The 56,423-nt window shown below is 72.1% G+C and carries 50 protein-coding genes (1 of these 50 running past the window's edge); 32 read left to right on the top strand and 18 right to left on the bottom strand.

The window, feature by feature from the left end; translation table 11 throughout:
* Positions 1–931: the 5' portion of an ArgP/LysG family DNA-binding transcriptional regulator gene (locus tag ACFZBB_RS04145; RefSeq protein WP_391117635.1), read on the bottom strand. 35 nt of this gene lie to the left of the window's left edge; only the first 931 of its 966 coding nucleotides appear in the window; it begins with the start codon at positions 929–931; the stop codon falls past the left edge of the window.
* 69 nt (positions 932–1,000) lie between these two features.
* On the opposite strand from ACFZBB_RS04145, the gene ACFZBB_RS04140 reads away from it, so the two are divergent.
* Positions 1,001–1,612, top strand: a complete 612-nt coding sequence (locus ACFZBB_RS04140; RefSeq protein WP_391117633.1) for a LysE family transporter — start codon at positions 1,001–1,003, stop codon at positions 1,610–1,612.
* A 39-nt stretch (positions 1,613–1,651) separates the two neighbouring features.
* Here the strand turns inward: ACFZBB_RS04140 and ACFZBB_RS04135 are convergent, their stop codons facing one another.
* Entirely contained in the window at positions 1,652–3,736 is a 2,085-nt protein-coding gene (locus ACFZBB_RS04135; protein WP_391117631.1) for a SpoIIE family protein phosphatase, read from the bottom strand.
* Positions 3,737–3,897: 161 nt separating this feature from the next.
* Positions 3,898–4,338: a DUF2000 family protein gene (locus ACFZBB_RS04130; RefSeq protein WP_391117629.1), complete on the bottom strand. Its 441-nt coding sequence runs from the start codon at positions 4,336–4,338 to the stop codon at positions 3,898–3,900.
* A gap of 100 nt (positions 4,339–4,438) precedes the next feature.
* Here ACFZBB_RS04130 and ACFZBB_RS04125 point away from each other — a divergent pair, with 100 nt between their 5' ends.
* Entirely contained in the window at positions 4,439–4,912 is a 474-nt protein-coding gene (locus tag ACFZBB_RS04125) for an Lrp/AsnC family transcriptional regulator (RefSeq protein ID WP_355345924.1), read from the top strand.
* Between the two features lie 86 nt (positions 4,913–4,998).
* Here ACFZBB_RS04125 and ACFZBB_RS04120 read toward each other — a convergent pair whose 3' ends face one another.
* The gene (locus ACFZBB_RS04120; protein WP_391117627.1) at positions 4,999–6,483 is read right to left on the bottom strand and encodes a GH1 family beta-glucosidase; all 1,485 of its coding nucleotides are present in this window, start codon (positions 6,481–6,483) and stop codon (positions 4,999–5,001) included.
* A 306-nt stretch (positions 6,484–6,789) separates the two neighbouring features.
* Entirely contained in the window at positions 6,790–7,836 is a 1,047-nt protein-coding gene (locus tag ACFZBB_RS04115; protein WP_391117625.1) for a substrate-binding domain-containing protein, read from the bottom strand.
* A 397-nt stretch (positions 7,837–8,233) separates the two neighbouring features.
* Between ACFZBB_RS04115 and ACFZBB_RS04110 the strand changes: the two genes are divergently transcribed.
* The gene (locus ACFZBB_RS04110; protein WP_391117623.1) at positions 8,234–9,058 is read left to right on the top strand and encodes an aldo/keto reductase; all 825 of its coding nucleotides are present in this window, start codon (positions 8,234–8,236) and stop codon (positions 9,056–9,058) included.
* Between the two features lie 66 nt (positions 9,059–9,124).
* On the opposite strand, the gene ACFZBB_RS04105 is transcribed toward ACFZBB_RS04110, so the two are convergent.
* Positions 9,125–9,448 carry a plasmid stabilization protein gene (locus ACFZBB_RS04105; protein WP_355345913.1) on the bottom strand — a complete coding sequence of 108 codons (324 nt, stop codon included), beginning with the start codon at positions 9,446–9,448 and terminating at the stop codon, positions 9,125–9,127.
* Positions 9,449–9,717: 269 nt separating this feature from the next.
* Between ACFZBB_RS04105 and ACFZBB_RS04100 the strand changes: the two genes are divergently transcribed.
* Positions 9,718–10,617 (top strand): DUF4389 domain-containing protein, encoded by a 900-nt coding sequence (locus tag ACFZBB_RS04100; RefSeq protein WP_391117621.1) that lies wholly within the window; start codon positions 9,718–9,720, stop codon positions 10,615–10,617.
* A gap of 6 nt (positions 10,618–10,623) precedes the next feature.
* Here ACFZBB_RS04100 and ACFZBB_RS04095 read toward each other — a convergent pair whose 3' ends face one another.
* Positions 10,624–11,823, bottom strand: a complete 1,200-nt coding sequence (locus ACFZBB_RS04095; protein WP_391117619.1) for a beta-1,3-glucanase family protein — start codon at positions 11,821–11,823, stop codon at positions 10,624–10,626.
* 158 nt (positions 11,824–11,981) lie between these two features.
* Entirely contained in the window at positions 11,982–13,013 is a 1,032-nt protein-coding gene (locus ACFZBB_RS04090) for a substrate-binding domain-containing protein (protein WP_391117617.1), read from the bottom strand.
* 376 nt (positions 13,014–13,389) lie between these two features.
* Here ACFZBB_RS04090 and ACFZBB_RS04085 point away from each other — a divergent pair, with 376 nt between their 5' ends.
* Positions 13,390–16,536: a GH92 family glycosyl hydrolase gene (locus tag ACFZBB_RS04085; RefSeq protein ID WP_391117614.1), complete on the top strand. Its 3,147-nt coding sequence runs from the start codon at positions 13,390–13,392 to the stop codon at positions 16,534–16,536.
* An 84-nt stretch (positions 16,537–16,620) separates the two neighbouring features.
* Here ACFZBB_RS04085 and glgC read toward each other — a convergent pair whose 3' ends face one another.
* The 3 genes from glgC to ACFZBB_RS04070 form a co-directional block, all read right to left on the bottom strand.
* A complete protein-coding gene (glgC, locus tag ACFZBB_RS04080; RefSeq protein WP_391117612.1) occupies positions 16,621–17,838 on the bottom strand; it encodes a glucose-1-phosphate adenylyltransferase in 1,218 nt (405 codons plus the stop codon).
* 101 nt (positions 17,839–17,939) lie between these two features.
* Positions 17,940–19,115 carry a glycogen synthase gene (glgA, locus tag ACFZBB_RS04075; RefSeq protein ID WP_391117610.1) on the bottom strand — a complete coding sequence of 392 codons (1,176 nt, stop codon included), beginning with the start codon at positions 19,113–19,115 and terminating at the stop codon, positions 17,940–17,942.
* Positions 19,116–19,410: 295 nt separating this feature from the next.
* Positions 19,411–19,824 carry a nitroreductase/quinone reductase family protein gene (locus ACFZBB_RS04070; protein WP_391117608.1) on the bottom strand — a complete coding sequence of 138 codons (414 nt, stop codon included), beginning with the start codon at positions 19,822–19,824 and terminating at the stop codon, positions 19,411–19,413.
* 465 nt (positions 19,825–20,289) lie between these two features.
* Here ACFZBB_RS04070 and ACFZBB_RS04065 point away from each other — a divergent pair, with 465 nt between their 5' ends.
* A complete protein-coding gene (locus ACFZBB_RS04065) occupies positions 20,290–20,862 on the top strand; it encodes a GNAT family N-acetyltransferase (protein WP_391052393.1) in 573 nt (190 codons plus the stop codon).
* A gap of 590 nt (positions 20,863–21,452) precedes the next feature.
* On the opposite strand, the gene ACFZBB_RS04060 is transcribed toward ACFZBB_RS04065, so the two are convergent.
* Entirely contained in the window at positions 21,453–21,617 is a 165-nt protein-coding gene (locus ACFZBB_RS04060) for a hypothetical protein (protein WP_391117606.1), read from the bottom strand.
* A 162-nt stretch (positions 21,618–21,779) separates the two neighbouring features.
* Here ACFZBB_RS04060 and ACFZBB_RS04055 point away from each other — a divergent pair, with 162 nt between their 5' ends.
* From ACFZBB_RS04055 to ACFZBB_RS04045, 3 genes are all read left to right on the top strand, one after another.
* Positions 21,780–22,358, top strand: a complete 579-nt coding sequence (locus ACFZBB_RS04055) for a TetR family transcriptional regulator (protein WP_391117604.1) — start codon at positions 21,780–21,782, stop codon at positions 22,356–22,358.
* A gap of 184 nt (positions 22,359–22,542) precedes the next feature.
* The gene (locus ACFZBB_RS04050; protein WP_391117602.1) at positions 22,543–23,445 is read left to right on the top strand and encodes a SigB/SigF/SigG family RNA polymerase sigma factor; all 903 of its coding nucleotides are present in this window, start codon (positions 22,543–22,545) and stop codon (positions 23,443–23,445) included.
* Positions 23,446–23,639: 194 nt separating this feature from the next.
* A complete protein-coding gene (locus ACFZBB_RS04045) occupies positions 23,640–23,921 on the top strand; it encodes a hypothetical protein (RefSeq protein ID WP_391117600.1) in 282 nt (93 codons plus the stop codon).
* On the opposite strand, the gene ACFZBB_RS04040 is transcribed toward ACFZBB_RS04045, so the two are convergent.
* The gene (locus tag ACFZBB_RS04040) at positions 23,870–24,310 is read right to left on the bottom strand and encodes a hypothetical protein (protein ID WP_391117598.1); all 441 of its coding nucleotides are present in this window, start codon (positions 24,308–24,310) and stop codon (positions 23,870–23,872) included. The two genes, ACFZBB_RS04045 and ACFZBB_RS04040, sit on opposite strands and share 52 nt — an antisense overlap.
* A 114-nt stretch (positions 24,311–24,424) precedes the next feature.
* On the bottom strand, positions 24,425–25,900 hold the full coding sequence (locus ACFZBB_RS04035) for an MFS transporter (protein ID WP_391117595.1): 1,476 nt from the start codon (positions 25,898–25,900) through the stop codon (positions 24,425–24,427).
* A 537-nt stretch (positions 25,901–26,437) separates the two neighbouring features.
* On the opposite strand from ACFZBB_RS04035, the gene ACFZBB_RS04030 reads away from it, so the two are divergent.
* The 9 genes from ACFZBB_RS04030 (at position 26,438) to ACFZBB_RS03990 (ending at position 39,503) form a co-directional block, all read left to right on the top strand.
* Positions 26,438–27,172 carry a DUF1275 family protein gene (locus ACFZBB_RS04030; RefSeq protein WP_391117593.1) on the top strand — a complete coding sequence of 245 codons (735 nt, stop codon included), beginning with the start codon at positions 26,438–26,440 and terminating at the stop codon, positions 27,170–27,172.
* Between the two features lie 154 nt (positions 27,173–27,326).
* Positions 27,327–27,656, top strand: a complete 330-nt coding sequence (locus ACFZBB_RS04025; protein WP_391117591.1) for a YciI family protein — start codon at positions 27,327–27,329, stop codon at positions 27,654–27,656.
* A gap of 42 nt (positions 27,657–27,698) precedes the next feature.
* On the top strand, positions 27,699–29,096 hold the full coding sequence (locus tag ACFZBB_RS04020; protein ID WP_391117589.1) for a sigma-70 family RNA polymerase sigma factor: 1,398 nt from the start codon (positions 27,699–27,701) through the stop codon (positions 29,094–29,096).
* A gap of 241 nt (positions 29,097–29,337) precedes the next feature.
* Entirely contained in the window at positions 29,338–30,591 is a 1,254-nt protein-coding gene (locus tag ACFZBB_RS04015) for a glycoside hydrolase family 3 N-terminal domain-containing protein (RefSeq protein ID WP_391117587.1), read from the top strand.
* 194 nt (positions 30,592–30,785) lie between these two features.
* Positions 30,786–32,081, top strand: a complete 1,296-nt coding sequence (locus tag ACFZBB_RS04010; protein WP_391117585.1) for an imelysin family protein — start codon at positions 30,786–30,788, stop codon at positions 32,079–32,081.
* Positions 32,078–33,355 (top strand): iron uptake transporter deferrochelatase/peroxidase subunit, encoded by a 1,278-nt coding sequence (efeB, locus tag ACFZBB_RS04005; RefSeq protein ID WP_391117583.1) that lies wholly within the window; start codon positions 32,078–32,080, stop codon positions 33,353–33,355. The genes ACFZBB_RS04010 and efeB overlap by 4 nt, the downstream gene beginning before the upstream one ends.
* A 182-nt stretch (positions 33,356–33,537) precedes the next feature.
* Positions 33,538–35,547, top strand: a complete 2,010-nt coding sequence (locus ACFZBB_RS04000) for an alkaline phosphatase family protein (RefSeq protein ID WP_391117581.1) — start codon at positions 33,538–33,540, stop codon at positions 35,545–35,547.
* Positions 35,548–36,042: 495 nt separating this feature from the next.
* A complete protein-coding gene (locus tag ACFZBB_RS03995) occupies positions 36,043–38,652 on the top strand; it encodes a discoidin domain-containing protein (RefSeq protein WP_391117579.1) in 2,610 nt (869 codons plus the stop codon).
* A gap of 203 nt (positions 38,653–38,855) precedes the next feature.
* Entirely contained in the window at positions 38,856–39,503 is a 648-nt protein-coding gene (locus tag ACFZBB_RS03990; RefSeq protein ID WP_391117577.1) for a glycoside hydrolase family 3 C-terminal domain-containing protein, read from the top strand.
* Positions 39,504–39,681: 178 nt separating this feature from the next.
* Here ACFZBB_RS03990 and ACFZBB_RS03985 read toward each other — a convergent pair whose 3' ends face one another.
* Positions 39,682–40,188: a cupin domain-containing protein gene (locus ACFZBB_RS03985; protein WP_391117575.1), complete on the bottom strand. Its 507-nt coding sequence runs from the start codon at positions 40,186–40,188 to the stop codon at positions 39,682–39,684.
* A gap of 139 nt (positions 40,189–40,327) precedes the next feature.
* Between ACFZBB_RS03985 and ACFZBB_RS03980 the strand changes: the two genes are divergently transcribed.
* The 14 genes from ACFZBB_RS03980 (at position 40,328) to ACFZBB_RS03915 (ending at position 53,729) form a co-directional block, all read left to right on the top strand.
* Positions 40,328–40,819: an Rrf2 family transcriptional regulator gene (locus ACFZBB_RS03980; RefSeq protein WP_391117573.1), complete on the top strand. Its 492-nt coding sequence runs from the start codon at positions 40,328–40,330 to the stop codon at positions 40,817–40,819.
* Positions 40,816–41,742 (top strand): DsbA family protein, encoded by a 927-nt coding sequence (locus ACFZBB_RS03975; RefSeq protein WP_391117571.1) that lies wholly within the window; start codon positions 40,816–40,818, stop codon positions 41,740–41,742. Before ACFZBB_RS03980 ends, ACFZBB_RS03975 begins: the two co-directional genes overlap by 4 nt.
* Before the next feature lie 572 nt (positions 41,743–42,314).
* Positions 42,315–43,856 (top strand): ABC transporter substrate-binding protein, encoded by a 1,542-nt coding sequence (locus tag ACFZBB_RS03970; RefSeq protein WP_391117569.1) that lies wholly within the window; start codon positions 42,315–42,317, stop codon positions 43,854–43,856.
* Complete coding sequence (locus ACFZBB_RS03965) at positions 43,853–44,929, top strand: ABC transporter permease subunit (protein WP_391117567.1); 1,077 nt, start codon at positions 43,853–43,855, stop codon at positions 44,927–44,929. The genes ACFZBB_RS03970 and ACFZBB_RS03965 overlap by 4 nt, the downstream gene beginning before the upstream one ends.
* Positions 44,926–45,810 (top strand): ABC transporter permease subunit, encoded by an 885-nt coding sequence (locus ACFZBB_RS03960; protein ID WP_391117565.1) that lies wholly within the window; start codon positions 44,926–44,928, stop codon positions 45,808–45,810. The genes ACFZBB_RS03965 and ACFZBB_RS03960 overlap by 4 nt, the downstream gene beginning before the upstream one ends.
* On the top strand, positions 45,788–47,002 hold the full coding sequence (locus ACFZBB_RS03955) for an oligopeptide/dipeptide ABC transporter ATP-binding protein (protein WP_391117563.1): 1,215 nt from the start codon (positions 45,788–45,790) through the stop codon (positions 47,000–47,002). Before ACFZBB_RS03960 ends, ACFZBB_RS03955 begins: the two co-directional genes overlap by 23 nt.
* The gene (locus tag ACFZBB_RS03950; RefSeq protein WP_391117561.1) at positions 46,999–48,093 is read left to right on the top strand and encodes an oligopeptide/dipeptide ABC transporter ATP-binding protein; all 1,095 of its coding nucleotides are present in this window, start codon (positions 46,999–47,001) and stop codon (positions 48,091–48,093) included. Before ACFZBB_RS03955 ends, ACFZBB_RS03950 begins: the two co-directional genes overlap by 4 nt.
* A gap of 45 nt (positions 48,094–48,138) precedes the next feature.
* Positions 48,139–49,221 carry an LLM class flavin-dependent oxidoreductase gene (locus ACFZBB_RS03945; protein WP_391117559.1) on the top strand — a complete coding sequence of 361 codons (1,083 nt, stop codon included), beginning with the start codon at positions 48,139–48,141 and terminating at the stop codon, positions 49,219–49,221.
* Positions 49,218–49,559, top strand: coding sequence for a hypothetical protein (locus tag ACFZBB_RS03940; protein WP_391117557.1), 342 nt, complete (start codon positions 49,218–49,220; stop codon positions 49,557–49,559). The genes ACFZBB_RS03945 and ACFZBB_RS03940 overlap by 4 nt, the downstream gene beginning before the upstream one ends.
* Positions 49,553–49,849, top strand: coding sequence for a hypothetical protein (locus tag ACFZBB_RS03935; protein ID WP_391117555.1), 297 nt, complete (start codon positions 49,553–49,555; stop codon positions 49,847–49,849). The genes ACFZBB_RS03940 and ACFZBB_RS03935 overlap by 7 nt, the downstream gene beginning before the upstream one ends.
* Complete coding sequence (locus ACFZBB_RS03930) at positions 49,846–51,066, top strand: acyl-CoA dehydrogenase family protein (RefSeq protein WP_391117553.1); 1,221 nt, start codon at positions 49,846–49,848, stop codon at positions 51,064–51,066. Before ACFZBB_RS03935 ends, ACFZBB_RS03930 begins: the two co-directional genes overlap by 4 nt.
* A 52-nt stretch (positions 51,067–51,118) precedes the next feature.
* The gene (locus ACFZBB_RS03925) at positions 51,119–52,300 is read left to right on the top strand and encodes an LLM class flavin-dependent oxidoreductase (protein WP_391117551.1); all 1,182 of its coding nucleotides are present in this window, start codon (positions 51,119–51,121) and stop codon (positions 52,298–52,300) included.
* A complete protein-coding gene (locus tag ACFZBB_RS03920; protein WP_391117549.1) occupies positions 52,297–53,103 on the top strand; it encodes a serine aminopeptidase domain-containing protein in 807 nt (268 codons plus the stop codon). Before ACFZBB_RS03925 ends, ACFZBB_RS03920 begins: the two co-directional genes overlap by 4 nt.
* Positions 53,104–53,177: 74 nt before the next feature.
* Positions 53,178–53,729 carry a flavin reductase gene (locus tag ACFZBB_RS03915; protein WP_391117547.1) on the top strand — a complete coding sequence of 184 codons (552 nt, stop codon included), beginning with the start codon at positions 53,178–53,180 and terminating at the stop codon, positions 53,727–53,729.
* 33 nt (positions 53,730–53,762) lie between these two features.
* On the opposite strand, the gene ACFZBB_RS03910 is transcribed toward ACFZBB_RS03915, so the two are convergent.
* The 3 genes from ACFZBB_RS03910 to ACFZBB_RS03900 all read right to left on the bottom strand — a co-directional run bounded on the left by ACFZBB_RS03910 (position 53,763) and on the right by ACFZBB_RS03900 (position 56,126).
* The gene (locus tag ACFZBB_RS03910; protein ID WP_391117545.1) at positions 53,763–54,524 is read right to left on the bottom strand and encodes a methyltransferase domain-containing protein; all 762 of its coding nucleotides are present in this window, start codon (positions 54,522–54,524) and stop codon (positions 53,763–53,765) included.
* A gap of 415 nt (positions 54,525–54,939) precedes the next feature.
* A complete protein-coding gene (locus ACFZBB_RS03905) occupies positions 54,940–55,206 on the bottom strand; it encodes a hypothetical protein (RefSeq protein ID WP_391117543.1) in 267 nt (88 codons plus the stop codon).
* Positions 55,207–55,535: 329 nt separating this feature from the next.
* Positions 55,536–56,126, bottom strand: coding sequence for a lytic polysaccharide monooxygenase (locus tag ACFZBB_RS03900; protein WP_391117540.1), 591 nt, complete (start codon positions 56,124–56,126; stop codon positions 55,536–55,538).
* Positions 56,127–56,423 lie beyond the last annotated feature (297 nt).

Below are 56,423 nucleotides of genomic sequence, written 5' to 3'. Positions count from 1 at the left end.
GCGCGACCGCCGCCGTCCGCACCACGGCCTCGGCGACGGCGGCCAGCGCCGGGGAGTCGAGCTTCCACTGCTGCCAGTACAGGGGGACGTCGACGGGCCGTTCGTAGGCGAGGTCGACCAGCGTCCCGTCCCTGCGGTGCCCCACGGCCTGCACCTGGGGGATCATGCCCCAGCCGAGCCCCGCAGCGACCGCCGTCACGAAGGAGTCGGAGGAGGGGACGTAGTGCCGGGCGCGCCGGGTGACCGGGGTGTTCGCGGCGCGGCCCGCGACCGGGGTGCCCGCACCGCGGCGCGGCGCGAGGGCGCGCAGGAAGCGGTCCTGGAGGTCGTCCTTGCGGTCGAAGTCCACCAGCGGCGCGTCCGGCAGCGCCTCCCGCAGCGGCGCCCCCGACAGCCACCGCGCGTGGAAGGCGGGCGAGGCCATGGCGCGGTACCGCATGCGCCCGAGCGCGCGGACCGTGCAGCCCTGCACGGGCTCCGGCGAGGAGGTGACCGCCGCCATCACCAGCCCCTGCCGCAGCCACCCGGCGGTGTGGTCCTGGTCGTCGCAGCGCAGGTCGAAGCAGACCGGCAGGCCCGCCGGGACCTCGGCGAGGGCGGGCAGGAACCAGGTGGCGAGCGAGTCGGCGTTGACCGCGATCGGCAGCGCCGTCGTACCGGCGGTCTCGTCGGACAGCCCCAGTTCGGCGCTGGCGTCCCGCTCCAGCCGGGTCAGCTGGCGTGCGAAACGGACCACGATCTCGCCGGACTCGGTCAGCCGTACCGGCTTGGTGCGCAGCAGCAGGACGCGTCCGGTGCGCTGTTCCAGCGCCTTGACGCGCTGGCTGACCGCGGACGGCGTGACGTGCAGGGTCTGCGCCGCGGCCTCGAAGGTGCCCTCGTCGACGGCGGCGAGCAGCGTGCGGACCTGGTCCAGCGGGAGATCGATCATCACGATCCCTTACGCTACCTAAGAATCATTAGCTGGATTGATGACAGGGCCTCTCCTAGCCTCGTCACCATGCACGCAGCCCTTCTCGCGGCTCTGGCGGGTCTTGGTACCGGCCTGTCGCTCATCGTCGCCATCGGCGCCCAGAACGCCTTCGTCCTGCGGCAGGGCATCCGCCGGGAGCACGTCGCCGCGGTCGTCGCGATCTGCGCGCTGTCGGACGCGGCACTGATCACTCTCGGCGTGAGCGGGATCGGCGCCGTGGTGCACGCCTGGCCCTCGGCCGTCACGGTCGCGGCCTGGGTCGGTGGCGCCTTCCTGGTCGGCTACGGCCTGCTCGCCGCCCGCCGCGCGCTGCGCACGGAACACCTCGACCCGGCGGACGCGAGCGGCGGCACCCTGCGCGCGGCCGTCCTCACCTGCCTCGCCATGACCTGGCTCAATCCGCATGTGTACCTGGACACCGTGCTCCTGCTGGGGTCGGTGGCCAACGGGTACGGCGGTGGCCGCTGGCCGTTCGCCGTCGGGGCCGCGTCCGGCAGCGTCCTGTGGTTCGGCGCGCTCGGCTTCGGCGCCCGGCTGCTGCGGCGGCCCTTCTCCCGGCCCGGCTCCTGGCGGGTCCTCGACGGGGTCATCGCCGTCACGATGGTGACGCTGGGCGTGGTGATGGTGGTGCGGCTCTGAGGAACCGCCGGTGACCGCGGGCGCTGCCCCGACCCGTCCTCAGGCCCACATCCCCTCCCACACCCGCCCCTGCGCGGTCGGCCGGAAGCCGATCACGGCCGCGTCGTCGCGCCGCGAGTCGGCGGCGGCCAGCAGCCTGGCGCAGAGCGCGGCCAGCGTCACCCCGTCGGACTGTGCCTCCTCCGCGTGCGCGGCCAGATGCGCCATGCCCTCGGTGAGGTCGGTGCCCGGCACCTCGATCAGCCCGTCGGTGTAGAGCAACAGCGTGTCGCCCAGGCGCAGTTCGTGGTGCCAGGTGGCGCGGGGCAGCGCCGGGTCGACGCACAGCGGCAGGTCGGGCCCTTCGCCCTGGAGGAAGCGGGGCGCTCCTGAGACCGGGAGCAGCAGCGGCGGCGGGTGGCCCGCGTTGGACCAGGCGGCGTGCCAGCCGCCGCCCGGCCCCGGCGTGAGCTGTGCGTGGACGGCGGTGACCAGCGGCGCGATGCCCAGGCCGTCGGCGACGCGGTCGAGCCGGGCGAGGCTGTCGGCGGGCGTGCCGGGGTGGACCTGGTCGTAGGCGATGACGCGGAGCATGCTGCGCAGCTGACTCATCGACGTGGCCGCCTCCAGGTCGTGGCCCGCGATGTCGCCGATGGTGAGGGCGACGGAGCCGTCGGGGAGCAGCAGCGCGTCGTACCAGTCGCCGCCGATCTCGGCGGTCTTGCTGGCGGGCTGGTAGTGCGCGGCCAGTTCGGCGCCCGGCACGCGCGGGGTGGGGGTGAGCAGGGCCCGCTGGAGAGTGAGAGCGGTGTGCCGGGTGCGCTGGAGCTCCAGCGCCTGCCGCAGCGGGTCACGCACCTCGTGCAGGATCTCGCCGAGCAGCGCGAGGTCGGCGGGGCCCGGCGGCGGGCTGTCGGCGCAGGCCGCCGCGACGGCGAAGGCGACCACGGCCGCGTCGATGACGATCGGCACGATGGTGAGGCTGGTGGCCCTGACCTTGCGCAGCCAGGCGGTGGACGCGTCGGGGACGATGCCGGGCGGCGGTTCGCCGCTGGGGAAGGTCACCAGCCGGGGCCTGCGGCTCTCGATCACCTGCTGGATGACCGGGCCGACCTGGTACGACTGGTCGTTCAGCGGCGGCAGGTCGGGCAGTCCCGCCCTGGCCGTCGCGGCGATCCGGGTGGCGGTGGCCGCCCCGCCGGGACCGGGAGGCAGCCCCACGTCGGGCAGCAGGAACACCACGCAGGCGTCGGTCAGCTCCGGTACGACCGCCGAGGCCGTCGCGGCGAACGCCTGGGCCACGTCCTGCGCGGCGGTCACGGTGGCTACCCGGGCCAGCAGCCGCTCGCGCAGCCGGTTGCGCCACTGGTCCTCGACGTCGGAGGTGGTGCCGATCCACTCGACGGTCTCGCCGTCGCGCACGACCGGCACCGCCCGCGACTGCACGCGCCGGTACGCGCCGGTCGCCGTACGCATCCGGAAGGTGCACACGAACATCGTGGGCGGCCCGGTCGCCGCCTCCTGGAAGGTCTGGAGGAGCCCGGCCCGGTCGTGCGGGTGCACCGACTCCAGCCACACCTCGTCGATCCTGGACCGCCACGGCAGCCCGGTGAACTCCTCGAAGCCGCCGACCAACTCGGTGATCGCACCGTCGGGCCGCATCAGCCAGACGATCTGCGAGACGGCCGACATCAGCGCCTCGTAGCGCTGCAACGCCTGGTGGCGCTCCTCCGACAGCTCCTCGGCCCGCTCGGCGGCCTCGATGTGCGCGGTGGTGTCGATCGCGACGGTCAGCACGCCAGGGCCGTGCCGGGACACCACGGGCGAGAGGCTGTAGACGAAGTGCCGCCGCCCGGGCGCACCGGGCGTGCTGCCCCGCGTGGTGCGCGGGGTGATCACCTGGCGCGGCGCCTTGTCCGTGTAGACCACGTCGAGCAGGTCGAGGTACGGCGACTCGTGCGGCTCGTCGAACACCTCGCCCGCCGGGACGCCGAGCGGGCGCGGTCCGAACAGGTCGTGGAAGGCGTCGTTGTAGTACACCAGCCGGTGCTCGGGCCCCGACGTCAGGGCCACGGACACGATGGCACGGTCGAACACCTCGGGCTCCAGCTCGGGGACGCCCATCTCGCGACCGGTACGCCTCATCCCTCGATCATCGCTCGACTGGCGCCGGCGGGCGCGTCGGGAGCGGCGGGACGAGTGCGTACCGGCGGGGACGGGACGCACGCGGCGGGTACGGGGCGCACGCGCGGACGCGTACCGGCGGATACGCGGTGGCCCGTGCGTACGCGCAGGGGCCACCGCGCTCAGCGCAGCAGCGGGAGCCTGCCGACCAGCCGGTCCACCGCGTTGCGCGGTCCCACCAGGCTGATCGCGCTGTACGCCACGTCCTCGCCCTTGGTGCCCGCGAGCTGGTCCAGATACTGGTCGTAGACCCGCGAGGTCTGGGCCGCCTCGGGCATGTCGACCACCAGGACACCGTCCTTGGCCGCCGCCTTGCCGCGCAGCTCACGCAGCGTGCCGGCGTCGGCGGCGAGGACGGAGCAGCCCGCCCAGGGCAGGCCGGGGTGCACGGCGCCCGAGGCGTCCTCGCCGCCGCGCCCCACCAGGTCGGGCAGTTCCTTGCCGACCGAGGCGGCCATGCAGGCGGCGGCGTTCACCAGCCGCCCGGCGGGCAGCGCCTCGTCCACGACGATGACCCATTTGAGTTTCGCCTGCCGGGTCGACAGGTCCGTGCGCACGTCCATGCGGCGCCCTCCATTCGATCGGGAATCCGCCGCCTAGACTAGGCACACGTGCCGTCTTCCCTCAGGGCAACCGAACTTCATCAGGCAGATAGGGACTCTCGTGGAATTTGATGCGCTGGACCAGGCTCTGCTGGGGGAATTGCAGCACGACGCACGGCAGACCAACCGCGATCTCGCCGCCAAGACCGGCGTCTCCCCCTCCACCTCGCTCGAACGCGTCAAGCAGCTGCGCGACCGCGGGGTGATCACCGGCTACCACGCGACCCTGGACCTCGAAGCGATCGGCCGCCCGGTGCAGGCGCTGATCGCGGTACGGGTCAGGCCGCCCGCCCGGCCGGTCATCGAGGGCTTCCGCGAGTGGGCCGCCACGCTGCCCGAGGTGATCGGCCTGTTCGTCACCTCGGGCCCGCACGACTTCCTGATCCACATCGCGGTCCCCGACGTGAACGGCGTCTACGCCTTCGTCATCGACCGGCTCACCGAGCGCCGCGAGATCGCCGATGTGCAGACGACGATGGCGTACGAGCACGTACAGCGGCACCGCGTCGACCCGGCCGGGCCCGCCGCGCGCTGACCGGGCCCGCCGCGCGCTGACCGGGCCCGGCGCGCGCTGACCGGGCCCGGCGCGCACAGGCCGGACCGCGACACGCCCCGCCCGCCTCACACCGCGCGGACTCCGGCACGGCGGCGGTGCGGGTGGCGCGGGCCCGGAGCGCCGGGCGCGGCGCGGTTGGCCGCGATCAGGTCGGCGTACCACCGGGCGCTGTCCTTGAGGGTGCGGCGCTGGCTGGCGAAGTCGACGTGCACGATGCCGAAGCGCTTGCTGTACCCGTAGGACCACTCGAAGTTGTCGAGCAGCGACCAGAGGAAGTAGCCGCGGACGTCCACGCCCGAGCGCACCGCCTCCAGCACGGCGGCCAGATGGCCGGCCAGGTAGGCGATCCGCTCGGGGTCGTGGACGGCGCCCGACGGGTCGGCGTAGTCGTGGTACGCGGCGCCGTTCTCGGTGATCATCAGCGGCACGCGGGGCAGTTCCCTGCCCAGGCGGCGCAGCAGCCCGGTCAGGCCCTCGGCGTCGACCGGCCAGCCCATGGCGGTGCGCGGGCCCTCCGCGGGCAGGAAGCGGACGACGCCGTCGGTGCCCGGCCACGGCGAGGGCTCCGCCGGGGAGGGGCGGCCGGGCACGGCGGAGGGCGAGGCCGCCGCGGCGGCGACCACGGTGGGGCTGTAGTAGTTGAGGCCGAGTACGTCGATCGGCCGGGAGATCTCGGCGAGGTCGCCGTCCCGTACGAACGACCAGTCGGTGAGCGCCGCCGTGTCCTCCATCAGGTCCCGCGGGTAGCGCGCGTGGAAGACCGGGTCGAGGAAGATCCGGTTGGCCAGCGCCTCGATCCTGCGCACCGCGTCCCGGTCGGCCGCGGAGTCGGAACGGCCGCGCACCGCCGCCAGGTTGAGCACCAGCGAGACCGCGGCCGTGTCGGGGAGCAGTGCGCGCAGGGCGCCGACGGCCATGCCGTGCCCGAGGTTGAGGTGGTGCGCGGCGCGCAGCGCGGCGGCCGGGTCGGTCCTGCCGGGCGCGTGCGTGCCGGAGCCGTAGCCCAGAAAGGCGCTGCACCAGGGCTCGTTGAGGGTCGTCCACAGCGGGATACGGTCCCCCAGCGCCTCGCCGACGAGCTCCGCGTAGTCCGCGAACCGCGCCGCCGTGTCGCGCTCGGGCCAGCCGCCCGCGTCCTCCAGTTCCTGCGGCAGATCCCAGTGGTAGAGCGTGACCACCGGCCGGATTCCCGCCTCCAGCAGCCGGTCGGTGAGCTGCCGGTAGAAGTCGAGGCCGCGCTGCACCGCGGGGCCCCGGCCGGTCGGCTGGACGCGGGGCCAGGACACCGAGAACCGGTAGTCCGTGACGCCGAGTTCGCGCATCAGCTCGACGTCCTCGGGCATCCGGTGCCGGTGGTCGGCGGCGATGTCGCCGGTGTCCCCGTTGCGCACCCGCCCCGGCGTGCTGCTGAAGGTGTCCCAGATCGACGGTGTCCGCCCGTCCTCCGTCGCGCCTCCTTCGATCTGATACGCGGCCGTGGCCGTCCCCCACCGGAATCCGGCCGGGAACCGCAACTCCTCGGCAGTGGCGTGGTCGTCGACAGCGGTCATGTGGAAGCGCTCCCATAGAGGGTGGGTCACGGATACGCGACGGTCGGGCGGAACGGGCGGGGTCGGTGCGCCGAGAGCCGGGGGGCCGCTCCGTCTGAGAGCGCTCTCAGGCCACCAGAAGGAGCGTGCCCGCTCCGGCGACCCCTCGTCAAGAGCCGTCGCACGACGAATACGGGAGGAGTGCCGCAATTCGGCGCGCGCGGTGGAGTGGTGACGGTCCGTCGGATCCGGCCCGGCCGAGCGGGCCCAGTTCGTCCGACGCGCCTGATCCAGTTGATCCGGTCCGGCCGATCCGGTCCGGCGGCCTCAGGCGGAGGCGCGGACGATCAGCCGGGTCGGGGTGACGATGGACGACAGCGCCGGAACGGCCTCGGCGGTCGGCGCGGGCTCCAGGGCGCGCAGGAGGAGGCGGGCCATGAGGCGGCCCATTTCCTCGATGTCCTGGCGGACGGTGGTCAGGGGCGGGTCGGTCCATTCGGCGACGGAGACCATGTCGTCGAAGCCGACGACGGCGATGTCGTCGGGGACGCGGTGTCCGGAGGTGCGCAGGACGCGCAGGGCGCCGGAGGCCATGACGTCGGAGGCGGCGAAGACGGCGTCCAGGTCGGGGCAGCGCTGGAGGAGTTCGGCCATGGCGCGGGCGCCGCCCTCGGGGGTGAAGTCGCCCTCGGCGATCATCCGCGGGTCGGTCTCCGGCAGCACGTCACGGAAGCCGTCGAGCCGGTCCACCGACGCCAGTTGGTCGAGCGGTCCCGCGATGTGGGCGATCCGGCGGCGGCCGATCCCCAGCAGGTGGCGTACCGCGTCCCGCGCGCCGCCCCGGTTGTCGCAGTCCACGTACAGGGCGCGGCGGCCGGACTCCTGATCGGACCAGGTGGGACGGCCGCCGATGACGATCGGCACGTCTCCCCTGCTGGAGAGGACGGGCAGTGAGTCGTCGGTGTGCAGGGAGAAGATCAGCGCGCCGTCCACGTGACCGCCCGCCAGATAGCGGCCCACCCGCTCGTAATCCGCGGCCCCCTCGGTCAGCAGCAGCACCAACTGGTTGTCCCGCGCGGTGAGTTCCTTGCTGATCCCGCGCACCTGCTGCGCGAAGAACGGGTCGGTGAAGAACCGCGTCTCCGGCTCGGCCACCACCACCGCGATGGCGTCGTTGCGCCGCGTCACCAGCGTACGCGCCGCCTGATTCGGCACATACCCCAACTCGTCCACGGCCTTGCGCACCCGCTCCACCAGCGGTCCCCGTACTCCCGCTCCCCCGTTGACCACCCGTGAGGCGGTGGCACGCGACACCCCGGCCCGCGCGGCGACGGCCTCCAGCGTAGGACGCGGCGCGAAGCTCGGGTCGGACAAGGGACGTCTCCTTCACGCGGGGTGGCGTGGCGCGGAACAGACACAGCGTAACGGGTTACACCCCTCCCGAGAGAGCGCTCTCCGAAGCGACTTCGGCACGCTCTCGGATTCGGGGTGTTTGGCGGTGCGGGACCCGGGCACCCGAACCTTTGAGGCACCCCCCCGCCTCACAAGCCGATACGGCCGGCGGCATCCCCCCCGTCGTCCGGTCGTATCGGCTGGGCGCCCCTCATGACCCGCTCAGGGTCCGCGCGCGCCAGGGTCTGCCGTCGGGAGGCCGGATACGTCGGCAGAAGTTACGGTGGGTGAAGGCCGCCCTGTCACTCCGGGCTCGTCGCCGCGGGTCAGGCGGCTCCACCGGGAACCACCCGCCGAGACACGCAAGGAAGTCGCGCACATGTCTGCTGTGCCCGCTCTCACGCTCAACAACGGCGTCGCCATCCCCCAACTCGGCTTCGGGACGTTCCAGATCCCGCCGAAGGACACCCGGGAGGCGGTCACCACCGCCCTGGAGATCGGCTACCGCCACATCGACACCGCCGAGATGTACGGCAACGAGAAGGAAGTCGGCCAGGCCGTCGGCGCATCGGGCCTGCCGCGTGAGGAGGTCTTCCTCACCAGCAAGCTCGACAACCCCTATCACGCGTACGGCGACGCCCTCACGGCCTTCGCGCGCTCGCTCGACGACCTGGACACGCCGTATCTGGACCTCTTCCTGATCCACTGGCCGAGGCCTGCGGTGGGCGACTTCACCGAGACCTGGCGGGCGCTGGAGGAGATCTACGCCTCGGGCCGCGCCAAGGCCATCGGGGTGTCCAACTTCCAGCCGCCGCACATCAGCCGCCTGCTCCAGAAGTGCACGGTCGTCCCCGCCGTCAACCAGATCGAGGTGCACCCGTACCTGGTGCAGGACGACGTACGGGCCTTCAACGCCGAGCACGAGATCGCGACCGAGGCGTGGTCCCCGATCGCCAAGGGCAATGTGCTCAAGGACCCGGTGCTGGTGGCCGCCGCGGAACGGCTGGGCCGCACGCCCGCCCAGGTCACGCTCCGCTGGCACATCCAGCGCGGCGACATCGTCTTCCCGAAGTCGGTGACCCGCGCCCGCGTCGAGGAGAACTTCCGGCTCTTCGACTTCGAGCTGCCCGAGGCCGACATGGCCGCCATCACCGCACTCGACCGCGGTGAGCGCACGGGCCCCGACCCGGACACCTTCAACTGAGCCCGAGCCCGAGCCGGGATCTGGACCTGAGGCGTGCGACGCCCGGCGGGCGTCAGCGGGCGTGCGTCAGCGGCCGAGCGCCTTGGACAGCTCCGCCTTCGTCATCGACGAGCGGCCCTTGATGTTCCGCTGCCTGGCCTCGTTGTAGAGCTGTTCCTTCGTCGGGCCCTGCGCGCCGGAGTGCGAGCGCAGGCCGCCGCGGCGGCCCGACGACATGTCGTGGGTGGAGCTGCGGCTCGCGGTGCGCGCCTCGCCGGAGCGGGCGCGCTCCTTGTTGACGGTGCGCGCCGCGATCTCCTTCGCCCGCTTCTCGGACCCGCCGCGGTCCTCGACGCTCTCCTTGATGTGCTCGTACTGGCGCTCGCGCTTGGCGCTCGATCCCCTGGGCATGGCTCGCACCTCTCGGTCGTCGTCATCGCTGCGGCGGCGCCCGCGGGTCACGCGCGCCGCCCCTGTCCCCGCGCCTGCCCGGCACGTGCGGGCCTGCGCGGAAGCCCCCCTTCGCGCTCCATGGTCACCGCCCGCAGGAGCGCCCGCACGGCGGTGCGGCCCGTCCGGGCGTCACCCGGCCGCCCTGCTGGACATGCGAGGGGTGCTCCGGACTGCGAGGTTCGTCCACGAGGGCGTCTTCGTGGACGTCCCAGGACGGAGCGCCGGGCATGACGCAACCGATGTGGGCGAGGCCCGAGGGGACCGAGCCGGTGGAGTGGCTGCCGGAACTGGACATGCCGGACCCGGGCCGCCAGCGGCGGCTGACGGTGCTGCTGCGCTGGCTGCTGCTGATCCCGCAGTTCATCGTGGTGTTCGTGCTCGGCGTCGGCGCGTTCTTCACCGTCATCGTCGGCTGGTTCGCCGCGCTGTTCACCGGGCACCTGCCCGACGGCGTGGCCCGCTACCTCGGCGCGTTCCTGGCGTACGAGACGCGTGTGCACGCCAGCGCGATGCTGCTGGTCGACCGGTATCCGCCGTTCGCACTGCGGCCCGCCGAGCACTATCCGGTGCGGATCGAGCTGCGGCCGGGGCCGCTGAACCGGCTCGCGGTGTTCTTCCGCATCATCTTGATGATCCCGGCCGGCATCGTGCAGGGCCTGGTGACCTCCGGCTGGTACGCGCTCGCCTTCATCATCTGGCTGATCACGCTGGTGCTCGGCCGCATGCCCCGGCCGCTGTTCGAGGCGAGCGCCGCGACGCTGCGCTACAGCATGCGGTTCAGCGCCTACGTGCTCCTGCTGACCTCCGCCTACCCCAAGCGTCTCTTCGGCGACGGCGACGCGCCGAAGGCCGTACCGGGCGCGGTGCGGCCGGGCATGCCGGGCGCCGTGCCGGGCGACACCTACGGGGCGGTGCCCGGAGCCGTTCCCGGCGCGCTCGCCTCCGCCACCCGGCCGCTGCTGATGAGCACCGCGGCGAAGGTCCTCGTCGGGGTCTTCCTGGCGGTCGGTCTCGCGGGCCACATCGTCGGCGACACCGTGACCGACTGGAACGGGAACAACGACGACAACGCCGCGGCGACAGCACCTGCCGCCGCGGCCGTCGTCGTCACCCCACCGGGCCGCTGACGCGGCTCAGTCGAACGGGTCGAGCGTGATCGACGCCTCCTGCGGGTCGCCGTCGTGGACCAGAGACTCGTGGTTGCCGACGTCGTCGAAGGCGAAGGCGTACGCGCTCCCGTCGGCCATCTGCTCGTGGATCTCGCGGGCGTACTGATTGGTGTCCGCGTCCTGGTAGAAGCCGGACGCGTCCGCGTCGGGCTGCTCGGAGTTGGTCAGCAGCGTCGTGCGGTTGTAACCGGCGCACAGCGTACGGGAGATGGGGCCGCGCACCAGGTCGTTCGGCGCGTCCAGCAGCTTGTAGCAGCCGAAGACGCTGTCGGAGTCCGGCTTCTGGAAGCTGGTGACGACCGCGCCCGAGGAGTCGGTGAAGTTCATCACGTCACCGGAGACCCGGCCGAAGTACTTGGTGTCCGGCTGATCGCCGAAGGGCGTGACCGTCAGGGTCGAGGAACTGTACTTGTCCCAGACCCGGTTGATGTAGTCGTCCATCACCGAGGCGGGCAGCGCGCCGGACTCGATGCCGTGGCCGGGCGCGAGCGCGCGCAGGACGCTGCCGTCGGGCGCGGTCTCGACCAGGCCCGCCCAGCCGCCGGGCCGCGCCTTGAGGCCGTCGAAGAACCCGTTGTAGCCGCCGGGCTTGAGGTGTCCTGTGGTCTTCGTCGTCCCGTCCGCGGTCTTCACGCCGACCGCGTAGGGGGCGGAGAACATGTCGACCTGCGTGCTGTTGATCCACAGGCCCGAGTCGTTGAGCGTGTACTCGGTCCAGTTGAACAGGATGTCGTGGTTCGGGTCGTCCGGATTCTGCACGGCGGGCTGGACGAGACCGCCGGTGGTCAGCTTGAAGACCAGCTTCTGGCCGTAGGAGAAGTACACCCGGCCGGAGAACTTGGGGAGCTTCAGGGTGAGCGACTGGCCGTCGGCTGGGCCCGCGATGGACGCGTCGGGCGCCTCGGTGGGGGGATTGCCGCCGGCCGGCCACGCGTGGAAGGCGCCGTCCGCGTCGGCCCAGCCCTGTTCTCCGGTGGCGAGGTTGGTGCCGATGTCGTAGACGTAGACCTGGTCGCCGCGGCCGGAGTTGTTGGTGAAGGTGAGCGGAATGGTGTCCGGCACCGAGGCCGAGGCGGTCGACGCGAGCCCCGCGGCGGTCAGTCCGCCGCCGATCAGCGTGGCCGCGGCCAGCGGTACGAACAGCTTCCGTTTGGTGATGTACACGCTCTGTACTCCTCATCAGTTGGGGCACCGCGGAGGACAGACGTCGCCGGACATCGCGGAATCCGTTCCTCCGCAGCGGTTCTGAGAGCGCTCTCACCCTGATGGGGAATGGTGTGCATGTCAATGACGCGACAGTGGACTTCCGCTGCTGACGGTAATCACCCCTGATCCGGGGCGGGTTGGGAAGGCCGGAGGCCGCGGAATTCGCCGGAGCCGCGGATCACAAGACGGGTCAGCAGCACCACGGAGCGGGGTGCGGAGCGGTCACCGCCGATCCGGGCGAAGAGCAGATTGGCCGCCGTGCCGCCGATGGCCACCGGGTCCTGGCTGACCACGGTCAGCGGCGGGCTGAGCCGTTCGGCGAGCGGCAGGTCGTCGAAGCCGACGATGGCCACCGGGGCCGGGTGGTCGAGGCCGTCGAGCACGCCCATGGTGATCAGGTCGTTGCTGGCGAACAGCGCGGTCGGCGGGTCCGGCAGGGCGCGCAGCCCGGCGAGCGCGCCGCGCGCCTCGCGGTGCGAGCGCAGTTCGTGCCGGACGAGGTCGGGGTCCTCGGGTATGCCGTGGGCTGCCAACGCGTCGAGGTAGCCGAGGTGGCGCTCCTGCTGGGTCCAGATGCCGTAGCGGTCGCCCAGGTAGGCGATACGGGTGTGACCGTGGTCGAGCAGGTGGGTGACCGCGCGTTCGGCGCCCGCGCGGTTGTCGACGGTGACGGTGTCCACGGCGAGGCCCTTGGCGGGCCGGTCCACGCAGACCACCTGGGTGCCGCCCTCCATGGGCTGCTTGAGGAAGCCGTGGCCGCCGATGGTCGGCACGATGATCAGGCCGTCCACCTGGCGGGCGGTGAAGGCGGCGATGACCTCGCGTTCGCGCCGCGGTTCGTCGTTGGTGCTGCCGACGAGCACGACGTAGCCGCGGCGGTGCGCCTCGTCCTCGACCGAGCGGGCCATCAGCGCGTAGAAGGGGTTGGCGAGGTCGTCGACGACGAGCGCGATGGTGGAGGTGCCGAGGTTCTTCTGGCGCAGATTGCGCGCGTTGTCGTTGCGCTGGTAGCCGAGTTTCCTGACCGCCTGTTCGACCCTGGCGGCGGTGTCCGGCGAGACGCCCGGCTCGCCCGACACGACGCGGGAGACCGTCATGGGGCTCACCCCCGCGGTCCGGGCCACGTCCTTCATCGTCGGGCGCTTCACGGGCCTCCTCCTCGGCGTGCTTCGGGCCGACCGCCGTACGGGCTTGTGTCGATGATGTCAGGCCACGGCGCGGACAACCATCGTCCGTGGTGGAGCGCTTGGTAACGTTCGCAAAATGTCAGACCCTCGCGCGTCCGATCTGACGCACCGTCATGCCACGTCGGTGCGGCCCTCGTCAGCGGGTCCGCACGGGCCTCGTACGGCCGGAAACACCCGATGTCCCGGCCTGGTCCGCACCCTTGACATCCAGTCAGGTACACCTCAACAATTCGGTTCTGCTTGGTAACGTTCACATGCACTTCGCGCAGCCCCCCGTGCCCCGAGGCGGCCCGCAAGGACGACGGCGCGCCGCCTCCGCGAGAAGGTGGTCTCCTCCGTGCCCCCCACTCCGTTCCGCATCAGAACCGTCGGCGCCGCGAGCGCCCTGTTACTGGCCGCCTTCGGCATCGGCGGCCTGGCCGCGGCCCCCGCGCACGCCGCGACGCTGCCGCTGACGCAGTACGCCGACCCGTTCGTCGGCACCGACGACAGCTCGGCCCCCAACCCCGTGCCGGGCGGCGCGGGCGGCAGTACGTATCCGGGCGCGGTGGTGCCCTTCGGCGGTGTGCAGTTCAGCCCCGACACCCCGACGGCCTCGCCCTCCGGCTACCGCTACTCCGACACCTCGATCGAGGACTTCAGCCTCACGCACTTCGACGGCGCGGGCTGCCCGAACAACGAGGACCTGCCACTGATGCCGGTCACCGGCGCGGTCAGCACCTCACCGGGCACCAACTGGACGAGTTACGCGTCCGGTTACACCAAGGCGAACGAGTCGGCTGCTCCCGGCTACTACAAGAACCGGCTGGACAAGTACGCGACCGATGTCGAGCTGACGGCCACCACCCGTACCGGCATGGGCAAGCTGACCTACCCCTCGTCCACGTCGTCCCGGCTGCTGATCAACACCAGCCGCAGCGCGACGGGCAACCGCAGCGGCACGGTGAACGTCAACGGCTCCGAAGTCACCGGCAGCGTCACCGCGGGCGGCTTCTGCGGCTCCACGAAGACGTTCCAGATCTACTTCGACATCCGCTTCGACCGCGCCCCGACCGGGCACGGCACGTGGTCGGGCGGCACGGTCACCGACGGCTCGTCCAGCGCGAGCGGCACCAACACCGGCGCGTACGTCACCTTCGACACGACCGGCAACGCGGCCGTGCAGTTCAAGGTCGGGCTGAGCTACGTGAGCGTGGCGAACGCGCAGGCCAACGTGGTGGCGGAGAACAACGGCTGGGACTTCGGCGCGGTGCGCACGGCCGCCGACACCTCGTGGAACCAGATCCTCAACCGGGCCCAGGTCACCGGCGGCGCGACCGCCGACCTGAAGAAGTTCTACACCTCGCTCTACCACGTCTTCCAGAGCCCCAACGTCTCCAGTGACGTCAACGGCGACTACCGGGGCTTCGACGGCGCGGTGCACAATTCGACCCGGCCGGTCTACCAGAACTACTCGGGCTGGGACATCTACCGGTCCTGGGCGGCGCTGGTCGCGCTGATCGCGCCGACCGAGGCGAGCGACATCGCCAAGTCGATGGTCCTGGACGGGCAGCAGGGCGGTCTGCTGCCGAAGTGGTCGCAGCAGACCAACGAGGACTTCGTGATGACGGGCGATCCGGGTCCGATCATCGTCAGCAGTCTCTACGCCTTCGGGGCCAGGGACTTCGACACCGCGAGCGCGCTGTCGCTGATGGAGAAGGCGTCCAACGGCGGCACGATGCAGGGCTCGCCGATCCGCGGCAACCAGGGCACGTACACCAATCTGCACTATCTGCCCGGCGCGCCCTCGGACTCCCTCGAATACTCCGCGTCGGACTTCGCGGTCGCGCAGTTCGCCAAGGCGCTGGGGAACACGTCCAGTTACTCCACGCACATGACGCGCGCGCAGTGGTGGCGCAACACGTACAGCACCGAGTCCGGCTACACGCAGCCGCGCAACTCCGACGGGACCTGGGCGTGGCCGCTGAATCCGGCGAGCCAGAACAACTTCACCGAGGGCAACGCGTCGCAGTACACCTGGATGGTGCCGTACGACTTCTCCGACCTGATCAACGACATGGGCGGCCGGCAGACCGCGGTGCAGCGCCTCGACCACCACTTCACACAGGTCAACGCGGGCCAGAGCCTGCCGTACTACTACATCGGCAACGAGCCGGAGCACGGTGTGCCGTGGGCGTACAACTACGCGCGTGACCCCGCGGGCGCCTCGGACGCGGTGCGCAAGGTGATGACCGAGTCGTACACCACGGGCCCCGGCGGCCTGCCGGGCAACGACGACCTGGGCGCGACCTCGGCCTGGTACGTGTGGGCCGCGCTCGGGGTGTATCCGGCGACGCCCGGCGCGGACACGCTGGCGATCCACGGCCCGCAGTTCCCGTCCGTGCTGCTCCAGCGGCCCGGCGGCAACATCACCATCAACTCCTCGGGCATCGGCGGCTATGTGCAGGGCGTCAGCGTCAACGGGACGGCCACCAGCCACAATTACCTGCGCTACCCCGACGTGGCGGGCGGCGGGACGCTGAACTTCACCATGGGCGGTACGCCGAGCGCGAGTTGGGGAACCGGCGCGGGTGACGTCCCGCCGTCCTTCACCGACGGAGCGACCCCGGTGCCGGCCGCGCCCGAGCTGGGCACGGACCTGGCCAAGGGCAAGCCGGTGACGGCCTCGGCGCCGTGCGCGACCGCGGAGTCCGGCGACAAGGCTGTGGACGGCACGCTGAAGGACAACAGCAAGTGGTGCTCCACGGTGGCCAATCCGTCGATCCAGGTGGACCTCGGCTCGGTGCAGACCGTTTCGTCGTTCGTGCTCAAGCACGCCGGTCTCGGCGGGGAGAACACCGGCTGGAACACGGCCGCGTTCACCATCCAGACCAGTACCGACGGCGCCAACTGGACCACCGCCGCCACCGTCACGGGCTCGCGCTCCAGCCGTACCTACCACCCGGTCTCGGCGCGCCAGGCCCGCTATGTGAAGGTCGCCATCTCCTCGCCGGTCAACGACGCGGGCGGCTCGACCGTGGCGGCCAGGCTCTACGAACTGGAGGTGTACGGCGGCGGCCAGGCCGATCTCGCGCTCGGCCGCACCGCGACCGGCTCCGACGCGTGCGGCACCACCGAGACGCCCGACAAGGCGGTCAACGGCAGTTACACGGGCGGCAACAGCGACAAGTGGTGCTCAAAGGTATCGGGCACCAAGACCCTCCAGGTCGACCTCGGCGCCTCGCACGCGCTGTCCTCGCTGACCGTCCGGCACGCAGGGGCGGGCGGTGAGGACCCGAGCTGGAACACCAAGGACTTCGACCTCGCCGTCTCTGCCGACGGCAGCACCTGGACCACCGTCGCCCAGGTCCGCGGCAACACCGCGGACTCCACGACCAACGCGGTGAGCGCCACAGCCCGTTATGTGCGGCTCAGCGTGATCACGCCGACCCAGAACACCGATCCGGCGGCGCGGATCTACGAGTTGGAGGTGTACGGCAGCTAGCGCGGCGCTCCCCGGCCGCACGCGGAACGGCGGCCACCCCTCACACCGAGGGGTGGCCGCCGTTCCGCGTACGGGCGGTGCGTGTCAGAGCACCAACTGGGCCTTGCCCAGCGCGATCACCCCCGCCGCAGAGACCGTGTACAACTCGCGGTCGCGGTCCGGGTTGACCCCGATGGTGGCGCCCGGCGGCACGTCGACGTTCTTGTCGAGCACCGCGCCCCTGACGATGGCGCCGCGCCCGACCCGTACGTTGTCGTGCAGCACCGAGCCCTGGACGACGGCGCCGGTGTCGACGACCACACCGGGCGACAGCACCGAGCGGGTGACCTGCCCGCGGATCTCACAGCCGGGGCTCACCACCGACTCGCCCACGATGCCGCCCGCGGCGATCTTGGCGGGCGGGAGCTGCCCGGAGTGGGTGTAGATGGGCCAGCGCCGGTTGTGCAGGCTGAAGGCGGGCTGGTCGGAGATGAGGTCCATGTGCGCGTCGTAGTACGCGTCCAGCGTGCCGACGTCGCGCCAGTAACCGTGGTCGCGGGCGGTCTCGCCCGGCACGTGGTTGTCGTCGAAGTCGTAGACCTGGGCGACGCCCTGGTCGGTGAGCCGGGGCAGGATGCTGCCGCCCATGTCGTGCACGGACTGCGGGTCCTCCGCGTCCTCGTGCAGGGCGTCGATCAGGGTCTTCGTGCTGAACAGGTAGTTGCCCATCGAGGCGAAGACATGCTGGGGGTCGCCGGGCAGCCCCGGCGGGTCGAGGGGTTTCTCCAGGAAGCGTTCCACTTGTATGCCGTCGGCGGCGGGCGAGATCACGCCAAAGCCCGCCGCGTCGGCTCTGGGCACCTTGATTCCCGCGACGGTGACGCCCGCGCCGTGCTCGATGTGCTGCGCCAGCATCTGCCGGGGGTCCATCCGGTACACGTGGTCGGCGCCGAACACCGCGATGTAGTCCGGCTGTTCGTCGTGCACGAGATTGAGGGACTGAAGGATCGCGTCCGCGCTGCCGAGGTACCAGCGCGGGCCGAGCCGCTGCTGTGCCGGTACCGGCGTCACGTAGTTGCCCAGCAGGCTGGACATCCGCCAGGTGGTGGTCACATGGCGGTCGAGCGAGTGGGACTTGTACTGCGTCAGCACGCAGATCCGCAGGATGTCCGCGTTCACCAGGTTCGACAGGACGAAATCGACCAGGCGGTACGTGCCGCCGAAGGTCACCGCTGGTTTGGCCCGGTCGGCGGTCAGCGGCATCAGCCGCTTTCCCGCGCCACCGGCCAGCACTATGCCCAGTACCGAAGGTCCTCCACGCATCGAGACCCCCCCTTGTCGTCTCTGCCGCTCATATCTGCTCCTCGTGCCGTTCTCGTGCCTGATCCCGGTCCCGTGTTCCGGCGTTCACCGGCTCACTCCGCCTACCGGCCCTGCGCCAGCACCGACGCGTACAGCTCCGCCGTACGCCGTGCCACGGTGTCCCAGCCGAATTCGCGCACCGCGCGGTCCCGGCCCGCCGCCCCCATCCGCTCCGCCTCGGCGCGGTCGCCGATCACCCGGTTGAGCGCCTGCGCGAGTCCCGCCTCGAACGCGGCGGGTTCCTCCTCGCGGTAGGGCACGAGCAGCCCGGTGACGCCGTCCTCGACGACCTCGGGGATGCCGCCGACCGCGGAGGCGACCACGGGTGTGCCGCAGCCCATCGCTTCCAGATTCACGATGCCCAGCGGCTCGTACACCGAAGGACACGCGAACACCGCCGCGTGGGTGAGGAGTTGGACCACGGCGGGGCGTGGCAGCATCGCCGGGATCCAGTGCACGCCGTCGCGTACCGCGTTCAGCTCGTCGAAGAGCGCGCGGAATTCGCGGTCGAGCGCGGGGGTGTCGGGCGCTCCCGCGCACAGCACGAGCTGCGCGGACGGGTCGAGTTCGCGGGCGGCCCGCAGAAGGTGGGGCACGCCCTTCTGCCGGGTGATCCGGCCGACGAAGAGCACGTAGGGGCGCTGCGGATCGATGCCGATCCGGCTCAGCACGTCGGTGCGCGGGTCGGGGCGGTAGGTGGCGGTGTCGATCCCGTTGCGGATGACGTGCACCCGGTCGGGGTCGAGCGCCGGATAGCAGCCCAGGATGTCGCCGCGCATGCCGTCGGAGACCGCGACCACCGCGTCGGCCGACTCCATCGCCGTGCGCTCGGCCCAGCTCGACAGGGCGTAGCCGCCGCCGAGTTGCTCCGCCTTCCAGGGCCGCAGCGGCTCCAGCGAGTGGGCGGTGAGCACGTGCGGTATGCCGTAGAGCAGCTTGCTCAGATGGCCCGCGAGGTTGGCGTACCAGGTGTGCGAGTGGACGAGGTCGCGGCCCTGAAGACCGGCGGCCATGGCCAGGTCGACGGAGAAGGTGCGCAGCGCGTCGTTGGCGCCGTCGAGCGTGGCCGGGGCGTGGTGCCGGGTCACCCCCGTGTCGGGGCTGTCCGCCCCGTCGCCCCAGCAGTGCACGGCGACATCCACCAACGAGCGCAGTTCACGGGCCAGGAACTCCACGTGGACCCCGGCTCCGCCGTATACATCCGGCGGATATTCCCGGGTCAACAGACCCACCTTCACCGAGACCTCCTGCCGTCGACAACCGTGTGCCCCTGTTGCCTTCCCCAGTTGGACGCGGCCTACCGCGCGGGAGCGTGACGTAATTCCGCAGCCCGCGCGGTCCGACGGCAGGTCGCACCCGCCGCGCGGTCCTAGGGTCTGTCCGGCGGATCACGAACGGCCCCTTCGACCCCTGGCACGCACGCCCGCCGCGTTGCCGGAATACCCGAATAGCTCCGCTATGAGGCCATCCCGGCGCCTTGCGCTCGCACGCGCCAGGCGCCGCCTGGACCGCCCATGATCCGCCGGACAGGCCCTAGCGGCGGCTGAGCGCCATCACCGGGATGACCCGGCTGGTCTTCTTCTGGTAGTCGGCGAAGCCGGGGAAGCGGGACGCCTGCTCGGCGTACTTCTCGTCGCGCTCGGCGCCCTTGAGCTCCTCGGCGTGCACGGGGATGGTCTCGTCGCCGATCTCGATGTCGATGTCGGGGTGCGCGAGGAGGTTGAGGTACCAGGCGGGGTGGGTGTCGGCGCCGCCCTTCGAGGCGAACACCAGATAGCGGTCCCCGTCGGCCATGTACATCAGCGGGTTGACGCGCTCGATGCCGGTACGGGCGCCGCGGGTGTGCAGCAGCACCATCGGCGCGCCCTCGAAGGGGCCGCCGACCTTCCCGTGGTTGGCCCGGAACTCGGCCGTGATCCGGGCATTGAAGTCGTCGCCGTCGCTCATTCACCGCTCCTGACAGATGTGGTCAATACGGGTCCCACCGGTCACCTTAGCCAAGCGGCCGGCCCGTTCTCCGTATCCGCGAACGCGAGCCCCTGGCCCGGCATTCCCCCGAACGGGCGTGCGTTGCGCGGGCCTCGCACGGCGGTGCGGCCGTTCTGCGGGAAATCGTCCGGATCGCACTGAACCACACGTCACACCGGTCACCCGCACCGCGTGCGACGCAGGGGCACGCGCGGGCGGGCGTGCGCGGAACAGGTGCATCGTTTTCCCGCCAGATCCGGCGAGTCGCCCGCCCGACGTCCGCCGGGGCCGGCCGGACCGCCCGCGCGCCGGGGGCGCAAGCACACGGCCCACCGGGCGATGGCCAATACGGCGGATCTGCCCAGGTGACGCGGAAAGTGGAATGACGCTTTACGGACGGCTGTCCGGAGCCGGACAGGGCACACGGAGGAGAGACCGCGCGTGATGACCAACAGCCGCTCCGCCGCACCCGTTCCGCTGCGCAGCGGGGCACGGTTGGCGCTGGCACTGGCGAGGGAAGAGATGATGCAGGACTACCACCGGTGGGAGACCGATCCGGCGACCGTCGTCGGATTCGGGGCCCGCTGGCCGGTGTCCTGGGAAGTCTTCCAGGCTCGTTTCCACAGTGGCCACACCTCCACCCACTACCAACTCTTCGAAGTGATCACCACGGACAGTGGCATTCCGGTCGGGACCACCGCGCTGAGCGTCGACCAGTCGGCCAACAGCGCCGAGTACACCCTTGTCATCGCCCCGGAGCACCGCGGCCTGGGCTACGCCGCCGAGGCCACCGCACTCACCCTCGACTGGGCTTTCACCATCGCGTCGCTGAGCGCGGTGTGGCTGGAGGTACTCGCTCCGCACACCGCCGCGGTGCACGCCTACCTCAAGGCCGGTTTCCGTGACGCCGGGCGGCTGCGCAGCGCCGCGCTGTGGCAGGGCAGGCGCGTCGACAAACTCCTGCTGGACTGCGTCCCCGGCGACCTGCCGGGGACCGAGCCGGACGAGAGGAGGTGATCCACGATGTCATGCTCCGACGTGAACTGCCGTAAAGGCGGGTGCACCACCGACCCCGACCGCACCGGCCGCGAAGGCGGTCAGAAGCGCGGGTGAGCGGCCATCGGCCGGGCGCCGCGGTACGGACGTACCGCGGCGCCACCGTACTTATATACGGAGGTCTCCGTGCGTTGCCGGAGATGTCCCCGCCGATGCCACCGTAGATGTCCCCGCCCATGTCACCGCCACCGCCCATGTCACTGCCGCGCTGTCCGGCAGTCAGGGTCGCCACGGACACCTCCCACAGCCGCCGCGCCGCCTCCCGGTCGAGGGCGTGGGCCGCGACGCCGTCGGGGGCACCGGGCCGGTTCTCCGCCGCCTCGTCGCAGTCCTCGAAGTACCGGCCGCCGACGACGTCGAGCAGCGGAGAGGCCGCGACCAGCACCGAGGTCGCCGTGCCCTGCTCCGGGGTCTTCGACCGGGAGGTCGGGGCCGCGCTCGGCGCGCAGCCGGTTAGCTCCTCGTCGGACACATGGCGCTGGAGCTTGGTCCTGATCCCGCCCGGCATCAGCGCGTTGACGGTGATGCCTCCGCCTCCCGTACGGCCAGCGTCACCTCGGCCCGGCGGCGGCCAGGGCGCGGGCGGTCTCGACGCCGATGCCGGACGCACCACCGGTCACGACGGCGCGACGGCCGGTCAGATCGATGCCCGCCAGCACGTCGGCGGCGGTGGACTCCCTGGTGAAGGGGGTGGCGATGAGGGGGTTTGACGTCATGATCCGTGCGTCTCCTCGGTAGCGCGGAGGGCATGGCACTGCCGGTACGATAAAAACCGGAGGAACCTCCGCTCAGATCCACCGTAAGTGGAGGAACCTCCGCTTGCATGTTCGCCGGGCCGCCGTGCCCCGACGATCCGCGTCCCACCGAGGAGAGACATCGTGCCGGGCACCTCACCCCGCCCCCTGCGCGCCGACGCGCAGCGCAATCGCGACCGGCTGCTGGCCGCCGCCGTGCGCGCGTTCGCCCACGACGGGCCCGAGGTGACGCTCGAGGCCATCGCCAAGGACGCGGGGGTCGGCATCGGCACGCTCTACCGGAACTTCCCGACCCGCGAGGCGCTGGTCGAGGCCGCGTACCGCAATGAGCTGAACCGGCTGTGCGACGCCGCGCCCCGGCTGCTCACCGCCTCTCCCCCCGACGTGGCGGCGCGCGCCTGGATGGACCACTTCATCGACTACATGACGACCAAGCGCGGCATGGCCGACGCGCTGCGCGCCGTGATCGCGTCCGGCGGCGACCCCTTCGCGCACAGCCGTGAGGCGCTGCTCGGCGCGGTCGGCACCCTGCTGCGGGCGGGCGCGGAGGCCGGGACGCTGCGCACGGACGCCGACCGCGACGACGTACTCGTCGGGCTCTGCGGGGTGGCGCTGTCGGCGGCAGGTCCGGAGCGCAGGGCGCAGGCGGGACGTCTGCTGGACCTGCTCATGGACGGATTGCGCTACCGTGCGGGGCAGTAGTCGCGGCGCGCGGCCGGAGACGGGACGCGCGACGGGACCCGGCAGGACACGGACATGGACGCGAAACAGGCCGCCGCTCGGACCCGTTCGGGGCCCGGAAAAACTGCTCGAAAAAAAGTTGGCATAGGACGTTCGACAGCGGGCAAGCGGCTTGTGGACAGTCTTACCGAGGCGAGGCGATGACGTGACCACACAGGTTCAGCAGTCGGACAGCGCGTACGAAACGGCGACGCTTGAGGCATCACCGCGATCCGAGGGCGGCTTGATTGGTGAACTTCCGTGGATCGACGACGCCACGGCGGTAGCCCCCAAGGACGCGCGGGCGCTGTCGAAGCTCTTCTTCGACCGGCTCCAGGCCGTCGAGGAGGGCACCCGTGAATACCAGTACGCCCGCAACACGCTGATCGAGATGAACCTCTCGTTGGTGCACTTCGCCGCCGGGCGCTACCGCAACCGGCCGGCCACCGACATGGAGGAGATCGTCCAGGTCGGCACGATCGGCCTGATCAAGGCCATCGACCGCTTCGACCTGTCGCGGGAGAACGAGTTCACCACCTTCGCCATCCCGTACATCGTGGGCGAGATGAAGCGGTTCTTCCGCGACACCTCCTGGGCCGTGCACGTGCCGCGCCGCCTCCAGGAGCTGCGCGTCGAGCTGAGCAAGTCCAAGGAAGCGCTCGCGCTGGTGCTGGACCGCGACCCGACGGTGGCCGAGCTGGCCGCGCACCTCGACCTGACCGAGGAAGAGGTCATCGAGGGCCTGGTCGCCGCCAACGGCTACACCGCGGGCTCGCTGGACACGCCGTACAACGACGGTGAGAGCGGCGGTGACGGCGAGGGCCGCACGCTGGCCGACACCTTCGGCGAGTGCGACTACGCGATGGACCTCATCGAGAACTTCCAGAGCCTGGCCCCGCTGATCGCCAAGCTCCCCGAGCGCGACCGGCAGATCCTCCAGATGCGCTTCGGCGAGGAGATGACGCAGGCGCAGATCGGCGAGGAGCTGGGCTACTCGCAGATGCACGTGTCGCGGCTGCTGAGCCGCACCATCGCCGGCCTGCGCGCGGGCCTGATGACGCAGAAGTAGGCAGCGAGCACGACGAACGGCTGAGGGGCCTCCCGGACCGGGAGGCCCCTCAGCCGTTCGCGCCTGCCCGTACCGCTCCCCCGTCGTTTGCGCGACACGTGAAGTGCGTGACGGACAGTGAACGGGGAATGCGAGGGGTAGTTGACGATTGTGGATGAGGGATCCGGATGACGGATGACGAAGGGGTGCGGTCCATGACCATTGCCAGTGACAGCCAGTCGGTGTCGGACGAACTGCGCGACCGGGCGGGCGCGTTCGTGAACAGCCATGTCGACATGTGGGTGACGGTGGAGGACGACGGGGTGCTGATCCTCGCCGGTGGCGACGCCGCGGAGCTCTTCCAGGCCGCCACGGACTGGCTGCGCGAGGGGCCCGCCTATACGGTCGCCTCGGTCGGCTGGGCACGCCAGGAGGCGGAGCCCGCTTACGCGTTGCGGCTGGTCCTTCGGCAGCCGGTGGGCGGCGAGGCCGTGTGACCGGTGCCCGTCCGCGGCCCCGTGGCCAGAAGGCCGGGGGTCGCGGACGGGCCGGTGTGCGTCGCGAAGGCGTTTCGGGACCACGAGACGTCCGCGCGGTCGACGGCGATGTTGTTCCCGGTGCTGTGCGCGTTGCGCCCGCCGGTGTTGGTGATGGTCATCAGGGTGTGGCTGCCGGACGGGAGGGCGGGGCTGGTCCATACGGTGCCCGAGGCGTTGCGGGCGGCCGCGTAGTTGTCGACGGTGACGGGTGAACCGCCGTCGACCGAGAGCGACATGATGCCCTGGTCGGTGTCGCGGACGGCGTGCAGGGCGACGGTGCTCCCGTGGAAGCGGAAGGTCGCCGAGGCGCCCGCGGTGAACGTCCAGTTGGCGGTCTGCTGGTACACGTCGGTGATGCCGTTGACGACGCCCCAGTTGGCGCCGTACTGGGAGTAGTTGGCGTCACCGGGGTTGGTGGCGGTGCCGTCCAGAGCGAGGGCCAGGCCCCGCGGAGCCCGCCGTTACGCGGAGGCGGACGCCGGTTCGGCGGACGACAGCGGGGTGGCGATGTCCTCGAGCGAGCGGCCCTCGGCCTTGACCGCGAGCACCGCCGCGACCAGGCCCGCCGCGCACATCAGGGACGCGCCGATCACGAAGGCCAGCACGGTGTCGTCCACGACACCGGACTTGGTGAGGTCGGCGAAGACCAGCGGTCCGCTGATGCCGCCGGCGGCCGTACCGATCGCGTAGAAGAAGGCGATGGCCATCGCGCGGGTCTCCATCGGGAAGACCTCCGAGACGGTCAGATACGCGCTGCTGGCACCGGCGGAGGCGAAGAACAGCACGACGCACCAGCACGCGGTCATCGTTGTGGCGTCCAGCGAGCCGCGGTGGAAGAGCCACGCCGTGCCGAACAGCAGGATGCCGGAGAGCAGATACGTCGAGGAGATCATGATCCGGCGGCCGACGGTGTCGAAGAGCTTGCCGAGCAGCAGCGGGCCGAGGAAGTTGCCCGCCGCGATGACCGCGAAGTAGTAGCCGGTCTTGCCGGTCGAGACGCCGAAGAAGGTGGTGAGGATGGAGCCGAACCCGAAGGTGATGGCGTTGTAGAGGAACGCCTGGCCGATGAAGAGCGACAGGCCGAGCACCGCGCGCTTGGGGTACTTGTGGAACACGGTCTTGGCGATCAGCCCGAACCCGATGCTCTTGCGCTGGTGGATGGTGATCGAGTTCTTGGCGCGCGGCAGCCGTTCGCCCTTCTCCTCCTCGATCTCCCGCTCGACCGTGCCGACCAGTTGGTCCGCCTCGTCGCCGTAGCCGTGGATGAACTGCCAGCGCGGGCTCTCCGGCACGTGCCGCCGTACCACCAGGATCACCAGACCGAGGACGACGCCGAGGGCGAAGGTGAGCCGCCAGCCGACGTTCTTGGGGAAGATGTCGGTGTTCAGCGCGACGATCGACAGCAGCGAGCCGCCGATGGCGCCGAGCCAGTAACTGCCGTTGATGATCAGGTCGACCCGGCCGCGGAATCGGGACGGGATCAGTTCGTCGATGGCCGAGTTGATCGCCGCGTACTCGCCGCCGATGCCGAAGCCGGTCAGGAAGCGGAAGGTGAAGAACCACCAGGGCTGGAAGGATAGCGCGGTCATCGCGGTCGCGGTGAGGTAGACCGCGAGCGTGACCATGAAGAGCTTCTTGCGGCCGAAGCGGTCGGTCAGCCAGCCGAAGAAGAGGGCGCCCGCGCAGGAGCCCGCCACGTAGAGCGCGGCGGCGATGCCCGTGATCTGGGCGGATGTGATCGACAGCCCGCTGCCCTGTTCGGAGATCCGCCCGGCGATGTTGCCGACAGTGGTCACCTCGAGGCCATCGAGGATCCACACGGTGCCCAGGCCGATCACGATCATCCAGTGCCAGCGCGACCACGGCAGCCGGTCGAGGCGCGCGGGGACGTCGGTGGTGATCGTGCCGCCGGACGCGGCTTCCGGCGCTGACGCCATGGGTCCCTCCTTCATGAGCCGTACCGACGGCTCGACGTGAGCCGGTCCGACAGCCCGGTCCGAGCCGGGCCGACGGCCCGACCCTTGCGCGGCTGCCCCCTTGACGTGCCGTCATGCCCCGCCGCTGCTCGCGCGCTCCAGGATCGGCACGTCGCGGGCCAGTCTCACACCGGCGCGGGCCCGTACGGCGCCGACAGCCCGCGTGTCCCCCGTATGCCACGCGCGGCACGGCTGACGTGCCCGTTCGGGCGCGGGAGCGGGTGCCGGTACGTCTGTCGGCGGTCCGTTTTTCGGTCCGGGCGCGGCCCGATCTTCGTACCGGCGCGGCCTGACTTTCGGACCGGCGCGGACCGACTTTCCTACGGGCGCGGCACGGCATTCGTCCGCGCGCGGCCCGATCTTCGTACCGGGGCGGCACGGCATTCGTACGGGCAACGGCTCGCTTACGGCGGAAGAGCCCGCGCGGCGGGGGGTCTGACGGGCGCCGGGGCGGGACCATGAGTCGCCCAGGGAACGCATGATCGGAGGACGGCCGCCGTGAACTCCACGCTCCGCGAGGCCCGCGACACGCTCGTACCCGACTTCGGCGGGCGGCACGGGCCGCTGCCGCCGCTGCTGCTCGGGCTCACCGTCGTGACCGGGCTGGTCGACGCCTTCAGCTATCTGGCGCTGGGCCGGGTCTTCGTCGCGAACATGACGGGCAACGTCGTCTTCATGGCCTTCTCGCTCGCCGGTTCCAGCGGCTTCTCACTGACCGCCTCCGTCCTGTCGCTGCTCTCCTTCGCCCTGGGCGCGCTGGCCGCGGGGCGGCTGGCCAACCGCGTCGTGCGGCACCGGGCGCGGCTGCTGCTCACGGTGACGGCCGGACAGGCGCTGCTCGTCCTGGCCTGTTACGCGGTCGGCGAGCTGGTCGACCTGCCGGCCGCCGGGTGGAGCCGCTGGTGCCTGGTCGTGCTCCTCGGCTTCGCGATGGGCGGGCAGAACGCGGTGGTACGGCGGCTGGCCGTGCCGGACCTGACGACCACGGTGCTGACCCTGACCATCACCGGCGTGGCCTCGGACAGCCGCCTGGCAGGCGGCGCGACGAGCAAGGCGGGGCGCAGGCTGCTCTCGGCGGCGGCGATGTTCCTCGGGGCCCTGGCCGGTGCCGCGCTGATCGGGCACGGGCACCGGGCGCTGCCGCTGCTCATCGCCGGTGCGGCGCTGGTCGCGGTGGCGGTGGCGCTCTTCCCGCACCGGCGCTCGACGCTCGGCTGGACGGCGGCGGCGTGACGCGGACGCGGACGCGGCTCGTGCCGAAGTTCTTTCCGGCCGGTGTAGTTTCCGGCGGATCCCGATCGTCGTAGGGGTGGACGCACGGGAGGAAGAGGCCCGTGGCCGCCGGAGGCATCGCAACCTCCGGAGTGACCGGAGAAGGAGAAGGACCATGAAGTATCTGCTGCTCATCTGCGACGACGGATCGCTGGCCGACGCGCCCGAGGAGGAGATGGACGCGATGCCGTGGGTCGCGGAGACGACCCGCAACGGCACCCGGCTGCTGGGCAGCCGCATCCGTCCGGCGCAGGACGCGACCACCGTACGGTTCAAGGACGGCGCGCCGTTGATCACGGACGGGCCCTTCGCCGAGACGAAGGAGCAGATCTGCGGCTTCGACATCATCGACTGCGCCGATCTGGACGAGGCGATCGCGATCGCCGCGAAGCATCCGGTGGCGCGGTACGGGATGGTCGAGGTGCGGCCGTTCTGGACGGAGTGACGCGAACCGCGGGCTGACGAGGTGGCGGGGCGGAGTGAGGCGATGACGGGTCGGGACGCGGAGTCCGGGGCGGTGACCGGGCCGCACGGGGAGTCCGGCCGCGGACAGGCGCGTCCCCCGTCGGGGCCGCGCCGCCCCGACCCGGTCAAGGACGCCGTCGCCGCGGCCTGGTCCGAGGAGTGGGGCCGGGTCGTGGCGGCGGTGATCGGCATGACCGGCGACTGGGACCTCGCGGAGGAGTGCGCGCAGGACGCCTTCGCGCGGGCACTGGAGCGCTGGCCGGTCGACGGTGTGCCGCGCAGGCCCGGCGCCTGGCTGACCACCACCGCCCGCAACCGCGCCCTGGACCGGCTGCGCAGGGCGGCGAACGAGAAACGCAAGCTGCGGGAGGCGGCCGTGCTGACCCCGATGGACGACGCCCTCCCGCCGCCCGGGAACGACGACGATCCCGTACCGGACGACCGGCTGCGGCTGATCTTCACCTGCTGCCACCCCGCGCTGCCGCTGCCGTCCCGCGTCGCGCTGACCCTGCGCACCCTGACCGGGCTGAGCACGGCGGAGATCGCGCGGGCCTTCCTGGTGCCCGAGGGCACGATGGGGCAGCGGCTCACCCGCGCCAAGAGCAAGATCCGGCACGCGGGCATCCCCTTCCGGGTGCCGCCGCGCGACCTGCTCCCGGAGCGGACCTCCGCCGTACTCGCCGTGCTGTACCTGCTGTTCAACGCCGGTTACGCGCCCGGCGCCGACACGGCGGACAGCGCCGACCAGCGGCGCGTCACGGCCGAGGCGATCCGGCTGGCCCGGCTGCTGGCCGCGCTGCTGCCGTACGAGCCGGAGGCGCGCGGCCTGCTCGCGCTGATGCTGCTGCACGACGCGCGCGCCGCCGCCCGTACCGACGCGGCCGGTGACCTGGTGCCGCTCGACGAGCAGGACCGTACGGCCTGGGACCGGGACGAGATCGCCGAGGGGCTCGCCGTCGTGGAGGACGCCCTGCTCGCCCGCCGCCCGGGGCCGTACCAGGTCCAGGCGGCCATCGCCGCCTGTCACGCGAGCGCCGCCGAGGCCGCCGCCACCGACTGGCCGCAGATCGCGCTCCTTTACGGCGAACTGGCGCGCATGACGCCGAGCCCCGTGGTCGAGCTCAACCGCGCGGTCGCCGTCGCCATGGCCCGCGGGCCCGCCGCGGGCCTCGCGCTGGTCGACGCCCTCACCGCGAGCGGCCGACTCGCCGACTACCGCCTGCTCCCCGCCACCCGCGCCGACCTGCTGCGCCGCCTCGGCCGCTTCCCCGCCGCCGCCGACGCCTACCGCGAGGCCATCGCCCTCTCCCCCACTCCGCCGGAACGCCGTTTCCTCCGCCGCCGCCTGGCCGAGGTCGAATCCGGCACCGGAACGTCCGGCACGACGCCTCCCACCGCCCCGGACCCGGCCGACGGCTGACGGCCGCTCCGACGCCTCCCCCTTGTAAGGACCTTGCAGGTCGCGCCACACCCATCGCGGGGGTTTCTCCACGTCACATGAGACAACTGGCGCCTCAGGGGGAAGGGGATGAGTGCATACGTTCCGTTTCCGTGTGATCGAAAAGGTGTGAGGTCTTCCCGTGCGTCTGCCGACTGCTCCTGGTGCCGCCAGCCGAACGTCCCGCTCGCGACGGCGTGGGGTGGGGCTCGCGGTAGGGCTGATGGTCACTGTCGCGGCCTGTTCCAACGGGGGCGGGAGCGGTGACACGTCGGCCACGTCCGTGGCGCCCGGTACGACGTCGGCGTCGCCCAGCGCGGCCCCGACGACCACGGCCACCTCGGCCCGCCCGTCGGCGTCACCGACGCCCAGCACGACGCACGCCACTCCCGTGCCGCCGCCCGCGGCGAGCACGACCAAGGCGCAGGCGAGTTGCGTGGACCGGACGGCGGGCGCGATGTCGACCGCCCAGCGCGTCGGGCAGCTCTTCATGTCCGCCGTGACGTCCACCGGGATGACCGGCTCCGAGGCGTCGGCGATCACGCAGGGCAAGGTGGGCGGGGTCATCCTGATGGGCCACACCTCGGCGGGCACGCAGGCGGTCAAGGGGGTCACCGACCGGGTGCGGACGCTCGCCACCTCCGTCAAGGGCTCGAATCTGCGGCTGCTGGTCTCCACCGACCAGGAGGGCGGCGAGGTCCAGGTGCTCAACGGCCCCGGCTTCTCCAGCATGCCGAACGCGGTCACGCAGGGTCAGTGGTCCGCGTCGCGGCTCCGGCAGGAGGCGGCGACGTGGGCGGGCCAGCTCAAGGCGGCCGGGGTGAACATGAACCTGGCCCCGGTCGCGGACACGGTCCCGGCGGATCTGGTGGGCGTCAACGCGCCGATCGGCGAGCTGCACCGGGAGTACGGAAACGATCCTGCGACGGTCGCCACGCACAGCGACGCGTTTCTGCTCGGTATGCGGCAGTCCGGGGTCGTTCCCACGGCCAAGCACTTTCCCGGCCTCGGCCGGGTCCGCGGCAACACGGACCTGACGGCGGGCGTCACGGACACGGTGACCACCCGTAACGACTCCTACCTCCAGCCGTTCCGCAGCGCCATCCAGGCGGGCACGCCGTTCATCATGGTCTCGTCGGCGACCTACACGAAGATCGACGCCAACAACCAGGCGGTCTTCTCGCGGATCGTCCTGCACGACCTGCTGCGCACCCAGCTCGGCTTCAAGGGCGCGGTCATCTCCGACGACATCGGCGCGGCCGTCGCCGTCAGCGACCGCACCCCCGCCCAGCGCGCGCTGGACTTCTTCGCCGCGGGCGGCAACATGCTGCTGACGGTCCGGCCGAGCGACATCGCGCCGATGACCGCCGCCGTCATCGACCGGCTCCCGAAGGACGCGACGCTGCGCGCCGCGGTCGACGACAGCCTGCACCGCATCCTGACCGCCAAGGTCAACGCGGGCCTGCTGAGCTGCTAAGGCGCTTACGGCACTAGGCGTGACGGTGCTGCTGACGGGTGACGGTGCTGCGGGCGCGATACGGCACTTCCCCGGCCGGGACCCGGCCGAAAACCCCGGTAGGGGCACCCTTATGTGACTCAAGGGTGAACTGCCGGGGAATTGTGGATTCCTGACCTTGGCGCAGGTGGGTGCGCGGTCGTGAGGTGCTTAGCATGAACGGCGCCCCGTTCCACTGCACCGACATCTGGAGGTCCGGTGTGTCCGCCGAACCAGACGGCATAGCTCCGCCGCCACCGAACCGACTCCGCCGCGTGCCGATGTGGCAGGTGGCCGCGGCCGGGCTCGCCGTCGCGGGAGCGATCACCGCGGCGGTGCTGACCGTCGGCGGCGGTGGCGGTCACACCGACAAGCACGCCGCTCCCGCCACCGCGTCGGACGGTCTGCGGCACACGGCGGTGGACGCGTCCACGGGCGGCTGCGGCCGGGGCTGGACCACGCCGAAGCCGGGCACGCAGGTCTTCGACCTGCGCAACACCGGGGCGAGCGCCACCGAGGTCTATCTGACCGACCCGCGCAGCGGGAAGGTCTACGGCGAGGTGGAGGGCCTGGCGCCGGGCATCACCCGGCCGATGATCGTGGACCTGGGCAGCGGCTCGTACGCGTTCAAGTGCCTCCAGGAGGACACCGACGCGGTCACCGGGCCGACCGTCGTCGTACCGGGCGCGGCCCCGCAGGGTCCGGCCGCGGTGCCGGTCACCCAGCACGATCTGATCCCGCCGACGCTGGCGTATCAGCAGTGGGTCGGCGACCGGATCGACGACCTCGCCCGCGGCGTCGGCGCCCTCACGTCGGACATCGACGGCGGCGATCTGGCAGCGGCCCGCCGCGACTGGCTGAGCGCACACGTGGTCTACGAGCGGATGGGCGCCGCGTACGGCACCTTCGGCGACGCGGACGGCGCGATCAACGGCACGGCCTCGCTCACGCCTGGCTCGGTCGCCTCCGCGGACTTCACCGGCTTCCACCGGATCGAGTACGGGCTGTGGCACGGCGCCTCCGCCGACTCGCTGCGCGGCCCGGCCGCCGCGCTGGTCAAGGATGTGGCGACGCTGCGCGACGGGTGGTCGCAGGAGCGGATGGACCCGGCCGACCTGGGACTGCGCGCGCACGAGATCGTGGAGAACGCCGAGCAGTTCGAGCTGACCGGTCGTACGGACTACGGCAGCGGTACGAATCTGGCCACGGCCCGCGCGAATCTCGACGGCACGAAGGAACTGCTCGACCGGCTGCACGCCCTGCTCGCCCCGCGCGACCCGCGGACCGCCGAGCTCGACGCGTCACTGAAGCGCGCGGAGCGCGACCTGGACGCCGCGCACCACGGTGAGACGTGGACGCCGCTCGGCAAGCTGACACACGATCAGCGCCAGCGGATCAACGCCGACTTCGGCGATCTGCTCGAACAACTCGCCCCGGTGGCGACGATCTTCGATGTACGGAGGACGGCATGACGGACACGCACGAGCCCTTGGCGGGCGCGGGCGACCTGCGGCGGCGCGGCTTTCTGCGCGGCGCGGCGCTCGGTGTGGGCGCCGTCGGCGCGGTGGCCGGTGGCGCCGTCGCGCTCACGGGCGCGACCGCTTCCGCCGCCAGCCCGGCCTCGGCCTCGGCGGCACGCGCGAAGGCCGACTTCCACGGCCCGCACCAGGCGGGCGTCACGCAGCCGGTGCAGCAGTCCTCGCTCTTCCTGTCCTTCGACGTCACCGCCGCCGACCGGCGTGGACTGACCGAGCTGCTGCACACCGTCACCGACCGGGCGCGGTTCCTGACCGGCGGCGGCACGCCCGCGGCGCTCGGCATCACGGACTCGCCGTCGGACAGCGGCACGCTGGGCCCGAAGGTGCCGGGCGACGGTCTGACCGTCACCGTCGGGGTGGGCGCGTCGCTCTTCGACGAGCGGTTCGGACTCAAGGACCGCAAGCCGCTGCGGCTGAGCACGATGCCCGCGTTCGAGGACGACGACCTCCAACCCGACTGGTGCCACGGCGACCTGAGCCTCCAGCTCTCCGCGCCGCACCCGGACACGGCGCTGCACGCGCTGCGCGACATCGCCCGGCACACCCGCGGCGCGATGCAGGTGCGCTGGCGGCTGGACGGTTTCACCAGCCCGCCGCGGCCCAGCGGCACACCGCGCAACCACATGGGCTTCAAGGACGGCACCTCCAATCCGGACATCAGCGATCCGGCCACCGCGAACGAGCTGCTCTGGGTGCGGGGCGCCGCGGGCGGCGGCGAGCCCGCCTGGACGACCGGAGGCACGTACCAGGTGGTGCGGACGATCCGGATGCTGGTGGAGTTCTGGGACCGGGTCTCGATCACCGAGCAGGAGCGGATGCTCGGCCGCAGCCGGGACACCGGCGCGCCGCTGGACGGGACCGGGGAATTCGACACACCGCGATTCGCTCAGGATCCGACCGGTGATGTGATCCCGTTGGACAGCCATATCCGGGTCGCCAATCCGCGCACCGCGCGCACCGACAACTCCCGTATTCTGCGCCGTGGTTACAACTACGACCGGGGTATGGACAGCAATGGCAACCTCGACATGGGGCTGATCTTCGTCTGTTATCAGCAGGACATCGAGCGGCAGTTCGCGACGGTGCAAAAGCGCCTCGCGGGTGAGCCGCTGGTGGACTACATCACCCCGTTCGGCGGCGGCTATTTCTTCGTCCTGCCGGGGGTGCGCGACCGGTCCGACTGGCTCGGCAGCGGGCTGCTCGCCTGAAACCGCAGCTCAGAGTGTAAAAGTGGGGTCAAGGCTTCCTAAGATTTTACTGACCCGCTGTTCACCCGGCCTCCACCGCTGTGCCTTTGTCATGTCGCGGACCGCCATGACGATCGCGTTCGACACCGTGCACGAATGACAGCGGCACGCGCGACGCGGCACTTAGCGGAGGCTGAGAAAGTATGAGCACCACAAGCGGTTCTGGCAGGAGCAGAGGGGCGGGCCCGCGCGTACGGGCCGCCCGGTGGGGGGCGTTCGCCGGAGCTGCGGCGCTCGTGCTGATGGGCGGGACGGCGGCCCCGGCCCTGGCCGACTCCCCGTCGCACAACGGCGGTGGCGGCACCGAGACGCCGATCAAGCACCTGGTGGTGATCTTCCAGGAGAACGTCTCCTTCGACCACTACTTCGGCAGCTACCCGGCGGCTGCGAACACCGACGGCACGACGTTCACGGCGGCCGGGAACACGCCGAAGAACATCGACACCCTCGCGCACGCCGGTCTGCTCAAGACCAACCCGAACCAGTACGCGCCCAAGCGGCTCTCCCCCGACCAGGCCGTGACCTGCGACCAGAACCACAACTACGGCGCCGAGCAGTACGCGGCCAACGGCGGCAAGGCCGACGCGTACGTCCAGAACACCGAGACCAGCAAGTGTTCTGGCGGCCTGTTCGGCGAGCCCGGTCTGGTGATGGACTACTACGACGGCAACACCGTCACGGGTCTGTGGAACTACGCGCAGCACTACTCGCTGGGCGACAACTCGTACAGCTCCACGTACGGTCCGTCCACGCCGGGCGCACTCAACCTGATCTCCGGTCAGACGCACGGTGTCGTCTCGGTCGACCCGGCCTCGGGCACCGAGCACCCGAAGCAGACGGCGACGCCGGACGCGTACACGGTGGTCTCCCCCGACGCCAAGGGCGTCGGCACGGTCATCAACGACCCCGACCCGGCGTTCGACGACTGCTCGGACAACAGCCACACCGGCACCAACGCGCTGGCGGTCATGCGCGGCAAGAACGTCGGTGACCTGCTGAACGCCAAGAAGGTCACCTGGGGCTGGTTCCAGGGCGGCTTCCGTCCCTCCACCGCGTGGGACGGCAAGAGCGGCGACTACGCGAGCTGCGCCAACTCCACGCATGCCAACATCGCCGGCGCGTCCTCGGTCGACTACAGCCCGCACCACTCGCCGTTCCAGTACTACGCGTCGACGTCGAACCCGCACCACCTCGCGCCGAAGAACACCGCCGAGATCGGGCACAACGGCCAGGCGAACCACAACTACGACCTGACCGACTTCGACTCCGCGCTCAAGGCGGGCAGCCTGCCCGCCGTCAGCTTCCTCAAGGCCGCCGAGTACCAGGACGGCCACGCCGCCTACTCCGACCCGACCGACGAGCAGAACTTCCTCGTCAAGGAGATCAACGCGGTCCAGGCGTCGTCCTCCTGGAAGGACACCGCGGTCGTCGTCGCGTACGACGACTCCGACGGCTGGTACGACCACGCGTACGCCAAGCCGCAGAACGGCTCGAAGGACAGCACGGTCGGCTCCAACGGCAAGGCCGTCGACAGCCCGGCGTGCCAGGCGGGTCCCGCGTCGGCCGGTGGCTACGCGGACCGCTGCGGCCCCGGCACCCGGCAGCCGCTGCTGGTCATCTCCCCGTACAGCAAGGTGAATTCGGTCGACCACACCCGCACCGAGCAGGCGTCGATCACCAAGTTCATCGAGGACAACTGGAAGACCGGCCGGGTCGGTGACGCGTCCTTCGACAGCCGCGCCAACTCGCTGACCGGCGCGTTCGACTTCAAGCACCCGAACAACAAGCAGGTGCTGCTGAACGCCGACGGCTCCGTGAAGTCGGTCAAGGACATCGACACCCACGGCGGGGGCGGCCACGGCACCTCCGGCGGCTCCTCCTCGGGAGGCGCGAACTCCGGCGGGGCGAACTCGGGCGGCGCGAACTCCGGCGGGGCGAACTCGGGCGGCGCGAACTCCGGCGGCTCCAACGGCGGTTCGCACTCGGGCGGCTCGTCCGGCGGTCACAACGACGCCTCCACGCAGACCCTCGCGGAGACCGGCGGCACCTCCCCGGTCCTGCCGCTGGGCATCACCGCGGGCGTCCTGCTCGTCGGCGGCGGGGCGCTCTACTACGCCCGCCGCGGCCGTCGCCGGTCGACCACCGCGGTCTGACCCGACGCACTGACCCAGGGCCGTTCCCGTTTGCGCCTCGCGCGCGCCGGGAACGGCCCTTTTCGCCATCCGCCGCACATACCACCGCAGTCCACTGCGGCTTCATGCTCTGAAGGTAGACGGAAGCGTTTCCGGCTCGGACCGGGGTGCGGGCGAGGTGCGACGGCGCGTCAAGCGGCCTGCCGCGCGGAGACGTCCTGACATACCCGCTGGTCACCGCAGTGTGTTCAACTTGTGTCACCAGCTACGACGGCTTTGCCCGAATTTCTGGAGCTTCCCCATTCGGGCGGACGCACTCTGTGCACAACTCTTGACATGGATGAAACACAGGGAGAACCATCGCGGTGTGCACCCGGGAGAGCGCTCTCACCTCAACAGGTGGGCGCCCGACCGGACTTCACCGTTTCAGCAGCATCCTGTCGTCCGGCCACCGCAGTTCGGCCGGACGATCACCGACCCCTGCCCCCCCCACGTGTGGAACCAGGAGAGTTGCTCATGCTCGCTCCCCCCTCCGGCTCGACGGCGCTGAGACCATCAGCACCGGCGAATCGGCGTAACACCGCCGCGGCGATCATCACGGCCCTGATCGCCTCGTTGCTCCTCTTCGTACCCTCGCACTCCGCCCGCGCGGCGGACACACTGCTCTCCCAGGGCAAGACCGCGACAGCGTCGTCGACCGAGAACGCGGGCACGCCCGCCTCGGCCGCGGTCGACGGCAACACCGGCACCCGCTGGTCCAGCGCCGCCTCCGACCCGCAGTGGCTCCAGGTCGACCTCGGCGCCACCGCGACCATCAGCTCCGTCACCCTCAACTGGGAGGCGGCGTACGCCAAGGCGTTCAAGATCCAGGTCTCGGCCGACGGCACGAACTGGACCGACGCCTACTCCACCACCACCGCGACCGGCGGTGTCCAGACAGTCGCCGTAAACGCTTCCGGGCGTTATGTCCGTATGTACGGTACGGCGCGCGCGACCGGTTACGGTTACTCGCTCTGGGAGTTCCAGGTCTACGGCAGCACGGGCGGCGGGGGCAACCCGCCGGCCGCCGGGACGCTGCTCTCGCAGGGCAAGACCGCCACCGCGTCCTCGACCGAGAACGCGGGCACGCCCGCCTCGGCCGCCGTCGACGGCAACGCCGGCACCCGCTGGTCCAGCGCGGCCAGCGACCCGCAGTGGCTCCAGGTCGACCTCGGCGCCACCGCGACCATCAGCTCGGTCGCGCTCAACTGGGAGGCGGCGTACGCCAAGTCCTTCAAGATCCAGACCTCGGCCGACGGCACGAACTGGACCGACATCTACTCCACCACCACCGGCACGGGCGGCAACCAGACGCTCACCGTGACCGGCACCGGGCGCTACGTCCGGGTGTACGGCACGGTCCGCGCCACCGGATACGGCTACTCCCTGTGGGAGTTCCAGGTGTTCGGCACCGCGGGCAGCGGCGGTGGCGGCACCGGCCCGATCCAGGGCGGCGGCGACCTCGGCCCCAACGTCAAGGTCTTCGACCCGTCCACGCCCAACCTCCAGGGCCAGCTCGACCAGATCTTCGCCCAGCAGGAGTCCAACCAGTTCGGTGACGCCCGCTACCAGGTCTTCTTCAAGCCGGGTACGTACAACGGCATCAACGACCAGGTCGGCTTCTACACCTCGGTCTCCGGCCTGGGCAAGAACCCGGACGACGTCCAGATCAACGGTGACATCACCGTCGACGCGGGCTGGTTCAACGGCAACGCGACGCAGAACTTCTGGCGCTCGGTGGAGAACCTGGCCATCAAGCCGGTCAGCGGCGACGACCGCTGGGCCGTCGCGCAGGCCGCGCCGTTCCGCCGGATCCACGTCCAGGGCGGTCTGAACCTGGCGCCGGCCGGTTACGGCTGGGCGAGTGGCGGCTACATCGCCGACAGCAAGATCGACGGCACCGTGGGCCCGTACTCGCAGCAGCAGTGGTACACCCGCGACAGCTCCATCGGCGGCTGGACCAACGGCGTGTGGAACATGGTGTTCTCGGGTGTGAAGGGCGCTCCGGCGCAGGGCTTCCCGAACCCGGTCTACACGACGCTGGCCACGACGCCGGAGTCGCGTGAGAAGCCGTACATGTACCTGGACGGCAACAACTACTCGGTGTTCGTGCCGAGCCTGCGGCAGAACGCGAGCGGCACCTCCTGGCCCAACACGCCGGGTACGTCGATCCCGCTGACGCAGTTCTACGTGGCGCACCCCGGCGACTCCGCGGCGACCATCAACGCGGCGCTCGCACAGGGGCTGAACCTGCTGCTCACTCCGGGCATCTACCACGTGGACCAGCCGATCAACGTCACGCGCGCCAACACCGTCGTCCTCGGCCTCGGCTACGCCACGGTCGTCCCGGACAACGGCGTGGACGCGGTGAAGGTCGCCGACGTGGACGGCGTCCGGCTGGCGAGCTTCCTGATCGACGCCGGTGCGGGCAACTCGCCGCAGCTCCTCCAGGTCGGCGCGCCCGGTTCGTCCGCGAACCACTCGGCCAACCCGACCACGATCCAGGACGTGTTCGCCCGGGTCGGCGGCGCGCGCGCCGCTCAGGCCCAGACCGCGTTCGAGATCAACAGCAATGACGTCATCATCGACCACACCTGGATCTGGCGTGCCGACCACGGCAGCGCGCCGACCGGCTGGAACGTCAACCCGGCTGACATCGGTCTGAAGGTCAACGGCAACAACGTGCTGGCGACCGGCCTGTTCGTGGAGCACTTCAAGAAGTACGACGTGGAGTGGTCCGGTCAGAACGGCAGGACGATCTTCTTCCAGAACGAGAAGGCCTACGACGCCCCGAACCAGGCGGCGGTCCAGAACGGCAGTATCCGCGGGTTCGCGGCCTACAAGGTGGACGACAACGTCACCACCCACGAGGGCTGGGGTCTCGGCAGCTACTGCAACTACACGGCCGATCCGTCGATCATCCAGGACCACGGCTTCGAGGCACCGACCACGGCGGGCGTGAAGTTCCACGACCTGTTGGTCGTCTCGCTCGGCGGCATGGGCCAATACGCCCACGTCATCAACAACACCGGGCCGGGCACGTCGGGCACCTCGACCGTACCGTCCACGGTGACGTCGTACCCGTAACCCCATGACGAAGGTCGTCATGGCGCCTGAGACCCCGTAGGCGCGTCGCCCCACAGGCGCGCCTACGGGCACCACCGAGCGCGAGGGGCCGCCGCCCTGTTCAGGGCGGCGGCCCTTCCGCATGTCCGGGACCGGGCCGTACGGGGTCCGAGCCGTACACCCACTCCACGGTCGCCTCGGCCAACAACGGCCTGGACATGGAGATGAACGGCAGCGACTTCTACGGCACGGCGCTCACCGACGCGGTGGCGGCCGGCCGGGTCTCGCAGGCCACGCTCGACGGGCACGTCCGCCGCATCCTCACCGCGATGTTCGCCTCCGGGCTCTTCGACACCACGCAGACCGGCACCATCACCACGCCGGTCAGCACGGACGCGCACCGGACGACGGCCCGGCAGGTCGCCGAGGAGGGCAGCGTCCTGCTGAAGAACGCCTCCGCCGCGCTGCCGCTGGGGTCCGCGAACAAGAAGATCGCCGTGATCGGCGACGACGCGGGCCCCAACGCCATGACGGCGGGCGGTGGCAGCACGCACGTCGGCTCGTCCTCGGTCGTGACCCCGTACTCGGCGCTGGTCACCCGCGCAGGCAGCGGCGCGAGCGTCAACTACCCCCAGGGATACGCCTCCCCGAGCGGCGAGATCGTCGACAGCCCGTATCTGACGCCCTCTTCGGGCAGCGGCCACGGCCTGCACGGGCAGTTCTACAACGGGACGTCGATGGGCCGCACGCCGGTCCTCTCGCGGGTCGACCCGACGCTGAACTTCCTGTGGGGCGGCGCCTCTCCGGGACGGGGAATCCGGGCCAGAGCACCACGATCAGCCTCAAGGCGCACGCCAACAGCCAGTACGTGACGGCGGAGAACGCGGGCGCGGCGGCGCTCATCGCCAACCGTACGGCGATCGGCCCCTGGGAGGAGTTCGACCTGGTCAACGACTGACCTCGGCCGCCGGTCTCGGACACACGCAACGGCACCGGCCCCGGTGACCGGTCTCGGTGACCGGTTCGCGTGACCTTCCGGGTGACGGCTCGTCAGGAGCCGTCACCCGGAAGCGCGTACAGGCTCGGGAGGTTCACCACGATCGCCTCCTGGGTGCTGCGGGCGATGACGACCACGGCCTCCTCGGAGTCGTCGGGGTTCTCCTCGCGGTGCGGCACGAAGGGGGGTACGAAGATGTAGTCGCCGGGCGCGGCGCGCAGCCGTACCTCCTCGGGCTCGCCGCCGGAGTCGTCCACGAAGACGAACTCCGGCCGTCCGCTGACGACATAGATCGCGGTCTCCGACTCGCCGTGGTGGTGGTCGGAGGAGGCGGTGGCGGGGGCGACATGGGTCTGGCCCATCCACAGCCGTTCGGACCCGACGGTCCCGCCGCTGATCGCCGCGAACCGCCGCATGCCGCCGGTCTGCGCGGTGTCGCCGTCGAGGCCGTCGGACTTGATGTGGTGCAGTCGGCTGCGCAGCGAGCCGTGCGAAGGGTCGGAACCGGCCGGGAGATGCGGATGGAATCCCTCACCGGCGATGGTCGGCTGATCGCTCATGGCAGACGACGCTAGAGGGCGCCCGGAAAAGATGTCAAGAGGTGTCCATTGCGGTTCACCTGCACAGACACACCCTTCTGTGGCTGGTGGAGCCGGTCGCGGTGCCGACTTCCGCCGTCCGGCGAGCCATACTGGAGCCATGCATATCTCCGCGAAGGCGGACTACGCCGCGCGGGCCCTCATGGAGCTGGCCTGCGACATCGACCGCCCGCTGACCTGCGAGGCCATCGCCTCCTCGCAGGAGATTCCGTTCCGATTCCTGAAGTCCGTGGTCGGCGAGCTGCGGCGGGCGGGGCTGGTGCGCAGCCAGCGCGGCTGCGAGGGCGGTTACTGGCTGACCAGACCCGCCGCCGAGATCACGCTGCTCGACGTGGTGCGCGCCGTGGACGGCGAGGTGATCACGCTGCGCGGCGAGCCGTTGGCCGAGCTGGCCTATCCGACGCCCGCCACGGGCCTGCCGAGTGTGTGGCGCACGATCGAGGAGGGCGCCGCCGCCGTGCTGGCCGGGGTGACGATCGCGGCGTTGCTGCCATCCGGGTCGGCCGCGGCCGGTGGCGCACAGGCCTCCGGGCCGGACGCCGCTTCGGCCGCCCCTTCGGCGGGCGAGGACCGCCTGGCGGGCGTGGCATGACCGGTCCCCCGCCGCCCGGTGGCACCGACCGCCTCCAGGTCACCGAGTACACCGATCCGCTCTGTCCGTGGGCGTGGGGCTCCGAGCCCGTCTTCCGCGCGCTGCGGGCCGCGCTCGGCGAACAGGCGTCGTGGCGGCGGGTGTTCGGCATCCTCTTCGACACCGACGACGACCCGGCGCCCGATCCGGCGGCCGAGACCCGGTGGTACGAGGGCTTCGTCCGGGAGATCAGCGGGCACACCGGGGCTCCGCACGCGGTGCGGCTGAGCCGGGTGGCGGCGACGAGCTGGCCCGCCTCGCTGGTCGCCAAGGCGGCCGAGGCGCAGGGCGGGCAGGTGGCCGAGCGAGTGCTGCGGCGGCTGCGCGAGACGGTGTTCGTGACCGGCGAGCCCGCCGACACACTGGACTTGGCGCTGGCCGCCGCCGACGGCGTGCCCGGTCTCGACCCCGTACGCCTGGCCGCCGACGCCGCGTCCCCCCGTGTGCTCGCGGCCGTGACGGCCGACCACCGCGAGACGCGCGCCCCGCTGGCCGATGTGCTGGCCGTCACAGCGGCGGGGCCGCATCCGGGCACCGCCAAGGAGACCCCCTCGGGAGAGCTGCGGTACGCGCTGCCCACCGTCGTGCTGACCGGGCCGCTCGGGCGTCGCGTGGTGCCCGGCAGGCGACCGGCGGCGAGCTATCTGGAGGCGGCGCTCGCGGTCGCACCCGGCGTGTCCGTGTCGGCCGAACAGCCTTCCGCCGAGGCCCTGTTGACATACCACCGCAGCCTGACCGGGCCGGAGTGGGAGCTGCTGGCGCCGGGGGTCACGCCGCCCGCGTCGGCCGTCCTGGTGGCCACCGGGAACGGCCCGCTGTGGCTCCACCCGGCCGAGGCCGCGGCATACCCGGCCCCCGTATCCGTACCCCCGCTGCCGCGTTGACCAGCGGGTCTTTCGTACGCGGTCACCGTTCCACCGAATGAGACACCTTTTGGTGTCCATTGACATCGGCTCACCCCGGCAGTCAGGATGGGCACATGCTTACGACGCACCCCGGTGTGGTGTGCCGCTACGTGGACTTCCTGCGTACCAGCAGCGCTCTCTGTCGCTGACCGTACGCCCGTGGCCCTCGCGCGGCGCCTGACCGCCCCGCAGACCCCAGGCCCCGAGTCGGTCGGCCTGTGTCCAGGCCCGTGCGCCCCGCCCACGCGTCCTCCCGCTCGTCCCTCCGTGGCCCCGTCGTCCCGTGACGTCTACGCCATGACCCCCGCCGTAACCGCCTGAGGCATCCGCCCCCGGCGCGGCACACCCCCGTCACGCCCACCGCACAGTGCCGCCGCCATGCCGCCGCACCGCGATCCGTGCCGCCTCCGTCCTCGGCGCGCCGGTCTCCTGGCCGTCGCCGAGCGGAACGGCACGCCGTACGCCGCCCCCATCGCGCCGCCCTCACCGTCGAGGGCACCCCCTCGAAACGCACCCTCGAAAGGTGACGCCTCGTCATGAACCGTGCCGCCGTGACCAGTTCTCTCCCCTCCTCCCCGAGCAGACGCTCCTTCCTCGGGCTCGGCCTCGGCGCGGGCGCCGCCCTGGCGCTCGCGGCCTGCGGCAGTGGCAGCGGTACCTTGGGGAGCAGCGCGGGCTCCTCCGTCCTCAAGTGGGGCTGGGCGCTGCCCACTTCGTGGGACCCGGTCTTCTCCTCCGCCGGATGGGACGTGCACTCGCTCTCCCTGGTCTACGCGGGCCTCACGAAGCTCGACCCGCACGGCGCGGCCGTACCGGCGCTCGCCAGCGCGTGGAAGTACAACGCCCTGGGCACGCAGGTGACCTTCACCCTCCGTCCCGGACTGACCTTCTCGGACGGCTCCGCGCTGGACGCCACCGCCGTCAAGAAGAGCCTCGACCGCGGCCGTACCGACCCCAAGTCGCTGGTCGCACCGCAGCTCAGCTCGGTCAAGGCGGTGTCCGCGCCGAACGCCTCGACCGTCGTGATCGACCTGACGCACGCGGATTACCAGCTCCCCAACCTGCTGGCGGGCAAGACCGGGATGGTCGTCAACCCGGCCGCCTTCACCTCGGACGCCGCGGGCATCGCCTCCAAACCGGCCGGCTCGGGACCCTTCACGCTGACCTCGTACACCCAGAATGCCAAGGCCGTCCTGCGGCGCAACCCCACGTACTGGGACGCGGCCTCGATCAAGCTGAACAACTTCGAGCTGTACCCGCTGCCCGACGCCTCCACGGTCGTCGCGGCGCTCCAGTCGGGGCAGTACAACGTGGCGCAGATCCCGGGCAGCCAGGTCGAGGCGGCCAAGGCGGCCGGGCTCGAAGTGCAGGTCATTCCCTCGATGGTGGTCGCCACCCTGGATGTGAACAGCAGCAAGGCGCCGTTCGACGACCCCAAGGTGGTCCAGGCGCTGAAGTACGCGATCGACCGCGAAGCGCTGCTGAAAACCCAGGCGTTCGGCCACGGCGAGGTCAGCTACCAGCCCTTCCCGAAGGGCTACGCGGGGTACGACCCGGCCAGCGCGAATCTGTTCCCGTACGACCCGGAGAAGGCCAAGCGGTTGCTCGCGGAGGCCGGGCACGCGGGCGGCCTGGACCTCACGCTGACCACGGGCGCCGCGCAGGGCGAGCCCGAGCAGATCCAGGCGCAGCTCAAGAAGGTCGGGATCAACGCGAAGATCGAGGTCATCCCCGAGGCGCAGTTCACCCAGATCATCTACATCCAGCACGACCGGCAGTTGGCCGTCGACCAGTTCGCGGGCCGCGACTCCGCCGTGCAGGCGTTCCAAGTGCTCTTCGGCGAGCAGGGGTTGATGAATCCGGGCCGCACCACCCCGCCGGAGCTGGCCGCCGCCATCGACAAGGTGACCCGCACTCCGCTCGACTCCCCCGACTACCCGAAGGTCCTCCAGGCCGCGAGCGCCACCGCGGTGCGCACCACGCCGAACGTCTTCCTCTTCACGGTGCCGCGCATCCTCGCCAGGGCCCGCGGGGTGTCGGCGCTGCCCGAGACCACGGTGGTGCAGCGCTTCGAAGGGGTGACCGTCGGATGACGGCGCTCGCCGCTGCGCTGCCCCGGCGGCGGTCGGCACGGGCCCGCAGGGCGCTGATCGCGCCGCGGCCGATCGGTTCCGCGGTGCTCACCACCGCCACCGTGTTCCTGCTGTCGTCGCTGCTGACCTTCGGGCTCGGCGCGCTGTCGAACGCCAACCCCGGCGCGGCGGTGCTCGGCGAGACCGCCACGCCCGCCGACATCGACCGGATGAACCACGCCTTCGGCCTGGACCGGCCGCTGCCGGTGCAGTACGTGAGCTGGCTCGGCCACGCCCTGACCGGCGATCTCGGCCGCTCCTGGTTCACCACGCTCCCGGTCTCCGACAGCGTCTTCCGGGCGCTGCCGGTGGACCTGTCGATCGCCGGTCTCGCCCTGGTGATCGCCGTGCTGCTCGGCGCGGCGGGCGGGATCGCCGCCGCGTACAGCAACGGCGGGCGGCTGGACCGCGCGATCACCGCGGCCTGCTCGGTGCTCGGTACGCTGCCCGCCTTCGTCGTCGCGATCGGTCTGATCGCGGTGGTGTCGGTGAAGCTCGGGTGGCTGCCGTCCGGCGGCTACACCGCCTTCGGCGACGATCCGGCGCAGTGGCTGCGCCTCGCGGCGCTGCCCGCCTTCGCGCTCAGCCTGGACGCCGCGGCGAATGTGGCCCGGCAGCTACGGGCCTCGCTGGTCGGGGAGTTGCGGGCGAATTACGTGACGGGCGCGATGATGCGCGGCCTGTCGGCCCGGCGGGTGCTCTTCGGGCACGTGCTGCGCAACGCGGCGGGACCCGCGCTCACCGTGCTCGGCATGAGCGTGCCGATGCTGATCGGCGGCGCGGTGGTCACCGAGCGGATCTTCAACCTGCCCGGTATCGCGCAGCTCTCCCTCCAGGCCGCACAGCAGCACGATGTGCCGGTCATCCAGGGCACGCTGCTGGTCACGGTGGCGGTGGTCCTGCTCGCCAACATCGCGATCAACGCCGGTCTGCTGGCGCTCAACCCGGCCGCGCGCAGGGGCCGTTCCAAGGCGAACGCGGCATCGGGAGACGGCGCGCTCGCAGACGGTGCGTCACGTGGCGGTGCCTCATGAGGACGCTGCGCCGCACCGGGCGGGTGCCCGCCGCCCGTTTCGCACTGGCCGTACTCGCCGTCGTCGCCCTGCTCGCGGTGCTCGGCGGGGTGATCGCCCCGCAGGACCCGCTCGCGCAGGACACCGCTCGGGTGCTCCAAGGCCCCAGCGGATCCCACCTGTTGGGGACGGACTACCTCGGCAGGGACGTCCTGAGCAGGCTGCTGGCGGGCACCGGCCGCTCCGTGCTCGGCGCGGTCGAGTCGGTCGGCGCGGCGATGGTCCTCGGCGTCGTGCCGGGCCTCGCGTCGCTGTGGCTCGGCCGCGGCTTCGAGTGGGCCGCGCTGCGCGCGGTGGACGCGCTGATGACGCTGCCGTTCACGCTCTTCGCCATCGCCGCGATCGGCGTCTTCGGCAACGGCCTCAACCAGGCGATGCTCGCGCTCGGCGTGCTGCTGGCCCCGCTGTTCTTCCGGGTGTCCCGCGCCGCCGCGCTGGGCCTGAAGCAGGCCCAGTACGTGGAGGCCGCGGAGCTGATGGGCGCCTCGCGCGGCCGGATCCTGCGGACCCACATCGCCGCGAAGGTGCTGCCGACGATCGCCGTGACCACGGCCCACGCGCTGGCGACGGCCCTGCTGACCGTCGCCTCGCTGACCTTCCTCGGCGTCGGCGTCCAGCCGCCCGCCCCGACCTGGGGCGGCATGCTCGCCAGCGACCTGGGCTATCTCGCCCAGCAGCCGTGGGCGCCCGCCCTGCCCGGCGTCCTGATCATGATCACCGTCGGCGCGCTCAATCTGCTCGCGGACGCCGTACGGGACAGCGGCGCCGATGTCGGGGCCGAGCCGCGAGCCGCCCGCGAACCCCAGGGGAGGAAGGCCGATGACCGTCTCATCGCTGTCTGAGCCGGGCCGCGCCCGCACCATCGGTGCGACCGGACCCGTACTCACCGTGGACGGGCTGCACATCACCGTCTCCGGCGGTCGCGCCGAGGCCGTCCGCGACGTGTCCTTCACCGTCCACGCGGGCGAGGCGGTCGGCGTCGTCGGCGAGTCGGGCAGCGGCAAGACGCTGACCTGCCGCTCGCTGCTCGGCGTGCTGCCGCCCGGCTGCGAGGTGTCGGCGGGCAGCGCGGTGCTGGCCGGAGCGGATCTTGACGGTACGGAAGCGGTCGGTACGGCGACGGCCGGTGCGTCGGCCGCGGGTGCGTCGGCGGCCGGAAAGGCGTCGCCCGCAAGCCGGTCGTTCGGCAAAGCGTCGGCCGCGAAGTCCTCGGCCAGGAAGTCGTCCGGCACCGCCTCGTCGGCCGGTACCGAGCTGACCGCGCTCGACCGGCGGCAGTGGGAGCGGCTGCGCGGGGTGGAGCTCGGCGCGGTCTTCCAGGACCCGGCCTCGTATCTCAACCCGGCGCTGACCGTGGGCCGCCAGCTCGCGGAGCCGCTGCGCGTACGCCTCGGTCTGAAGCGGGCGCGGGCGCACGAGCGGGCCGTGGAGCTCTTCGCCTCGGTCGGCCTGCGCGATCCCGCCGACGTCTACCACCGGTACCCGCACGAGCTGTCGGGCGGCATGCTGCAACGCGTCCTGATCGCCATCGCGGTCGCCTGCGATCCGCGGCTGCTCGTCGCGGACGAGGCGACGACGGCGCTCGACACCGTCGTGCAGGCCGAAGTCCTCGACCTGCTGGCCCAGTTGCGCGACGAGCGCGGTCTCGCGCTGCTGCTGGTCACCCACGACCTGGCCGTCGTCGCCGAGGTCACCGACCGGGTGCTGGTCTTCTACGCGGGCGAGATCGTCGAGGACGGCCCCACCCAGGACGTCGTCCACCGCCCCGCGCACCCCTACACCGCCGCGCTGCTGCGCGTCGCCTCCCTCGGCGACTGGAACCGCCGCGAGCTGGCCGTCATCCCCGGCCGGCCGCCCGAGGCGGGCGAGGCCCCGGTCGGCTGCCGGTTCGCCGACCGCTGCGCCTTCGCCGAGGACCGCTGCCGTACGCGGCCGGTGCCGCTCACCGCGACCGCCGACGGCCGCCGTGTCCGCTGCGTACGCGCCGCGGAACTCGCCCTGTCCCCGCCGCCCCTCCAGGAGGTGCCCGCATGACCACCACCCCCACGGCCCGCACGGCGCCGGTCTCCGACGTCTCCCCGCCCACGGCGGACATCGAGCGGCCGGTCGCGCCGTCCGCGGTGCCCGCCGCCGAACGCGAGACGCGGGCGTCCGCGCCCGCGCTCCAGGTCGAAGGGCTCGGTGTCACCTACCAGCGGCGCCCCGGCCACAGCCACAGCGCCCCCGTACTGAGCGGTGTTGACCTGGAGGTGACGGCCGGTCAGATCCTCGGGGTGATCGGCGAGACCGGGTCGGGTAAGACGACGCTGGCGCGGGCCGTGGTCGGGCTGGCGCCGGTGGTGGCCGGGCGGATCGGCGTGGCGGGCGTCGAGGTCGGCGCGCTGCGCGGGCGGGAGTTGCGCGACCACCGGCGGTCCGGGCTGGTGCAGTACATGTTCCAGGACCCGCTGCGGTCGCTGGACCCGGATCTGACGGTGAACGACCTGGTGGGCGAGCCGTTGGCGGTCGCCGGGGTGGAGCGGGCCGAGCGGCGCGTCCGGGTGGCGGAGGCGCTGCACCGGGTGGGGCTCGACGCGGACACCTTGGGCGGCCGGATTCCGGCCCAGCTGTCCGGCGGCCAGCGTCAGCGCGTGTCCTTGGCGCGGGCGATCGTCACGCGGCCCGCGTTGCTGCTGGCGGACGAGCCGGTCAGCGCGCTGGACGCCTCGAACCGCAACCATGTGCTGCGGCTGCTGGACGAGTTGCGCCGCGACCTGGGCGTGGCCGTCGTCGTCATCTCGCACGACCTCAGCTCGCTGGCCGGGATCGCCGACCGGATTGCGGTGCTGTACCGGGGGCGGCTGGTCGAACAGGGCCCGACCGCCGATGTGTTGGCTCGCCCGCTGCACCCGTACACCACGCTGCTCACCGCGTCCGCGCCCCGCGTGGACCGCGATCCGTCGAAGCGGCGCGAGCGGCCGGGGCCGCCCGGTGAGGTGCCGGTCTGGGCGGCCGACCCCAGCGCCTGCGTGTTCGCCCACCGCTGCCCGCTGGCGGACGCCGACTGCCGTACGCAACCGGGCAGTTCGCCGCACTCGGGCGAGCGGGCCGCCGCCTGTCACCACCCGGTCGCCGCCGCCCGCTGACCCGCGCACACCACCAGCAACCCCACGATCTTCGGGAGAGACCCCGTGCCCATCGAATTCATCGGCATCGCCGGCACCCAGCAGTTCAGTGAGACCGGCGCCGCGTCCGGGCCTGTCGTCGACCCCGGCTATTTGACCGAACTGGCCCTGGCGCACGAGGAGTCCGGCTTCGACCGCGTGCTGGTCGCGCACTCCTCCGCGAGCCCCGACGGCTTCACCGTCGCCGACCAGATCCTGAACCGTACGACCAGGCTCGGTGTGCTGCTCGCCCACCGTCCCGGTTTCGTCGCCCCGACGCTCACGGCCCGCAAGTACGCCACGCTCGACGCCTTCCATCCGGGCCGGGTCGCGCTGCACGTCATCACCGGAGGCGACGACGCCGACCAGGCGCGGGACGGCGACCTGAGCGACAAGCCGACCCGCTACCGGCGCACCGACGAGTTCCTCGACGTGGTGCGCAAGGAGTGGGAGTCGGCCGAACCCTTCGATTACGAGGGCGAGTTCTACACCGTGCGCGGCGGCTGGTCGTCGGTCCGCCCGGCCGATCCGATCCCGGTGTACTTCGGCGGCGCGTCCGGTGACGCGGTGCGGGTCGGCGGCAAGCACGCGGATGTGTACGCCTTCTGGGGCGAGCCGCTCGCGGGGATCGCCGAGCGCATCCGGCAGGTCCGCGCGGCGGCGTCGCCGTACGGCCGCGACCCGCGGTTCAGCGTCAGCCTGCGCCCGATACCGGCCGCCACGGAGGCCGAGGCGTGGCGCCGCGCCGAGGACGTCCTGCGGCTGACGAAGGAGAAGGCGGGCGAGGTGCGCAAGGCGTTCAACCTCGACCACACCGCGCAGGAGGGCTCGCGCAGGCTGCTCGAATACGCCGCCAAGGGCGACGTGCACGACAAGCGGCTGTGGACCGCGGTCGCCAAGGTCACCGGGGCTGCGGGCAACTCCACCGCGCTGGTGGGCAGTTACGAGCAGGTCGCCGAGTCGCTGCTGGACTACGTGGGCCTGGGCGTGTCCACCCTCCTGATCCGCGGCTTCAACCCCCTGGAGGACGCCCGCGACTACGGCTCCCTGGTACGGCTGGTCCGCGAGCAGACCGACGGCGCCGCGCTGACCGGAGCGGCTGCCGTATGACCGCCGGGACCGGGAGCGCGCCCTCGGTGGGGAGGAGGGCCGGGGCGGTCACCCCGACGACCTCCCACTGGGGGGCGTTCGGGGTACGGCGGAACGCGGACGGCACGGTCACCGCCGTCCCGCACCCCGCCGACCCCTCGCCGTCACCGCTGCTGCGCGGTGTGCCGGGCTCGCTCCGGCACGCCACCCGGATCCGGCGGCCCGCCGCCCGGCGCGGCTGGCTGGAGCACGGCCCCGGTCCCACTTCCAGGCGCGGCGACGAGCCCTTCGTGGAACTCGGCTGGGACGAGGCGCTTGACCTGACCGCCGCCGAACTGGCGCGGGTCCGAGAATGCTGACCGCCGACATCCCCAGCTCCCGGCTCTCCCAGGGCTGCACCGGCCAACACGCGCTGGTCGAGGTCGAGTTGTGGACCGGAGGGCCGCCGCCCGAGGTGACCGTCCGCCGGCCGCCCGCCTTCGCCGACGATCCCCGCGCGGGCCGTACGGCGCACGCGACACCCTCGACGGCCGACGCGGGACCGGCCACCGCTGTCACGTACGCGCCCGGCCCGTACGGCCGCCTCGGACCACCCGAGCCCGGCGACCCCCACATCGAACGGCCCCACCACAGGAAGGCCACACCGTGACCACCGACCTCGCGTCCACGTCCGGCGCCGGCTCCGCCGCGCCCGCGGACGCCGCCGCCACCGGCCTGCCCGCACCCGACTACGACCGGCTGCCCGAGGTCGCGGCGGCGCTGGCCGCGCGGGCCGGTGAGCACGACCGGGACGCGAGCTTCCCGCACGAGGGCGTGGCCGCCGTGCACGCCGCCGGACTGCTCACCGCGACCGTCGACCGCCGCCACGGCGGCGCGGGGGCCGGTCTCGCCGATACCGTACGCATCCTGCGGGCGCTCGGCGGCGGCGATCCGGCGGTCGCGCTGGTCACGTCGATGACGCTGTTCGCGCACGCGGCGCAGGCCCGTGCCCCGCACTGGCCGCAGGACACCTACGGCGAGTTGCTGGCCGAGTCGGCGCGGCGCCCGGCGCTGGTGAACGCCCTGCGGGTGGAGCCCGATCTGGGCAGCCCGGTGCGCGGCGGGCTTCCGGCGGCCACCGCGCGGCGGCGCGAGGACCACTGGGAGCTGACCGGGCACAAGATCTTCTCGACCGGCGCGGTGGCGCTGCGCTGGATGATGGTGTGGGCGCGCACCGACGAGGAGCCGGTGCGTACCGGTTCGTTCCTGGTGCGCACCGACTCGCCGGGCATCGAAGTGCGGCCCACCTGGAACCACTTGGGGCTGCGCGCCAGCCGCAGCGACGACGTGCTGTTCGACTCGGTCCGTGTGCCGCTCGGCCGCACCGCCGGACTCGCGGAGCCCGGCCAGGACGGCGGCCGGGACGTCGTGGGCGGTGCCTGGAACTCGCTGGGCCTGACCGCGCTCTACCTCGGCGTGGCGCGCGCCGCCCAGCGGTGGCTGACCGGTTTCCTGCACGAGCGCGTGCCCAGCGCGCTCGGCGCTCCACTGGCGACCCTTCCGCGCTTCCAGAGCGCGGTCGGCGAGATCGAGGTCCAACTGACAGGTGCGGAAAGGCTGGTGGTGGCGCTGGCCGAGGCCGTCGACAGCGGTGATCCGCTGGCCGCCGCGGAGGCGGGCGGCGCGAAGGTGCTCGGCACCCGGGCCGCGATCGGTTCGGTCGAGCAGGCCGTCGCGCTGATCGGCAACAACGGCCTGACCAACGGCAACCCGCTGCAACGCCATCTGCGGGACGTGCTGTGCTCCCGCGTCCACACCCCGCAGGACGACTCGGTGCTGCTCGGCACCGGGCGCGCCGCCCTCGGCCTCGGCGGGTCCGCCCGCTGACCCCCCTTCTCGCTCTCTCTTCCGCTCCCTCTCACGAAAGGCCCCAGCAGCCATGCCTGTTGAGTTCATCGGCATGATCGGCACCCGCGACGTCTCCGAGGTCCGTCCTCCGTCCGGACCGGTCGTCGACCCCGACTACACGCGGCGGTTCGCCCTCGCCCACGAGGAGGCGGGCTTCGACCGCGTCCTGATCGGCTACGGCTCCGGCAGCCCCGACGGTACGCAGGTCGCCGCCCATGTCGCCGCGCACACCGAGCGGTTGGGGCTGCTGGTGGCGCACCGCCCCGGCTTCGTCGCCCCGACCCTGGCGGCCAGGACCTTCGCCACCCTCGACCAGTTCTCCGGCGGGCGTACCGCGGTGCACATCATCACCGGCGGGCACGACGCCGAGCAACGCAGGGACGGCGACCACCTCGGCAAGGACGACCGCTACGCGCGGACCGACGAGTACCTCGACATCCTCAAGTCCGCCTGGACCAGCACGGAACCGGTCAGCCACAAGGGCCGCTTCTACCACTACGAGGACTACCTCTCCGAGGTGCGCCCGGTCACCGAGCCCCGCATCCCGCTGTACTTCGGCGGCTCGTCCGAGGCCGCCTACCGGGTCGGCGGCAAGCACGCCGACGTCTTCGCGCTGTGGGGCGAGCCGCTGGCCGAGACGGCGGAGCAGATCGCGTCCGTACGGGCCGCGGCCGAGGCGGCGGGCCGCACCGAGCCGCCGCGGATCAGCGTCTCCTTCCGGCCGATCCTCGGCCGTACCGAGGAGGAGGCGTGGGACCGCGCGCACCGCATCCTGGACACCATCAACTCCCGTGGCGCGGCTGGCTCGTTCGTCGGCAGCCGCCGCACGACCCTGCCGGTCGGCCCGGACGCCCAGCCGCAGAACACCGGCTCGCAGCGGCTGCTCGCCGCCGCGGCCAAGGGTGAGCTGCACGACCGCGCGCTGTGGACCCCCACCGCCAAGGCGACCGGAGCGGCGGGCAATTCGACCGCCCTGGTCGGCACGCCGGAGACCGTCGCCCAGGCGCTGCTGGACTACGTGGACATCGGCGTCACCACGCTGCTGATCCGCGGTTACGACCCGCTGGACGACGTGATCGACTACGGCCGCGACCTGCTGCCGCTGGTCCGGGCCGAGGTGGCCCGGCGCGACGCGGACGCGGACGCGGACGCGGACGCGACGAGCGTGCCCGGCTCCGCTCCCGCGGTCGCCGCCGTGAGCGGTGCCCGATGAGCGCCCCGGTCGGCCTCGCCGAGGCCACCGGCGACCCGGTGCACCCGCGGGTCCCGCGCCCGGCGGAGCAGGCCGCGCCGGTCGCGGACTGGTACCCGGCCGCGGGCCTGGCGCACCGCGGCACCGTCGTCCTGCTCCCCGGGCGCGGTGAACACCCGGGCGTGTACGAGCGGTTCGGCCGACGGCTGGCGGCCGACGCGTATGTCGTCCACGTACTCGACGTGCCCGAGGACGGCGATCCCGAGCCGGTCACGGGCGCCGTCGAAGCGATCGCGGCGGGCGCGGCCAGGCCGCTGGTGCTGGCCGGCTCCGACAGCGGGGCCCTGCACGCGCTGGCAGCCGCGGGGCGTACGGGCGTCGCGCCGGACGCGCTGCTGGTCGCCGGGGCGCCGGAGCCGGGCGCGGCGGCCGGGTGGGACGACGAGCTGGCCGTACGCACGGCGTGCCCGACGCACCGGGGGCGGCTGGACGCCGACCCGCTGTTCGTCTCCGGCGCCCTCGCCGCCCCCGTCCCCGGCGTGCTGGCCGACGCCGCCGACGCGGCGCTCACGGCCGGGCTCCCGTTCCCGGCCCTCGTGCTGCACGGCGCGGCCGACCCGGTCTCCGCGCCGTCCGCCGCCCACGCCCTGGCCGCGCGGCTGCCCGCGGCGACCCTGGCCACAGTGACGGACGGCAGGCACGACGTGCTCAACGACATCCAGCACCGCAGTGTCGCCGCCCTCGTCGTCCAGTGGCTGGAGCGCCTGCGTATCGCTCCCTCGCTCCCGCCGATCCTCACGGTGACCCCGGTCGCCGCGCCCTGACGCCCCGCCATGCGCCGGGCCCCGTAAGGGGTCCGGCCACTCCCCTGGCATCCGACCCGGAAGGACCGCCCGTCATGACCGCGACCCCGTCGCTCGCCGCTGCCACCAACTCACCCGTGGATCACACCCGTTCCGCCGCCGGAGCGGTACGTCCGGCAGATCTGCTGCGGCGCACGCTGCGGCGGCAGGCGACGGCGGTGACCGTCGTGACCGTGCCGGGTCCCGCGGGATTCACCGCGACGTCCTTCACCTCGGCGTCCCTCGAACCGGCCCTGGTGTCCTTCTACTTGTCCACCACCGCGTCCACGGCGGGCGCCGTCAGGTCGGCCGACCGTTTCGCCGTGCATCTGCTCGGGTCCGACCAGGAGGACCTGGCGCGGGGCTTCGCGCGCAGCGGCGTGGACCGGTTCGCCGGGGTGGACTGGACACCGGACACGGGCGGGCTGCCGCTGCTGTCCGGGGTGCCGGCCTGGCTGACCGCCCGTACCGTGCACGTCCACGATGTCGGCGACCACTTCCTCGTGGTCGGCCATGTGGAGGACGCGGGCGGTCCCGGCGCGGAGTCGCCGCTGGTCCACCACGACGGGGCGTTCGGCACCTTCCACACCGACCGGCCCCGCGCGTAACCGCGACGGCGTCGCGGGGGGGCGGTCCCTGCGTCAGGCCGCCTTCCGCGCCTCGATGAGGAAGCGGGTCACCGTGGCCGTGAACGACCCCTCGGACGTGATGTGTTCGTGCAGGGCGCGTAGCGTATCGCGGTGCTCGGCGACCGTGAAGCCGGGGACCATCCAGATGACCTTGCGCAGGTAGTAGACGACCGCGCCGATGTCGTGGAATTCCATCCGCAGCGACTCGGCGCGCAGGTCGACCACCTCGAGTCCGGCCGCGGCGGCGCCCGCACGCGCCAGGTCGGGGTGGCGCGCGCCGCGCACCGCGTCGGGCTGCTCTCCGAGGAAGAACTCCACGAGTTCGAACGCGCTGGCCGGGCCGACCTGCTGGGAGAAGTACGTGCCGCCGGGGCGCAGGACGCGCGCGATCTCGTCCCACCACACCGTCACCGGGTGGCGGCTGGTCACCAGGTCGAACGCCTCGGCGGCGAAGGGCAGCGGGGGCTCGTCCGTGTCCGCGACGACGACCGCGCCGCGCGGGTGCAGCAGCGCGGTCGCCTTGGCGACATTCGGCGGCCACGACTCGGTCGCGGCCATCAGCGGCGGCAGCGCGGGCACCCCGGCGAGCACTTCGCCGCCGCCGGTCTGGATGTCGAGCGCGGCCGACGCCCGGCCGAGACGCTCGCCCATCCGCCGCTGATACCCCCACGACGGCCGCTGCTCGGTGGCCCGCCCGTCCAGCCAGGAGAAGTCCCACCCGTCGACCGACACCGAGTCGGCCTCCGCCACCAGCGCGTCGAAGTCACGTTCCATCCGGGCATCATCGCCGCAGGCCGCCCGCCGGGCCACTCGATTAACCCGGACCCGACCGCCTCGGACCTCGACCAGCCCGGACCTCGACCAGCCCGGACTCGGGATTCGACCGCACGCGGGCCTCGACCACCTCGGACCTCGACCACACCCGGACCTCCATCAGCCCGGACCTCGATCAACCGACGCCTGGACCACGGGCCGGTGGGGACCGGGACCCGCGCGAGCCCGCGTCCCAGGATTCAGGACCAGGCCATCTCGCCGGTCCGCTCGACGAAGCGTCCGGTGCCCGCGCCGCGCGTCCCGGTCGCGAGGGCGACGATCGCGTCGGCGCCCTCTGTGACGGTCTGCGGCCCGCCGTACCTGAGGAGCCGCGGTGCAAGGGGGGCCGTCCCGCACGGGAGGCGGCCCCTTCCGCTCAGCGCACCGGCACCCCGCCGTAGCCCTGCACGATCGGCCGCCAGGTCGGCTGGAACTGGGGAAGGGGCGAGCCGACCGCCCACGCGGTGGGTGTGCCGGGCAGCGGGTGCGGCACGGCGGCCACGCCGAAGAGCGAGTCACGGGCCGCCACGGCGCGCAGTTCCTCGTCCCGCTCGGGCCCGGCCGCGCGGCGGCTGTGCCATACCGGCAGGTCGGGGCCGCCGGGCGCGGGCGCGGCAGCGGAAACGTCCGGTACCGGGGCCAAGGCCGCATCCTGTACCCCGCCGCCGTTGGCCGTCGCCGTATCCGCGCCCGCTCCCGTTCCCGCGAGCGCCGTCGCTGCCGTGAGGGCCGCCGAGGCGAGCACTCCGCCGCGCGCCCGCCTCGGGCCGAGGCTACGCATCAGTCGCCGCCCCGTCGTGTCCGCACCCGCTGCCGCCTTCGTCGTCGTGTCGCGCGCCGTCCGGGCGTCCGAACGGCCCGGTTCCGGCTTCGACACCGCCCTACCCGTCGGCGCGGGTGCGGCTGCCCACGCCGGGCATCACGGTGACGCACCGTCAGGAGAGCGGGACGGCGAAGGACCCGGACGGTGCGTCAGAACTGCACGTCGGCACAGGAGTAGAAGGCGTTCGCGGTGTCCGCGATGGTCCAGACGCCGACGATGAGCTGCTTGCCGCTCAGCCCGCTGGGGATCGTGCCCTGGTGGACGACGGTGGCGGGCGGCTGGGAGCCGTTGTAGGGGATCTTCAGGAAGGGCGTGGTGTTGAGCATCGCCCGGGTGAGCGGCTTCTTCGGGTCGTACCCGGCCTTGGTCAGGTAGTACGAGAAGTCGGTCGTCGAGTGCCGGGCGGTCAACTTCCAGGTGAAGGTGTAGTTCTGACCGGCTGTCACGTGCGTGGCGGGCCAGCCGCCGTTGCGCGGGTCGTCGAGCTGGGCGAAGCGGCTGTTGGCGCCGCTGCAGATCTTGCCGTCGGCGGGACCGCCGGCCGGGAAGCCCTTGGGGCCCTCGACGCTCTGCGGCTCGTACTGGATGTCGCCGCAGTTCGTGACAGTCCCGGCGGCGCACAGCGCCTGGCGGCTGGGCGGGGTGCTGATGTAGCCGTGACTGCTGGCGCTTCCGGTGGCGAGCACGAACGAACCGGCGACGCCGAGCCCGATCACGGCCGCACTGATCTTCTTGCGCATGGCGTACCCCTTGAGAACGTGGGGGAGTTCCGCGGATGTCTACGGTCGTACGCGGCCCGGACCTGCCCGTGCGGCACAAGACCACACCGATCCAGGTCTAGACCAAGTCGCACCCTAGTCCCAGGTTTTGGTCATGTCCACACCAAGAATCAGCCGGGCGGCGGCGCAATATGTCCGCAACGCACGGCGGCCCCGGGGGCGGGGGGGCCCCCCCCCCCGGGGGGGGCGGCCGGGGGGGCGCCGCGGCCGGGGGGGGAGGTGGCCGGGGCGGGGGGCCCGCGCGGGGGGGTGGCCCCC

The sequence above is a fragment of the Streptomyces sp. NPDC008139 genome, assembly GCF_042957025.1.
Classification (GTDB): domain Bacteria; phylum Actinomycetota; class Actinomycetes; order Streptomycetales; family Streptomycetaceae; genus Actinacidiphila.
Note: the sequence above shows the minus strand (reverse complement) of the source record. Positions and strands in the feature narration are given on the sequence as shown.

Excerpts from the sequence above, each read along its gene's own strand:
- ACFZBB_RS04140 (WP_391117633.1), top strand. The coding sequence starts at position 1,001 with ATGCACGCAGCCCTTCTCGCGGCTCTGGCGGGTCTTGGTACCGGCCTG.
- ACFZBB_RS04135 (WP_391117631.1), bottom strand. The coding sequence starts at position 3,736 with ATGAGGCGTACCGGTCGCGAGATGGGCGTCCCCGAGCTGGAGCCCGAG.
- ACFZBB_RS04130 (WP_391117629.1), bottom strand. The coding sequence starts at position 4,338 with ATGGACGTGCGCACGGACCTGTCGACCCGGCAGGCGAAACTCAAATGG.
- ACFZBB_RS04120 (WP_391117627.1), bottom strand. The coding sequence starts at position 6,483 with ATGACCGCTGTCGACGACCACGCCACTGCCGAGGAGTTGCGGTTCCCG.
- ACFZBB_RS04110 (WP_391117623.1), top strand. The coding sequence starts at position 8,234 with ATGTCTGCTGTGCCCGCTCTCACGCTCAACAACGGCGTCGCCATCCCC.
- ACFZBB_RS04105 (WP_355345913.1), bottom strand. The coding sequence starts at position 9,448 with ATGCCCAGGGGATCGAGCGCCAAGCGCGAGCGCCAGTACGAGCACATC.
- ACFZBB_RS04100 (WP_391117621.1), top strand. The coding sequence starts at position 9,718 with ATGACGCAACCGATGTGGGCGAGGCCCGAGGGGACCGAGCCGGTGGAG.
- glgC (WP_391117612.1), bottom strand. The coding sequence starts at position 17,838 with ATGCGTGGAGGACCTTCGGTACTGGGCATAGTGCTGGCCGGTGGCGCG.
- ACFZBB_RS04070 (WP_391117608.1), bottom strand. The coding sequence starts at position 19,824 with ATGAGCGACGGCGACGACTTCAATGCCCGGATCACGGCCGAGTTCCGG.
- ACFZBB_RS04065 (WP_391052393.1), top strand. The coding sequence starts at position 20,290 with ATGACCAACAGCCGCTCCGCCGCACCCGTTCCGCTGCGCAGCGGGGCA.
- ACFZBB_RS04060 (WP_391117606.1), bottom strand. The coding sequence starts at position 21,617 with ATGACGTCAAACCCCCTCATCGCCACCCCCTTCACCAGGGAGTCCACC.
- ACFZBB_RS04045 (WP_391117600.1), top strand. The coding sequence starts at position 23,640 with ATGACCATTGCCAGTGACAGCCAGTCGGTGTCGGACGAACTGCGCGAC.
- ACFZBB_RS04035 (WP_391117595.1), bottom strand. The coding sequence starts at position 25,900 with ATGGCGTCAGCGCCGGAAGCCGCGTCCGGCGGCACGATCACCACCGAC.
- ACFZBB_RS04025 (WP_391117591.1), top strand. The coding sequence starts at position 27,327 with ATGAAGTATCTGCTGCTCATCTGCGACGACGGATCGCTGGCCGACGCG.
- ACFZBB_RS04020 (WP_391117589.1), top strand. The coding sequence starts at position 27,699 with ATGACGGGTCGGGACGCGGAGTCCGGGGCGGTGACCGGGCCGCACGGG.
- ACFZBB_RS04015 (WP_391117587.1), top strand. The coding sequence starts at position 29,338 with ATGGTCACTGTCGCGGCCTGTTCCAACGGGGGCGGGAGCGGTGACACG.
- ACFZBB_RS04010 (WP_391117585.1), top strand. The coding sequence starts at position 30,786 with ATGAACGGCGCCCCGTTCCACTGCACCGACATCTGGAGGTCCGGTGTG.
- efeB (WP_391117583.1), top strand. The coding sequence starts at position 32,078 with ATGACGGACACGCACGAGCCCTTGGCGGGCGCGGGCGACCTGCGGCGG.
- ACFZBB_RS04000 (WP_391117581.1), top strand. The coding sequence starts at position 33,538 with ATGAGCACCACAAGCGGTTCTGGCAGGAGCAGAGGGGCGGGCCCGCGC.
- ACFZBB_RS03995 (WP_391117579.1), top strand. The coding sequence starts at position 36,043 with ATGCTCGCTCCCCCCTCCGGCTCGACGGCGCTGAGACCATCAGCACCG.
- ACFZBB_RS03990 (WP_391117577.1), top strand. The coding sequence starts at position 38,856 with ATGAACGGCAGCGACTTCTACGGCACGGCGCTCACCGACGCGGTGGCG.
- ACFZBB_RS03985 (WP_391117575.1), bottom strand. The coding sequence starts at position 40,188 with ATGAGCGATCAGCCGACCATCGCCGGTGAGGGATTCCATCCGCATCTC.
- ACFZBB_RS03980 (WP_391117573.1), top strand. The coding sequence starts at position 40,328 with ATGCATATCTCCGCGAAGGCGGACTACGCCGCGCGGGCCCTCATGGAG.
- ACFZBB_RS03975 (WP_391117571.1), top strand. The coding sequence starts at position 40,816 with ATGACCGGTCCCCCGCCGCCCGGTGGCACCGACCGCCTCCAGGTCACC.
- ACFZBB_RS03965 (WP_391117567.1), top strand. The coding sequence starts at position 43,853 with ATGACGGCGCTCGCCGCTGCGCTGCCCCGGCGGCGGTCGGCACGGGCC.
- ACFZBB_RS03960 (WP_391117565.1), top strand. The coding sequence starts at position 44,926 with ATGAGGACGCTGCGCCGCACCGGGCGGGTGCCCGCCGCCCGTTTCGCA.
- ACFZBB_RS03955 (WP_391117563.1), top strand. The coding sequence starts at position 45,788 with ATGACCGTCTCATCGCTGTCTGAGCCGGGCCGCGCCCGCACCATCGGT.
- ACFZBB_RS03950 (WP_391117561.1), top strand. The coding sequence starts at position 46,999 with ATGACCACCACCCCCACGGCCCGCACGGCGCCGGTCTCCGACGTCTCC.
- ACFZBB_RS03940 (WP_391117557.1), top strand. The coding sequence starts at position 49,218 with ATGACCGCCGGGACCGGGAGCGCGCCCTCGGTGGGGAGGAGGGCCGGG.
- ACFZBB_RS03935 (WP_391117555.1), top strand. The coding sequence starts at position 49,553 with ATGCTGACCGCCGACATCCCCAGCTCCCGGCTCTCCCAGGGCTGCACC.
- ACFZBB_RS03925 (WP_391117551.1), top strand. The coding sequence starts at position 51,119 with ATGCCTGTTGAGTTCATCGGCATGATCGGCACCCGCGACGTCTCCGAG.
- ACFZBB_RS03920 (WP_391117549.1), top strand. The coding sequence starts at position 52,297 with ATGAGCGCCCCGGTCGGCCTCGCCGAGGCCACCGGCGACCCGGTGCAC.
- ACFZBB_RS03915 (WP_391117547.1), top strand. The coding sequence starts at position 53,178 with ATGACCGCGACCCCGTCGCTCGCCGCTGCCACCAACTCACCCGTGGAT.
- ACFZBB_RS03910 (WP_391117545.1), bottom strand. The coding sequence starts at position 54,524 with ATGGAACGTGACTTCGACGCGCTGGTGGCGGAGGCCGACTCGGTGTCG.
- ACFZBB_RS03900 (WP_391117540.1), bottom strand. The coding sequence starts at position 56,126 with ATGCGCAAGAAGATCAGTGCGGCCGTGATCGGGCTCGGCGTCGCCGGT.